This is a genomic window from Mycoplasmopsis agassizii (assembly GCF_002276225.1).
Classification (GTDB): domain Bacteria; phylum Bacillota_I; class Bacilli_A; order Mycoplasmatales; family Metamycoplasmataceae; genus Mycoplasmopsis_B; species Mycoplasmopsis_B agassizii_A.
Window position 1 is genome coordinate 1 of record NZ_NQNY01000009.1, and the last position, 52,148, is coordinate 52,148.

34 protein-coding genes and 1 tRNA gene are annotated in these 52,148 nt (G+C 30.0%); 3 read left to right on the forward strand and 32 right to left on the reverse strand.

Features of this window, described 5'->3' with window-relative positions; translation table 4 throughout:
• A partial coding sequence (locus CJJ23_RS02985; RefSeq protein WP_143823625.1) for a lipoprotein 17-related variable surface protein occupies nucleotides 1–609 on the reverse strand: 609 nt, incomplete at its 3' end.
• A gap of 130 nt (nucleotides 610–739) precedes the next feature.
• Here CJJ23_RS02985 and CJJ23_RS02990 point away from each other — a divergent pair.
• The 3 genes from CJJ23_RS02990 to CJJ23_RS03000 all read left to right on the forward strand — a co-directional run bounded on the left by CJJ23_RS02990 (nucleotide 740) and on the right by CJJ23_RS03000 (nucleotide 3,102).
• A complete protein-coding gene (locus CJJ23_RS02990) occupies nucleotides 740–1,417 on the forward strand; it encodes a hypothetical protein (RefSeq protein WP_095334884.1) in 678 nt (225 codons plus the stop codon).
• A 348-nt stretch (nucleotides 1,418–1,765) separates the two neighbouring features.
• Nucleotides 1,766–2,215, forward strand: coding sequence for a hypothetical protein (locus CJJ23_RS02995; RefSeq protein WP_180738016.1), 450 nt, complete (start codon nucleotides 1,766–1,768; stop codon nucleotides 2,213–2,215).
• A gap of 344 nt (nucleotides 2,216–2,559) precedes the next feature.
• Nucleotides 2,560–3,102, forward strand: a complete 543-nt coding sequence (locus CJJ23_RS03000) for a hypothetical protein (RefSeq protein WP_180738017.1) — start codon at nucleotides 2,560–2,562, stop codon at nucleotides 3,100–3,102.
• A gap of 77 nt (nucleotides 3,103–3,179) precedes the next feature.
• Here the strand turns inward: CJJ23_RS03000 and gli521 are convergent, their stop codons facing one another.
• From gli521 to CJJ23_RS03160, 31 genes are all read right to left on the reverse strand, one after another.
• Nucleotides 3,180–16,928, reverse strand: coding sequence for a gliding machinery surface structure protein Gli521 (gene gli521 / locus CJJ23_RS03005; protein WP_095334887.1), 13,749 nt, complete (start codon nucleotides 16,926–16,928; stop codon nucleotides 3,180–3,182).
• Between the two features lie 12 nt (nucleotides 16,929–16,940).
• Entirely contained in the window at nucleotides 16,941–26,867 is a 9,927-nt protein-coding gene (gene gli349, locus CJJ23_RS03010) for a gliding machinery surface structure protein Gli349 (protein ID WP_095334888.1), read from the reverse strand.
• Between the two features lie 630 nt (nucleotides 26,868–27,497).
• Entirely contained in the window at nucleotides 27,498–27,794 is a 297-nt protein-coding gene (locus CJJ23_RS03015; protein WP_095334889.1) for a hypothetical protein, read from the reverse strand.
• A 12-nt stretch (nucleotides 27,795–27,806) separates the two neighbouring features.
• Entirely contained in the window at nucleotides 27,807–28,898 is a 1,092-nt protein-coding gene (locus tag CJJ23_RS03020) for a DNA-methyltransferase (RefSeq protein ID WP_095334890.1), read from the reverse strand.
• Nucleotides 28,899–29,068: 170 nt separating this feature from the next.
• Nucleotides 29,069–29,320 carry a hypothetical protein gene (locus CJJ23_RS03025; RefSeq protein ID WP_143823626.1) on the reverse strand — a complete coding sequence of 84 codons (252 nt, stop codon included), beginning with the start codon at nucleotides 29,318–29,320 and terminating at the stop codon, nucleotides 29,069–29,071.
• Nucleotides 29,321–29,342: 22 nt separating this feature from the next.
• Nucleotides 29,343–29,738, reverse strand: coding sequence for a type II restriction endonuclease (locus CJJ23_RS03030; protein WP_095334892.1), 396 nt, complete (start codon nucleotides 29,736–29,738; stop codon nucleotides 29,343–29,345).
• 284 nt (nucleotides 29,739–30,022) lie between these two features.
• Nucleotides 30,023–30,733 carry a TrmH family RNA methyltransferase gene (locus CJJ23_RS03035; RefSeq protein ID WP_095334893.1) on the reverse strand — a complete coding sequence of 237 codons (711 nt, stop codon included), beginning with the start codon at nucleotides 30,731–30,733 and terminating at the stop codon, nucleotides 30,023–30,025.
• A 67-nt stretch (nucleotides 30,734–30,800) separates the two neighbouring features.
• Nucleotides 30,801–31,517 (reverse strand): glycerophosphodiester phosphodiesterase family protein, encoded by a 717-nt coding sequence (locus CJJ23_RS03040; protein ID WP_095334894.1) that lies wholly within the window; start codon nucleotides 31,515–31,517, stop codon nucleotides 30,801–30,803.
• Nucleotides 31,510–33,006, reverse strand: a complete 1,497-nt coding sequence (locus tag CJJ23_RS03045; protein WP_095334895.1) for an MFS transporter — start codon at nucleotides 33,004–33,006, stop codon at nucleotides 31,510–31,512. Before CJJ23_RS03045 ends, CJJ23_RS03040 begins: the two co-directional genes overlap by 8 nt.
• A gap of 256 nt (nucleotides 33,007–33,262) precedes the next feature.
• Complete coding sequence (rplL, locus tag CJJ23_RS03050) at nucleotides 33,263–33,631, reverse strand: 50S ribosomal protein L7/L12 (protein WP_084232756.1); 369 nt, start codon at nucleotides 33,629–33,631, stop codon at nucleotides 33,263–33,265.
• A gap of 42 nt (nucleotides 33,632–33,673) precedes the next feature.
• Entirely contained in the window at nucleotides 33,674–34,180 is a 507-nt protein-coding gene (rplJ, locus tag CJJ23_RS03055) for a 50S ribosomal protein L10 (RefSeq protein ID WP_095334896.1), read from the reverse strand.
• A gap of 175 nt (nucleotides 34,181–34,355) precedes the next feature.
• Nucleotides 34,356–34,994 carry an FMN-dependent NADH-azoreductase gene (locus CJJ23_RS03060; protein ID WP_095334897.1) on the reverse strand — a complete coding sequence of 213 codons (639 nt, stop codon included), beginning with the start codon at nucleotides 34,992–34,994 and terminating at the stop codon, nucleotides 34,356–34,358.
• Between the two features lie 137 nt (nucleotides 34,995–35,131).
• Nucleotides 35,132–35,620, reverse strand: coding sequence for a hypothetical protein (locus CJJ23_RS03065; RefSeq protein ID WP_143823627.1), 489 nt, complete (start codon nucleotides 35,618–35,620; stop codon nucleotides 35,132–35,134).
• A 162-nt stretch (nucleotides 35,621–35,782) separates the two neighbouring features.
• On the reverse strand, nucleotides 35,783–36,259 hold the full coding sequence (locus tag CJJ23_RS03070) for a hypothetical protein (RefSeq protein WP_143823628.1): 477 nt from the start codon (nucleotides 36,257–36,259) through the stop codon (nucleotides 35,783–35,785).
• 487 nt (nucleotides 36,260–36,746) lie between these two features.
• Nucleotides 36,747–37,502, reverse strand: coding sequence for a hypothetical protein (locus CJJ23_RS03075; RefSeq protein WP_143823629.1), 756 nt, complete (start codon nucleotides 37,500–37,502; stop codon nucleotides 36,747–36,749).
• 74 nt (nucleotides 37,503–37,576) lie between these two features.
• Nucleotides 37,577–38,416: a hypothetical protein gene (locus CJJ23_RS03080; RefSeq protein WP_095334901.1), complete on the reverse strand. Its 840-nt coding sequence runs from the start codon at nucleotides 38,414–38,416 to the stop codon at nucleotides 37,577–37,579.
• A gap of 226 nt (nucleotides 38,417–38,642) precedes the next feature.
• The gene (locus tag CJJ23_RS03085) at nucleotides 38,643–39,131 is read right to left on the reverse strand and encodes a hypothetical protein (protein WP_095334902.1); all 489 of its coding nucleotides are present in this window, start codon (nucleotides 39,129–39,131) and stop codon (nucleotides 38,643–38,645) included.
• A 1-nt stretch (nucleotide 39,132) separates the two neighbouring features.
• Nucleotides 39,133–40,524 (reverse strand): hypothetical protein, encoded by a 1,392-nt coding sequence (locus CJJ23_RS03090; protein ID WP_095334903.1) that lies wholly within the window; start codon nucleotides 40,522–40,524, stop codon nucleotides 39,133–39,135.
• Between the two features lie 321 nt (nucleotides 40,525–40,845).
• Nucleotides 40,846–40,919 (reverse strand) — tRNA-Gly (locus tag CJJ23_RS03095).
• Between the two features lie 161 nt (nucleotides 40,920–41,080).
• Nucleotides 41,081–41,881, reverse strand: coding sequence for an MIP/aquaporin family protein (locus CJJ23_RS03100; protein WP_095334904.1), 801 nt, complete (start codon nucleotides 41,879–41,881; stop codon nucleotides 41,081–41,083).
• Between the two features lie 2 nt (nucleotides 41,882–41,883).
• Nucleotides 41,884–43,419, reverse strand: a complete 1,536-nt coding sequence (gene glpK, locus CJJ23_RS03105; protein WP_095334905.1) for a glycerol kinase GlpK — start codon at nucleotides 43,417–43,419, stop codon at nucleotides 41,884–41,886.
• A 9-nt stretch (nucleotides 43,420–43,428) separates the two neighbouring features.
• A complete protein-coding gene (gene glpO / locus CJJ23_RS03110; RefSeq protein ID WP_234805552.1) occupies nucleotides 43,429–44,580 on the reverse strand; it encodes a type 2 glycerol-3-phosphate oxidase in 1,152 nt (383 codons plus the stop codon).
• A gap of 381 nt (nucleotides 44,581–44,961) precedes the next feature.
• Nucleotides 44,962–45,378 carry an ATP synthase F1 subunit epsilon gene (gene atpC / locus CJJ23_RS03120; RefSeq protein ID WP_095334908.1) on the reverse strand — a complete coding sequence of 139 codons (417 nt, stop codon included), beginning with the start codon at nucleotides 45,376–45,378 and terminating at the stop codon, nucleotides 44,962–44,964.
• Nucleotides 45,378–46,781 carry a F0F1 ATP synthase subunit beta gene (gene atpD / locus CJJ23_RS03125; protein ID WP_095334909.1) on the reverse strand — a complete coding sequence of 468 codons (1,404 nt, stop codon included), beginning with the start codon at nucleotides 46,779–46,781 and terminating at the stop codon, nucleotides 45,378–45,380. Before atpD ends, atpC begins: the two co-directional genes overlap by 1 nt.
• Nucleotides 46,782–46,797: 16 nt before the next feature.
• Complete coding sequence (atpG, locus tag CJJ23_RS03130; protein WP_095334910.1) at nucleotides 46,798–47,637, reverse strand: ATP synthase F1 subunit gamma; 840 nt, start codon at nucleotides 47,635–47,637, stop codon at nucleotides 46,798–46,800.
• 5 nt (nucleotides 47,638–47,642) lie between these two features.
• Nucleotides 47,643–49,229, reverse strand: coding sequence for a F0F1 ATP synthase subunit alpha (gene atpA / locus CJJ23_RS03135; RefSeq protein WP_095334911.1), 1,587 nt, complete (start codon nucleotides 49,227–49,229; stop codon nucleotides 47,643–47,645).
• Nucleotides 49,219–49,785, reverse strand: coding sequence for an ATP synthase F1 subunit delta (gene atpH, locus CJJ23_RS03140; protein ID WP_095334912.1), 567 nt, complete (start codon nucleotides 49,783–49,785; stop codon nucleotides 49,219–49,221). Before atpH ends, atpA begins: the two co-directional genes overlap by 11 nt.
• Nucleotides 49,786–50,349, reverse strand: a complete 564-nt coding sequence (gene atpF, locus CJJ23_RS03145) for a F0F1 ATP synthase subunit B (RefSeq protein ID WP_095334913.1) — start codon at nucleotides 50,347–50,349, stop codon at nucleotides 49,786–49,788.
• A gap of 42 nt (nucleotides 50,350–50,391) precedes the next feature.
• A complete protein-coding gene (gene atpE, locus CJJ23_RS03150) occupies nucleotides 50,392–50,616 on the reverse strand; it encodes an ATP synthase F0 subunit C (protein ID WP_180738018.1) in 225 nt (74 codons plus the stop codon).
• A gap of 126 nt (nucleotides 50,617–50,742) precedes the next feature.
• A complete protein-coding gene (locus CJJ23_RS03155; protein WP_095334914.1) occupies nucleotides 50,743–51,561 on the reverse strand; it encodes a F0F1 ATP synthase subunit A in 819 nt (272 codons plus the stop codon).
• Nucleotides 51,545–51,991, reverse strand: coding sequence for a hypothetical protein (locus tag CJJ23_RS03160; protein ID WP_143823630.1), 447 nt, complete (start codon nucleotides 51,989–51,991; stop codon nucleotides 51,545–51,547). Before CJJ23_RS03160 ends, CJJ23_RS03155 begins: the two co-directional genes overlap by 17 nt.
• Nucleotides 51,992–52,148 lie beyond the last annotated feature (157 nt).

Sequence of the window (52,148 nt, forward strand, 5' to 3'; positions counted from 1 at the left end):
AGTTAGTTCTTTATAGATTTTTAAAGCATAAGCATTTTCACTAGTAAAGCCTGTAACAGTTACTTCTTTACCTAGGGTAGAATCAGTAGTGATTTTACCATCTGCAGAGTTAAAGATTGTTTCTCCATTTTTTAATAAGGCTTTGAATTTTAAGGTTGTGGTTGCAACAGCATTATCTTGCCCTGCAACTTCTTCAACCGAAACAAAACTATAGCTAACAGTAAATCCTTCAGGACTAGTTGGTGCTGTGAATTTTGCTTTTGCTGTACTATCAGTCATTGCTGTAATTAGTGCTTGAATTTGTGTATCTGTTTTAAATTCACTCGCTAACTTCTTCGCACTTTCGCTGTCTGCTGCAAAAGTGCTAGGAAGCGCATCATACCATTCTTTAGCCTTTGCTTCTTGCTCTGCTGATGTATTTTTAAAGCCACTTAAAGTAACTTCTTTACCAGCTGATTCTTTAGAATCAACTAACTCACCTTCAGTTGTATAGTATTTATCAGCTTGTTTTAGATAGACTTTAACTTTAAGTGTGCCAGCAGAATCTGAAGCAGATGAAGTCACTAGTTCTAGTTCGACAGTAGAAGAAAAAAGCAGTAATTTTAACAACTTTGTTAGTTCATTTTGAGATGAAATAACAAATTAAATTAACCATTTTTCTAAAAAGATCCTTAATTCAGTTTATAATTTTAAGTATCTAAGTATAAGCATAAATAAGCAATTTTTGAAAGGTAAAACTATGGCTAAAGAAAAAAAGCAGAATATTGTAAAAGAACTTTGTGATGACATCAAGGAATTTGCTAAGAAAAACGATGGTTTACATACCCCAGTTAGAAACTTACAAGAGCAAGAAGATGAAAGTGGATATGATCTAAAGTTAAGAGGTAAACCAAAGCCAAAAATAAGTGATCTTGGTGGAGATGGTAAAGGTGGAAGTTCGGACAGCAAATATGCAACCACAGATTATGTTGATAAGGCGGTTTCAGGTTTAAAGGAAGAAGTTAAAGTAATCGTTAAAGATGAAATTGCTCAATCAGAAGCAAGAATGAGTCAGAAAATAGAAGATTCGGAAGTAAGAATGAGTCAGAAAATAGAAGATTCAGAAGCAAGAATGAGTCAGAAAATAGAAGATTCAGAAGCAAGAATGAGTCAGAAAATAGAAGATTCAGAAGCAAGAATGAGCAAAAAAATTGAAGAATCAAATGCGACAATGATGGAAAATATGTCAAAGTTCGCAACTAAAGAATATGTCGATAATGCTCTTTTAGAGTCTGAAGCAAGAAACAAGGTTTTTGTTAAAGAAACAATTGCCCCAATAATAGTTGAACTAGCTGAAACTAGAAAAGAAAATAAGGAAAATAAAAAAACCTTAGATAAAATTCTAGGTTTAATAGAAGAACTGAATAAGAAAAAGTAAGTTTTCTTTGTTTTTCAAACAAATAAACACACTATGAAATTAATTCATAGTGTTTTTTTGCAGAATTTTTTCATAAAAATTCAAAATGTAGTCAAGTTCTAGCAAAACTAAACTAACTTAGATATAATTAAAACTGGCAGATATAAATGCCAAAAAATATTTTTTAGTTGCTCGTTTCTAATATTAAAAAATAGAATAGCTTAGAATTAGCACACAATAAATTAATGCAACTAAAAACAATCTACACAAAATATATTATGAAAAAACTTTATTGAGGAGAATTCGTTATTGCCAAAAGATATCAATAGTTTAAATACTATCTGTAGCAATGTTAGAGAAATCAAGAAAATGGACAAAGTCCATTTCGTTGAAAACATATATAAAAAAGAAGGCTTGAAGAAAAAACTTTTACTTCATATAGAAGGTGAAGACATGGAAGAAATTATTATACCACCTGTTCCACCAGTACCTCCTGTGCCGCCAAGCCCAGGTGGTGGTTCTGATAATGAATATGCAACAGTTGGCTATGTCAAACAAGTTGTTTCAGATTTAAAAGAAGAAATGGTGATTTTGATCACTGATTCTGAAGAAAGAAATAAAGTATTTGTTAAACAAGAAATTGCTGATTCTGAAGAAAGAACTAAAATCTATGTCAAAGAAATTGTTGATAAAGCCGTTAAAGAAGCAACTGATCCAATTATTGCTGAGTTAGTTGAAACTAGAAAAGAAAATAAGGAAAATAAAAAAACCTTAGATAAAATTCTAGCTTTAATGGAAGAATCAAACAAGAAAAAATAGGTTGCTTTTTCAAACAAATAAACACACTATGAAATAATTCATAGTGTTTTTTTGCAGAAGTTTTTCATAAAAGAGCAAAATGTAGTCAAGTTCTAGCAAAACTAAACTAACTTAGATATAATTAAATATGGCAGATATAAATGCCAAAAAATATTTTTTAGTTGTCTTGTTTCTAATATTAAAAAATAGAATAGCTTAGAATTAGCACACAATAAATTAATGCAACTAAAAACAATCTACACAAAATATATTATGAAAAAAACTTTATTGAGGAGAATTCGTTATTGCCAAAAGATATCAATAGTTTAAATACTATCTGTAGCAATGTTAGAGAAATCAAGAAAATGGACAAAGTCCATTTCGTTGAAAACATATATAAAAAAGAAGGCTTGAAGAAAAAACTTTTACTTCATATAGAAGGTGAAGACATGGAAGAAATTATTATACCACCTGTTCCACCAGTACCTCCTGTGCCGCCAGGCCCAGGTGGTGGTTCTGATAATGAATACGCAACAATTGGCTATGTCAAACAAGCTATTTTAGATTCTGAAGAAAGAACGAAAGTTTTTGTTAAAGAAACTGTTAACGAAGCTATTGCTCAATCTGAAGAAAGAAATAAAGTATTTGTTAAACAAACTGTTAACGAAGCTATTGCTCAATCTGAAGAAAGAAATAAAGTATTTGTTAAACAAACTGTTAACGAAGCTATCGCTCAATCTGAAGAAAGAACTAAAATCTATGTCAAAGAAATTGTTGATAAAGCCGTTAAAGAAGCAACTGATCCAATTATTGCTGAGTTAGTTGAAACTAGAAAAGAAAATAAGGAAAATAAAAAAACCTTAGATAAAATTCTAGCTTTAATGGAAGAATCAAACAAGAAAAAATAACCTTCTAAATAACTATGTAAAAAGCATTTAAAAATACCGCCACACAGATGACGGTATTTTTTTATTGCTTTAAGTTTTTACTTTTTAAGTTTAAATCTTCTGATTAAAACATAAGCAATTGCTGCTGAAGCAACGGCGGCAGCGGCTACTCCGACACCAATTGCAATTGTTGTTGCTGAGTTTAAAATTTCGTTTGACTGTTTTAGTCCAACTACTATTTTAGTACTTGAAACAACACTTTTATCTAGAACTTTATTTTCTGTAATAGCTTTTGCAGAAGCGATTAATCTGATTTGAATTTGGTCGCCATTTTTTAAATTAGCATTAGTTAAGTCACTAATTTTTTCAAAATCGCCATTAGTTGTTCGTTTGACATAGAATTGAATATCTGTATCAGCTGGTAAAGTAACGTTATTTAGATCGTATTTTAATGATCCTTTAGTGTTATCTCCTTCATAAGAAACAACTATTTTATCTAGATCTCTTGAACTGAAGTTACCTATATCAATATTTGTTTTTAAGTTTTTAACTAAGTAACCATTAACTGTAACAGATTTATCTGCTACTGTCACTTGTGCTTCTTGAAGTACAAGTGCTTGGTTTCAAGGTACACTAGCGATTCTATTGGCATAGTTATCACCGATTTGACCTTCACTCCCAATGTAACGTAGTCTTCATTTAACTAGATCCCCATTTTTTAAGTTAGTTGGTGATTGCGTACTTCATGTTAGTTGACTATCGCTTGAGTTGTATTGACCATCTTTGATAACTGCATATTCATAAGTATAATCATTAGGTAAAACTTGCTCTGAAGTTTCAGGATTAGTTGTTAGGATTTCAAAAGTACCTGAACCTGAAGTAATCCCACTTGTTTGAATTCTGACAAATTGTAATAGTGATAAATCTACTTCGTTTTTTAAATCAGTAACTATTAAAGAAAATTCTCTTGAATTATAAGCAAAGCGCTCATCGCTTGAATCAATTTTGATAATTAACTGATCACCATTAGCTATTCTATTAGGAACTTGATTATCTAGATCGTTAAAGACAGTAACTTGATTATTTGAACGGCGTGTTCATTTTAGACTTAGTCTTAATTTAGGATCAATTGCTTTTAAAGCAGTGTTAATTGCTTTAAAGCCTTTGAGTGTTTCAACACCGTTAGTGCTATCTGTTGTTAGTGAAGAAGCAATCAAGGCTTCCATATCTTTAAGCTGAGCAAATCCTGAAGTACCTTCAGCGATTCCTGTGGTTCGATCTGATGCTCTTTCAAATCTACCTAGGAAACTAGTTAAAGTAACAGCATGATCTGAAGTGATTTGGTATTTCAACTTATCAATAGTGAATTCTTGTTTATGAGTAGTTAATCAAGAAGGATCTTCTAGTTGATAACCATCTTTTAGGGCATAAGTAAATTCAACTTTTTGATCTTGGAATAGAATTTGCGATGATTGATTATTTGCCTGAGCAAAGAATCCTAGACTTGAAGCCTGTGTTAATGACATGGTGACTGTGTCACCTTCTTCTGTAGAAACTACAGGTTTACCTGGAGTTTTGACTCCATCTGCATTAGTGTTGAACTTGTAGTAAACTGGTTGACCTTCTGCATTAGTTGCGGCAATTCCTGTATTTAACATGATAGGTTTAGTTGTATCTTCAACACCATCACGTTCTATTAAGGGTACACCATATTTATCGTATTGAATGTTACCATCTGTAGACTTAATGAATTTTAACTTAGTAGTTAGTTTGACACTAACTCCTAGATAGTTACCATCTATATCCTGACTAAGAGGTAATGAAGCAAAACGGCTTAATCCATCAAATGATGAAGAAGTCTCTGTGAAGTTACCTGCATAAACAATCTTAGCTGTATCAACTGATAATTTATCTTTATCAATGTATAGACCTGTTACTTTTAGAGCACTAGTTGAATAGTTATTAGTTGGATTAACTAGCACATCTTTTGTAGGGTCTTTAACATCGATTTTGACATAAACTAAATCTCCTACTTTTAAGTTTTCTGGTTTAGTTTGTGTTCATAAAGCAGTTTGTTCTGCTAAATTTTTCAGTTGTTGACTTTGGTATTCAACGTTTGTCACTAAGTATCAGTAGGTGAATAGATTCTCATCAAAAGTCTGACTATTGTTATTAACTGTAACGGTAGTTTTACCTTGGTAAGGTTTAGCGTTGCCATTTGTTGCTGCAATTGTAATCGTTGGAGCCACATTTTGAGTTAAGCTTCTTTCAACTAGAATGTTGATCTGTTCATCAGTGAACATATATTTATAATCGTCAACTTCTTTACCTTCAGTAGCCACTACATATTTTGAACTACCTTTAAACTGCAATCCAAATTTTTGTGCATCTGAAGAGATACTGAAACTTCTACTACTTAATAAGGTATTTAAACTGATTGTTTCTGTATAGTTTGCAATATCTGTAGCATTAAATAACTTAAATGATCCGTTGAATTGGTCATTATTATCAAAGTTAATAGTGATTGGGTTTAACTTATTGTAAGTTAATAAGAAGTTTCTAAAACTTTCAGTTGTGATTAATGTCGGGCTATTATTAGTTCCTGATAATTTTAAATCTTTTAGACCTAAACCATCTAGTACTTTAGTATCGACATAACCTTTAACTGATTCATTGATTCCACCATCTACTATTAATTGTTCAGTAAATGATGAGAACTGACTATCATTAATATTTTCTGCAGAAATATTAACTGCTCCAAAACTTAGAACAAACTTTTTGGCACTAGTTGAACTATAGTCATAACGTGCTTTAATTGATTCACGGGTAATTAATCCTACTTCATTAGCATAACCATTTAGGCTATTTAATAAAGTGATGAATTCATCTTTAGTAAATCAAGTTTGACCGTTAATTTCTTTACCATCGATAGAATAGCGAATCACTACTTCACCTTTATAAGCTGATTCTTGTTGTACTCCTTCAAGTGCTTTAGAATCATCAATTGTTAGGTTTTTCAAATTACCTGTCAAGGTAATTTGATTTAAAAGATTCTGCATTGCTACTGAATCTAAAACATTTGATGTATCTAGATCGAAAGTAGTTGTTGTATCTTCATAAACATAACCATCTTGAGCTGCTAATCTTGCTTTGTACATTTTGTTTGTACCTAAAGTAGCAGGTGGCGTTGTACTTCAAATTGTGCCATCATTACTGTATTGAATTACAAGTCCTTGAGGCAGGTCAATATCACTTTGTCCTGAAACACGTACATCGCTAGAAATATTTGATAGTTTTAATAAATTAGTTAGGTTTAGATCTGCTTTATGAACGTAAACTTTTAAGGTTTCGTTCACCCCAATACTTTTATCAACAATTACGTAAGGAGTTGTTGATACTTTATAAACATCACTATATTCAGCTGCTTTTTTAATAAAGTAACGTGCCTGAATTTGTTTATTGTAGATAGTATGAGGATAACTTAATAACTGAGCAGTAAAATCTGCTTGGTTATATCAAGTATTTGTACCATCTAGTTTTACTAGTTGTCGATTGGTTAAATCACCGATCGCAAATTGTACTTCGACAGCATTTCTTTCTGTTGAATCAGTAATGTTATTATTTAAGACACTTTGAACATTATTTATATTAATTTTTTTAGTGTCTCCACTAATTTGAATACCTGATAAAGTTGATGCACCAACAATAATTGCTTTTAGTGATTTAACAGACATCTTGATAGAAGCAGCGAATTTTGAATCTACAAATAGATTTGAAGTACTTGCTGCATTAAATCTAGCGTATAGATAATCACTAGCATTTGCACCTTGCATTACTGTGGTACGTGGTGCTGAAGGGTAATTTGATGCATTTGTAAAGTCACCTGCACCATTTAATTCAACATTAGTGAATTGTAACTGCAATCCTAGACCTACTAGTTGTTCAAAAATTGGGAAGTTTTCATCTGTAAAAGGTGGTGTTAAGGTTGAAATACTTGCATTTGAATCGTTTTCACCTGTAACTGCTTTCAAGGTTTTTAGTTCATCTACTAAATCATCAAGATGTAAATATGATTTTACATTATCTGAATTTAGTGATCCACCTAAATCCTGATTATTAGTTCCTTCTAGTTGAACATTAGCACCTGGTACAAAACGTGCTTTAAATAATTTTTGACTAGGTAAAATATTAATAGTTAATGAACTTAAATATGATTTTAAGTCACTAGCACTATAGTAATTTTGACCTAGATGGGTTGTTAAAGGTGTGACATTAGGAATTGTAATATTTTCTAAGTTATAAGCAACTGTGAAGTTGGCAGCAATAAATTGAGAATTTAATGCTGTTTTCATTTTTTCTTCATTAATTACTAAATCTTTAGTATTACCACTAAGTTCAATGTTTGTTAAAACATTAGTTGTATCTAGAGAAAAGACTCTTTCTGCATCAATTGATGTCATTTGTTCAACTTTTGATGCATCACTTAGAACTGTTTTAGCAGCATCACTAGTTTCAAATTTATATCAAAGTTGTGGTGCTTCAGTAGTAATAGTGATTGAACTAGGTAGACTTTCAAAAGTTTTATCGTATTGACCATCTTTAGTTAATGATCATTTAATGCTTACATGGTTATCTTCTAAAAGTTTCTTTTGTTCATCTGTTAAAGGATTAACTGCAGTACCTAGTGCTAAGTTAGTTGTAGCATTAGGATAAATTAGTGATCCGTTTTGCAAGCTCTTGAAGAATGATTCTAGAGTAAGATCTAAATAAAGAGCAACTGCATCACTAGTTAGTTCAACTGGTGTTGAATCAGATACTACATAAGTATCTGTATCAACTGTTGCACCTAATTGGTATCTTGCTCAGATTTTTAAATCTTCACGTTTAATGTTTTTACCATAAGTACTTAATGATGAAATAAAGGTATCTTTATTGAATCATACAGAAGCATCACCTGTAGCAACTGGTAATAAGTTTAAAACATCTTTACCAATAGCATATTGAACCATTACTTTGTCTGCATCAGCAGTAATTCCTTCTTTTGCCTTAGTTTCATCAACTGTAATAGTTTTAGTGTTTCCACCTAGAGTAATTCCCGACTTTAAAGCTTCCTTATTTGTCTTAATAACGCTAGGGATAACTAGATCATTACCTAATTTAGTTACAATTTCAGTGTTTTCAATATCAACTGTTGAATTTGAATCATTTGAAATTAAAGCAAATTGTAACTTAAGTTGTTTTTGATTTGAAGTAGTCATTAATGACTTACCTGCTGTTAAATCACTTTCTCAGTTGGTAGATGAATCAGGAGCATTATTACCAAAACCTAAGTTAAGGGTTACACCTTTTGTTTTTAAGTTAGCTATATTAGCAGGTGTAATTGGTAATTGAGAAAAATCAATAGCGATGATGTTTTCTGCTCTTTCTGATCCACCAAAACTAATTCTTTTACCTTTAACATTTTGTTTTAATAAAGCCACATAATTAGCAGTTCTAACAAATGATTTTAAGTTAGTTAACTTATCAGTTTGGAAGGTTCTAATGGTGTTTTCTTGAATTTTATAGAGATTATCTGCTGATTCATTGATTTCTCATTTAACTGCAATACGGAATTTTTGTGCTGTTGTATCATCATTAGAAGTAGCATTATTTCTATCAAGGAAGATGTCAAAATCTATATTTGTTAAGGCAGTAGTTAATTGACTAGCATTCATTCACTTACTTTGTCCTGCAATTGATTGTAAATCGTTATCAATTGAATTACTATCACTATTATTAGTTAATAATTGGATTCCAAACATAGGAGTTGCATTTGCAAATGCAAATGCATTCTTACCTTTAAGGTCATCTGTATTAATAGTAATATTTTTAGTATTACCTGATAGTTTAACTAGATCAACAATATCTTGAGTTGTAACTGTCAAAATGATTGATAAATTAGTTAGTTTTAACTTAATAGGTTCTGATTCAGTTGCTTTTGCTGGAGTAGATAGTTCAGTTTTTTTAGAAGTATCTTTAACTGTGAATTTCATTCATAGTTCAGGTGTAGTTCCACCTGTACCTAATTCTTTAGGTAAGGTGGTTGAATATGTTCCTCCTTTTGAAGTTGAATATTTAACTTCAACGTTAGCCTGAGCAAGTAGTTCAAGTGCATCAACCCCTGTTGCTGTTGAAATTCCTAAAGTAATCTTAGTTAAATTACTTGTAGAATCATCTGCACCAAAACTAGGAGCATTATCTGCTGCTTGTTTTGCAAAATCATCAATATTAACATATAGAGCAACTGCTGAATCTGAATTTTTATGTTCAACTGCATTAGTTGAAGAAACTGCAAATTTAGAGCTATCAACACCTGAAGCAATTTGATAGCGCACAAAGATTTTTTTGTTTGCTAAAGTAAATTGTTGGTTATAGGTTCTTAGGTTATTAATAAAGTTTTCACGAGTAAATCAAAACTGACTAGCACCTGTTAAGTCTGCTAGAGTTGTGCTTGAAGAACCAATAGCATATTGAATTGCTACCTTATCACTATTAGCACCTAGAGCTTTTAAAATTTCTTGCTCTTTAGCTTGATCAATAGTAATATCTTTAGTATTTCCTCCTAGAGTAATATTATCTAGTTTAGAAGTATCTACATCAATTTTTGTAGGTACTTGAACTGGTAATTCAAAGGTGAATGTCTTATTACTATCAATTGTAAATTTCTTATAAGTTTGGGTAACTGCTGCAGTATCGTTTTTAATAGTGAAGTTTTTATCTGCATTTGTTTCAAAAGAAACTTTAATTTTAATTTTTGACTGATTACCTAAAGATTTAACATCTTTATATTCTTTTCAAGCACTACTATCAGTGGTTCCAGGAGTTTGGAATTCAAATTTGATTCCCATTCTTGATTTCATCTCTTGAGCAAATAGTTCAAAAGTTTTATATCTAGTTAATAATTGTCCTGTTAAAGGGATATTTAAATATTCTAGGTTTTGAGTATCAGGCCCAGCTGTAATTTCATTTGCTAGAAAGGCTGCAAATAAGTTTGTAAAGTTAATATCCGATTTTACTTCACTAATATCAAGATCTGCATTAGCACGTTCTGTTTCACCTGTACTTAATTCAAATAAAGTTGAATCGACATTTGATTTTAATGAGTATTTAGTTACTAGTTTACTTAATTTAGCAACATCAGTTGTTAAATTAGCAACTGCAGGGCTTAAATTAGAAAAGGTTAAAGGTCCACTATTTGAACTTTGATATGCCTTAATTTGAGTTAGGAAATTCTCATAAGTATATCAAGTTGTACCATCATCAAATGAATATAAAATCTCTACTTGTGAACGTTGTTCACTAGTAATAGATTCAGGGAAAGCATTTTTTTCAAATTCTGTTTGTGTTTGACCTTCATTTAGTTTAGAAATATCACCTTTGAATTTCAAATGATTTTTTAAGTAATCATTACTTAATTTAATAATTTGTTTAATTCTAGTGTGATCAATTTGGTATCCATGATTATCTTGCACATCATTAGTTGCTGTTGAACTAGCAATTCCTAAACCAATATCTTTAGTTTCTGAACTAGATACTTCTGTTTTGGTAACTGCAACAAAACGAATTCCTAAACGGTGGAATTTGTTTGCATCATTAATACTTGTGATTTCTTTTGTAGTAGTTGAATTGGCTTCTGTAACTGTTCACTTACTATAATTACTTAATGGAGTTAAATCTAATGAAGTAGGAGGCGCATCACTTCAAGCATAAGTTGCTGTTGAATCTGTGCCGAAGGTTCAACTACCGTATTGTACTTTATAACCTAGAGTTGTACCTGTAGTTGTATCAAAAGCTGAATTTTCTACTGGTTTAATTTCTAGATGTTCAATATCACCTAGTAATGAGAAATTAGTCTTAATATAGTCTGAATTTACTCAGTCAGCAATCTTAATGAAATCTTTAACATTAGTTAAAGATGGTTTTACCCCTTTATTAAATTCTTCTACTTTTGAATTAGGAATAGCAAATTTTTCTCTACCCAAAATAGTTGTAATATAAGTTGCCTTAATATTATCTTTAGTTAGTTTATTTAATGTATCAGTTGGTAATCCTTGAATATATTTAATAAAATCTGTTTTATTACGATAAACTTCATCAGCATCGCTACCATCGATTTTATCGAATTTATAAGCAACTTCAATGTTACTTTTGAATGCACTTACACTGTTTAAACCATCAGTTGCTGAACTAAATAATCCATCATTTTCTTCAATAGTTAAATGGAATAGGTTACCACTGATTTTTAATTTAGTAGCATCACTTAAATTACTTAGTTGTACATCACCAATTGCTGTTAAAGTTCTTAAACCGATTTTCTTAATAGTATCAGCACCTGATTTAACTGCTCAACCTGGTTTTGCTTGAATTCTAGCATAAGCATCTTTTGATGATTTTAAGTTAATTGATGTTGATGAAATATTGTTTTCTAATTTTTTTCAAGTACTTTCTTCATAAGTATTAGTTGGTCCTACTTCTAAATTAAACTTAATTGCAAAGTTTGTGAAATCAAAAGCAGTTGCTCCTGAAACTACAAATAGATCTTCAGAAGTTGTTCCTGATAATCTAATACCTGTTGTATCTGCATTTAATAATGCTGCAAAAGCAGTTGATTCATTAGCAACGATTGAAAAATTACCTTCACTAGGTGTTGTAGTTTTTTTATCATTGTAACCACTATAAACTGTTTTAAGTTGATTAGAGACAATGTATTTATTATCATTACCTGTTCCTTGTTTCAAGCGAACACGAGCAATAATTTTATGCTGTGGTGTAAGTTTTGAAGCAAATGATTGTTCTTTAACTGCCTTGATTAAAGCATCTTTATCAAATCAAGAAATTGATGATAAGTTAGTAACAGCTTGGCTATCAACTGTTGCAACTGTATAAGTTTTAGTTGTCTCTGTACTAAAATTTGAAGGTACAAAAGCATAAACAATTTCTACAACTCCTGCTTCAACTTTAGTTTTTAAATCACCATCTAGATTTTCATTAAAAGTTAAACTATCAGTATTACCTGAAAATGATGATGTTTTTATATGGCTACTTTCTGAAGCACCAATATATTCAGGAATTCCAAATGACTGAATTTGTCTTGATTCTGAACGGTTTGAATTACTTCCTTTAACTGCAGTAACACTTGTGCCACTGAAAGTATAATCTTTAAACTTATACTTAGCATTGTTATCTGCTGTAGTTGTACCTGTTTTAACCTGGTTAGCATCTGCAATAAATAATGCTACATAAAGTGGACCTTGATTTCCTGCACCTACAGTACTTGGATCTTCTTTTCAATCAGTGTCAGTGCTAGAATCTGTTTTTGAATACTTAACAATAATTTTTTTCTCTTTAATAACTGTTAGATCTGCTAATGAACTAGGTAACTCTAATTTAAAGTTAGAGTTACTTAGTTCTTGCTTATCATCTTTTTTAGCAATTGTAAAAGCATTAGCATCAGGTGTTGATGATAATGTGTTTCAAAAGGCTGCATCAGCACCCCATTGGGTGTTATTACTTTGATTTGCTGATGTAGTTGTAGGGTTAATTAAAGAAACAATAATAACTGCATCTTTAAAGTTTTCATTTTTTAATTTATAAGGTGCTTGTAATTTCTCTGGGAAAATCTTATTAGTAGTTGTTGTTACGCCAACTGCTTTATTAAAACGCACCATTACTTTGTCAAAAGTAAAGTTGTTTTTTAATTCTGGGGTTAGAACATATGAACCTTCTGATAAAACTCCTGGTTTTAATAACTTTTTAAAGATTTCTTTAGCACTAGTTGTTGAATTAGATGTAACTCATACTTGTTGCTTAGATCCATTTACTCATCCTTCTAGAGAATACTCTAGTTGTGCATCTTTATAGAATTTCTTGTATGGATTTTGCTCATCTGTAGTACTTGCAGTAACTTCAGTTGCTGAAAAGCCTTCTAACCCTGATTTTCATACTTCTGATTCATCAATAGTTAAATTATCAGTTTCACCTGAGAATTTAATTTTAGCTAAGGCTGCTTGTTCTTTATCAGGAACCCTGATTAATTCTTTATCTAATTTAGCTAAACTAGATGCAGTTGCTTTAGTATTATCTGTATCATAAGTTGTCAGTGTTGTACTAAATCATGATGTTTGCTGAGCTGTTCAATTTGCTTTAGTTTGTTTATCTAGAAACTCTGCATATAAACTTTTACCTGTAGCAAATTGAATAAAGCCTGTTTTTAATAATGGGTTTAAAACAACTGTTTTAGCTAAATTACTATTAATAACTACGTTACCTAGTTTATCTAAACTAAGACTTGAAATTTCTTCAGGTTTATTATCTTTTGTACCATTAAATTCACCTAGATAGGTATAATTAATTACTTTAAATTGACTATCTAATCTGATTAAGGTTTTTTGTCCTGCAACATAAAAACCGCCATAACCATCACCTATAAAGTGAGTGATTTTAAAATCACTCTTAATGAAATGATTATATTGACTATCACCTAGGTTTAGTTTATGTTCTACCTTATCAACTGCTGTTTTATTTTGTGCTGAAAATTGGATTTTATCTTTAACACTATCATATTTAGGATTATTAGTTCCTGAAGCACCACCTGTGGCTTGTGCTCTGATTAATCCTTTGTCAATTACACGAGTATTATCTAATAAGGCTCTAGCAAAGGTAACTGAGCCAATAGACTTACCTGAAGCAAATGCCATTGCATTTGTTTCATTTTTTGATGTATAGGTTCCACCTGTAAAACTTGAATTATAAATAAGTGTTTTAAAACTATCTTTATTATAGTCTTTTAGTAATTGACCTGCAGTGAAGCTAGAATTACTACTTGTAACTGCATTATCAGAAATTGAATTAACTGTAACAGTTTGAGTAATAATGTCACCTAGTTCATTTAATCTACCAAAATGTTCTGACATTTTTAAAGTATTGCCTTTTGCTGCTTTATAAGCAGCAATATTGGTACTTGCTTTCGATTTTCACTGACTTACATCATCATTATCTGCATGTGAATAATTTACTGTACTATGATAATCAAATTTATCTAAATTAGCAACTGGACTTGAGAAGAAGTTAATAGTAGGATTAGTTGTAGTTGTTGCTGTTGCGTAAGCAAAAGTTAGATTCCCGTTAACAGGATCTAAGAACATATCTAGAAAATCACCTGACATTGAACCTAATTTAGTAATCTTGTTAGGTGTAACTAGAACAGAATGATTTGGATTATTTGTTGATTCATAAAAATCTGTTGCTATTAAACCAACTTCTACATCTTTCATTGTTGCATTTGAAGCACCTATTGCAACTGCTAAAAATAGTTTATTTTTTTCATTTGCTTGTGAAGTAGAAGTTAAAATGGTTGGTAAAGCAACCACCTTTTTAATTTCTTTATTTCCTGATAATAAACCTGATGATACATCTTGAACTGTAATATTGCTTTTTGCAACATGAAGCACTATTACTTTTTTCTTAGTATACATTAAGTATTTTTGATCAGTAATCGGCTCAATTGTTGCTTGAGCAATTTCTTCTTGAGTTAGATTTAATGAACTTAGTGAACCATTTGCACCACTATTAAATATTGATGAAACTGAAACAGTAGAACCATTCACAGGAATGGTTATACTTCCATCTTTAGTATTAGCAAATAAGGTTTTAACTGATGCTTTATAAGTAGTTTTTAAACCATCAAAATTAATTGTAGTAATAGTAGTTAGATCACTTTGATCTTTAGCTTTATTAGTTGATTTTCAAGCACCTTGATAACCTTGTTCATTTAAGAATCTAATAGATCCATCTAGATGTAATGATATATATCCTCCATCTGCTGTATTGATTAAATTAGTAATTGAAGTTAAATCACTTAATCTTAGTAACCCATCTTGAAAAGATGGAGCACCTCAATTAGTATTTTGTGATTTTAAATTACCTGACTTATCAATAAAAGTTAAAGCTGATGAAGAAGAAACTACAGGATTACCTCCAAAACTAGGGATAAACTGTTTAGCGTTAAAAGCGCTTAAAAATGGCTCTTGCACATATAAAAAGGCAGGTTTATCTTTAAAACTACCAGCACCAAAATAGTTACTAAAGATTCAACGAGTATACATGTTATCGTAGAATCATCTAACACCTAGCAATTTACCATTATTAAATAATGATGTTTCACCTGTAGTAGTTAAATAACTATTAGCTAGATCAGAAGGTCTTAGATCACCTTCACGAGATAATAAGGTAAAGTTACCATCACCTGATGGTAAGATTTTAGTAAAGAACTGCACATTATCTCGACCTGAAGAAGCAGATAGATATTGCTGTGCACTAATTGTTTTTGTAACACTTAAACTACTATTTAAGAATAAAACATTTTTATTACTAATTGCAATAAAGCCGTTATTACCATCTTCAACGATATCAATTAAAGCACCTGAAGATGTATAAGTTTTAGTTGTACTAGTTGCTTGACCAGTTGAAGAAATTTCTCTAATGTAACCTGTTTCATTTAGCCCACCAATTGCATAAATTTTTCCGTTTGACTTAATGAATTTATTAATTGATGAAGATCATAAATTAGCATAATCTTTTGTATATTTTTCATGTCAATTAGTTGAGTCATAAGTAGTTTGAGTAGGATTTTTGAATGATTGATCAAACTTCTCCTTAGTTTGGAATGTTCCATAACTTCTTGAAGTTATAGAACCTGATGAACTAACAACCGCTAAATATTCACCTGAACCACCGAATAAGTAGTTGCCATTATCTAGTTTAATAAAAGCATTTGTATTTCATTGATTATCTAAATAATTTTTGTAATTACTTGTTAATGAAGTTTTGATTGATGTATCAGTTCAACCATTATCACTTGTATTGATAGTATAGTTACCTGCTTTTAAGGCAGTTTCATTTTCATTACTTAGATCAGTTGAACTTATTTTGCTGGTTACTAATTGTGATCTGCTTGTATTATTATCAGTTTTATGTAAAAACATACTAATGGTATTTGATTTACCAACAGCTAGACTTACCCCTGAAGCAGTTGTTCCTAATCAGTCTAATTTGTTAACATTAGAACCTGGATTATCGAAAATTGCAGTTCCACCTGCATCACCATAAAGAATAATGTTATTGTTATCAACTACAACTTTTGAGAAAACATTTACAAAATAACGCTCTACTCTTGTTTGAGTAATTAAGTCTTTAGGTATACTAGTTTCTCATTTATTAGGTTGATTAACTACTGAATTAAGTAGTTCATAATCTTTTTCTAACTTTCAAAAACCATCATTATCTTCATAAGTAAAAACTCTTAGTTTTTGGTTTTTTAAAGGATTAGCATATGTATAAGTATCACTAGAGTTATTTTCATAAGGATCCTGAAACTTAGCCTGACTATATGCTTCAATACTTGAACCACTACCTTGAGCAAAAGCTGATAAAACTGCAAATTTAGTTTTACCTGATTGTTCAAAAGCATAAATATCGATTAGAGTTTCACGAAACTCTAAGGTTGCTTGAATGACTTGGTTTAATTTAGCATATGAACCATTTTGGCGAAATGAGGCAACATCTACAAGGTTAGCATCTTTTGCTAAAAGAGAAGGATCAGCACTGACTTTAGCTAAGGTTACATTGTTTGATGAACTACTATAACTTGAACTTTGTAAAGCATTATTAGTACTAATAGCATTAATACTATTATTGCTATTAGTTTTATTTAAGGTCGCTCCTACAATTACAGCACTAGCCACAATTGTGGCTGCTGTAATTCCTAAGCCAATTAGAACGCTTTTTTTATTTGTTTTTTTATTATTCATAAGATACCTCGATTATTTCTTCTCTTCATTGAATGTTTGGTTTCAAGTATAGTTATTAAAGCCTGTATGCTCTCAACTTTGTGATGATTTAGGTGGTTTAGTTAATTCAGGTTTCAATAAGTTTTCTTGAGTAGATTTTGCAGTTGTAGCAGCATCACCTGATGTAGATGCTGTTGCTTCTGTAGCAGGATTAGTTAATCCAATTCATTTCATTCCTAAAGCACGTAATACTTTTCAACGCTCATCGCGGGTTAGATTTGCTGCTTGGAAGTTTAGAATTTGATAAATATTTCCTTGTAATGAATCAGCAGTTGCACCGATAATTCCTAATAAACTCTTAGTAATACCAATTTTGGTTGATACTAGACTATAACGAGCATATTTATTATCTTCATATTTCATTTTTACATAAAAGACTAATTGCAATGCCTGTGTACCAGGAGCATATAGTTCCATGATTACATCTTGACCAATATATAATTCAGAATTCATTTGGTTATTATTAAGTCTGATAGTTTCACTAGTATTAGAACTATTACTAATATTTACATCTGAGTTATAGTCCAGATTACGATTAGTTGAACCGGAAGAACCTTGTGCCGCAAAGTAACCAAATAAAATTTCATTATTTCTTAAAGCTTGTGGACCAAATTGGGTCCCTGTTCCACTAGTTTGTTCAACTGAACCAGCAACTGAATACGCTAGCCCCCCTGAGTTATAACGTGGATAGAAATAAGTTCCTCCACCACTAAATAAGGCTTGTAAATTAGCAATTTGAGTACTTGAATTAATTTTAAAAGCAATAAAAGTTGATGAACCATTAACCATATCACCTACACCACTATTTGACATAGATGTATTTTTACTTGATTTACCATTTGTAATAGTAGGTGTATCTACTGTATCACCAAAAGCTAATCATGAGCGATAGGCTTTATGAGCATCACTATTATCTGTTTCATGCTTATAAGTAGGTTTGAAAGCATCAACTGTTTGCACATATTGACTGCTTCCTTTTGATGAGTCAAAACTTGAAACTAGATCTTTATCATTAACTGTTACTTGATCTAAGTTAGCAGCATCGAAATCATGAGTAACTTTTTTCATGATTTCTTTTGTATCATCATTAAAGTAAAGGTCATTTTTAAAGCCTGTTACTTTTAAAGTAATTGATTTACTATTTGAATCTGTAGCAGCAGCATCTTTTGAAGTTGCAATTAAGATTTTGTATTTTAAGGTTAGACCACCAAAATAGTCACTAGTTAAACTAATTGGATTTGTATCTAAAACAAAGTGAATATCATCTTTTGAAGCTAAATCGGCAGAATTTTCAAAACCAATATCTTCTTTTTTTACTTCTGATGCTTTAACATCAGATTTATTTTTATTATTAATCTTAACAGCGACAACTTCTGCTTTTTTATATTTTCAATCATGAATTTGTTTTATCACAGTTGAATTAGCTGCAGCAAAAACATTTTCTTTGATGCTAGTAATTGCTGTCTCTTCAATTTTAGTTAATTGAGTTAAAACTGAAGCAGCAAAAGCACTTTCACCTATAGAAGCGATTGAACTAGGTAAAGTTAAAGTAGTTAGTTTTGCTTTTTCAAAGGCTTTAGCATTAATTGTAGTTGTTCCTGAATTAAGTGTTAATTCAGTTAAACTTGTATTATTTTTAAAGTCATCATTAATAGTTGTCACACTACCTGCTACTTCTAATTTAGTAACTGCTTCTTTATTAGTAATATCACTTAAAGATGCTACATAGTAATTATCGCTAGCATCTTGATAGCGATAAGAATGACCTTGTCAAACATTTTTCTTAAAGCCGCTAAGTTGTTCATTATAAGTACCTTGAACAGTAATTACAGATGAGTTATTATTAAACTTAGTTTTAAGTTGTACAGTTACTCCATAAGTAAAGTCAATTTTTGAATTATCTAGATTGTTTAAAACTGTATTATTTAATGACAGTTTTAAACCTTTTTCTAGAACTTTATTTTGTTCAGTTGAATAAATATTATTAGTTGTATCGTTTGAACCATTATTATTAGGTTTTTCAATAACTTTAGCAACTGTTGTTCATTTAGCATCTTTATCTAAAGTTGTTGTAGGTTTAACACGATCTGTTTTTTTAATATATTCATCAATTAGATCTTTGAAGGTTTTAAACTTACCAGATACTTCACCGATTAACATATTAAATTCTAAAGTTGCACTTGAAGTTGATTTTAATTCAATAGTTACAGTTGCCTGACCATTTACTAGATTATCACGTGTAGTAGGCTGCACTGATTTAACAGTTGCAGTTACTTTTTCAGTTGGTGCAGATTCAGCAGAACTAGTTTTAACAGCATCTAGTTTGCTTTTTAGTGTATCACTAAGCTGGAAATCATCAGTTGTAAAGAAAGTTTCTGTATAGTCAGTATTTGTTGTATGATTAACAATTTTATCTTTCTTATCAGCTTTTACAACGATATAATGTTTTGTAGCATCAGTATCTTTATTAGCAGCTAAAATAGTGTCACGAGCGATTACCAATGCATTTTGTGCTTCTGAAGTAAATCCATCATATTTAATTGTATTAACTTCAGAGATTTGATCATCACCTTCAGCACCTGAAAAGGTTGTATAAGTAATAGTTACAGTACGCTCTGCTGAATCAAATTCAACCTTAGTTACTGTTCTATTTAGACCAGTTACATTAGGATCTAAATTGGTAAAGTAAGTTTTTAAAGTATCAGGACTTGTTAATGCTGCATTAATCTTATTAGCAACTCCTGAAGCAGTATCTGTTTTACCTGCTCCACCCTGTACTTCTTGCGATAATCCTACTTGTCAATTTGAAGATGCTTTAAAAGCATTAATTTTAGTTAGGTTTTCATATTTAGTTTTATTTAAGAAACCACTAATAGTTTGGTTATATTCTCTTTTTACTCCAGGGTCTTCTGGTGTAGTAATTGAGATAGTTAATTTAACGGATGAACCGTCTCCTTGGCTTTCAACTTTAGTTACTGAATAAACTAAAGTTGAATCATTAACGTTATTATCTTTAGCAGTTTTTTGTGCTCCTCTAATTTCATAGAAACCATTGTTAGTTGCACTCGCTGTATATGATTTTAATAGTTCTTCACTAATAGAAAAATCATAAGCAACAGCGTTTGCTATTTTACGCCGTGAAGCAGTTTGAAAACCTGTAATAGTTGCATTATAAGTAGCAATAAAATCTCCAATTTTATCACCATCTTTATAATGAACGCTAACTGTAACAGTTAAAGAACCATTACTATTATCAGCATTAAGTTGTGAAAAGGTTGCTTCATATTTAGTTCTATCAAAAACAGCAGCAGTTGTTTGTAAAGGATTAGCCTGAGCAATTGATAAATGATCTAGAGTAATTTCTGAAGGGATTCTAGTTTTGTATTCTTCAGCTTTTAATAAAGTACTGTCTGTTTTGCTAGTAGTAGAACTATAAACTCCAGGTCAAATTAAAGCAGTAGCAAAATCAGTTGCTTGTTTTCTTGCATAAGAAGTAAAGCCACTTATAGTTGAATAATAGAATCTTGAAAGGTTAGTATTTTCTGTATCAGCCACTTTTATTTTTACAAATAAAACAGTTGAATTAATATCATCAACATTAACATTTGCTTCATTTAAAACAATTGAATCAATTGAAACAGTTAATCCTAAAGACGATGGTGCTGAAGCAACTGTTAGCTGATCAGTTGTAACACTACGAGGTGGTGTTAATAATGTTTGTTGATCTTTTAAAGTTACATTAGCACGGCTAGCACTATTAATGTAAGAAAGAATTTTAGCAATTGCTTGTCCAGTAGCACGGTCAGCAAAACCAGAGATTTCAAATTCTTTAGTTTCTGAATAGAAGTTTACACCTGTACCAGTTGAAACATTGACACTAACAACAGCAACTTTTTGATCTTCTCCAGATTGAGATGAACCTTTATCAGCATTTTTCTCTTTAATATCGGCAATTGAGAAAGTTAAATCAGGGTGTGTTTTCTGAATTTCTGTGAAAGAAAAATCTAATGATGTCAAGTTACTTACAGATAAACTTGCTTTATCACCTAATACTGTAGGCGCTGTTGCACTTCCTGAACTAGGACTTGTATATGCTTTAACTTTAGTAATATTTTCTTTTTTAATTGCTGAAGCAAAACCAGAAATAGATTGAGTATAAGTTTGACTTATGTTTGTATCTTCAGTTGAAGAAACTTTAATAGTTATAATCACAACTGTATCATCATTAGGTGATTGAGTAACTTCACTAATTTCTACTTTAAGTTTTGAATTTGTATCAGGTGATGAAGGATTTAATTTAAAGTCACTTGTTTTAACTTCTTTTGCAGTTTTATCTTCAGTAACACTGTCACCTTTTTGTGCAACTGCACGACTTGAACTACCAATATATTCAGTAACTGCTTTTTGAGCATTTGCTTTTTCTTTTGAAGCAAAACCAGTTTCTTCATGTGTATAAGTAGTAGTTGCTTGATCAGAACCTGCACCTGCAGTAACTGTAACTGTTACAGTTACTTTATTGCTGGTTGTATCTTTAGCAACATTAGTGATTGCTAAAGTAATTGGAGTTTGATTTGCTCCCACAATTGGTTGGGCAATTGAGAAGTTACTTGTTGTTATCGTGTCAACTGAAGTCACTTCTTTATTAATATTACGGTTTAATAAAGGATTATTTTTAGTGCTTGATTCTGCATAAGCCTTAACAAGTTTTTCATTTAATGCTTTACCAGGTTTTAAGAAGCCATCTATTTTTGTATCATAAGTTACATGGCTTACTTGAGCAAGTCCTTGACCTACTGTTACAGCAACAGTTACAACTGCAATTGTATCATTAGCAGGATCAGGTTTAATTTCAGTAATTCTTAAACTGATGTCTGTATCAGTGGGTTGAGTTAATGTAAAACTTGCAGTAGTTAATTCAACTACAGCATTTGAACTTTTAGAAACAGTAGATAAAAGTGTAGGTACACTTTTATTAGTGCTATCTGCATATTGTTTTGCTTTTTGATAGTTACGGTATTGTGAATCACTTAATAAATTACTATAGCGAATGATATATGTATCACTAGCAGAACCATCAGATCCACCTTGATCACTAGTTACAGTCACTGTTACATCAACTGCGTTTAATTCATCACGAGCTGCTTCTACTTTAGTTACTGCAAATTTTAAAGTTGAAAAATCTGCTTTAGAACCATCTGCAAATGTATGTGAGCCTGCAATTGAACTATTGATAGTTCAATGATCACTAATAGGACTTGCTAGAGCAAGTGATTGTGAAATCTCATTTGATTTAACTACTTTTTTATCTTGACCTAAGACTTGTGGTTGTAAGTATTTAGTTAAATCATTATTATTTTCTGCAAAGTATCCTTCAATAACTTTAAACGCTTGACCTTTAGCAGTTGTAATAAAGCCTGTAAATTCTTTTGTATAGGTTTTAGTAGCTTGACGCTCACCACTACCTAAAGATAAAGTAACTGTGACAATTGCAGTTGTTTGGTTAGTAGATGAAACTGCTACATTAGTTACTCTTTGAGTAATATTTTGGTTGACACTTGAAACAAGTGGCAATGTAAAATCTTCATTAACCAAGCGGTTAACTGAAACTTTATTTTTATCAACATCTTCATTTAAAGTAACTTCATCACGATTAGAGTTAGCAATGTAGCGCTCTAATGTAATTTCATTTGCAGCTTTTGAAGGTGCTGCAAAGCCACTTAAAATAGTGTCATAAGTTGCTGAATAAGCAGCATCACCGCTTCCTGCACTTACTTTTAAAACAATATTAGCACTATCATCAGCAGTAGGCACTACATCAATACGATCTACTGTCACTGTTAAATTAGAAGGGTGAGCTCCAATAGTTACATCGCTAGATAAAAGTTGTGAAGGAGATTTAGCAACTTTAATTCCTGCAGCAACATCAGGAGTTACTTTTGAACTTGAAGCAATATAATCAAGCACAATCTTAGCATTTGCTGCTTTAATAGTAGGAATAAAGTTACTATATCTAGTTGTATAGTTATATGAAACAGTAGGTTTTGATTTTAATGCTACTTTAATAGTAAATAAACCAATAGAACCTTCAGTAGCTGTTACTCCAGTTCCTACTTGAGTAACAGCAGTAATTGTATAAGTAAATTTAGCATTATCTTCAGTTGAAATTGCTACTAGTTCAAACATATCAATAGTTGCTTCATTTGCAGAAATGTTTTTATTAACATTTTGCTTAAAGTCAACACCATATTTAGTTGCATTTCTAACTTGAGCATCTTCACTACTTGCAAATAAACTTACTTTTAATGGTTTAGTACTTGCTAGTGATTCTCCTTGTGATTCACCAACTAAACGAATAGTTACTTCACCTGTTTCTGCATTACGTTCATCAATAATAACTGTAAAGGTAACACCGTTTTCGCTAGCAATTACAATATCATTAGCAACAACATTATCAGCTGTTTTATTTTGACTACCAGCACGAGCATGAATTAAATTAGCAATTGCATTTAAACGATTAGCTCTTGCAGCTTGTTCGATTTGACTTTCTAAAGAACTAGATGCTTCATAGATTTTAAATTGGTTTTCACTTAAAAAGCCTGTATCAGTATAAGTGTAAGTATTAAAGGCTTCACTAGCACCTGAACCTGCAGTTACTTTAACAGTAATAACAGCACGGCGACCATCACCATCTTTTTCTTTAGTAACATTATCAATTGAACCTAATAAGGTTGCACTACGTAGATTAACACTGTAATCTGAGTTAGTTAATTTAGAAGCAGTAGTAGTTGATTTCAAAGATCCATTTACTAATAAAGGCACGGCTCTAGTTGCTGAAGAAACATATTGATCAACTAGTTGTTGATTTCTAATTTTATCATTTGTAGGGAAACCACCAATAGTGAATTTGTAAGTAGCACTTGCTGCATTATTTCCACTACCAATAGTTGCTAAAACAGTTGCTTCACCTTTAGTAGAAACTGTTTCGCCATTTACTACTTCCTCAATCGGACTTCATCCTGTTACTTCTAAATTAACTTCATGTTCTGTAGCATTTGTTTCAATTGTTTTATATTTAGTTTTAACTTTCTGTCAATTCTCTTTAATTACAGCACTTGACAGAGTTAAGGTTTTATTAAAATCACTAGCAAAAGGAATAGAAGCCACACCATTAAATTGTGGTGGATTAGCTGTATTAACTACAGAAGAACCATCTTCTGATTTAACTGCAGCAAAAGTAGTTTGATTACCTACAAATTGCTGAACTAGTTGTAAATTAGTACTACGAGCACTTGTATTAAAGCCACTTAAACTTAATTCTGCAGTGGTTGAATAAAGTGGTTGTTGAGTAGTTGAATCAGTTGCAATTGAACGTAATTTAAGAGTTACTTTTAAAGTTCCATTTGCTTCATCAACTTTTCAATCTATATCACTTCTATCAATCATAACTGCTGCTGAATCGCGGTTAACAACTGTATATAGTGAAATATTAGATGCTGCACTAGGAGTTGTATCCACTTTTTGATCTGCATTTTCAAAAAAGAAAGTAGTTGCAGTATTAGTTTCTAAATCACGTTTGATTGCTTCAACTGCATCTTTAGCAGTTTGGCGTGGAGTAGTATTAAAACCATCGATTATGTAAGTGAAAACTTCACTTGCATAATCATCTTGTCCTTGTGTTCCTGCAGTTGATAAAACTGTAACTGTTAAGTTACCGTTATTATCATTTTGGTTACCAATTGATTGAATCTTATTAGTTACAGTAATAGGTGCAGTTTGGTTTTCTACAGTTGCTTGATAAGTTGTTAAATTACCTAGTTCTAAATCATCAACTGTTACAGTTGTAGGGAAAGTATCAATTTTAGCAGTTGCTGAAGTTGATTTATACTTAACTGCATTAGGATTTGAACTATTAAAGATTTCTAAAGCACGTTCATTATTACGTTTATCTGAAGCAAAATCTGAAACAGTTACTTCATAAGTTTTACTTACAGAATTATCACTATTAGCAATAGTTACAACAGCAACAACAGTTCCTGCCTTATCGTTTGAATCTTTAACCTGTGTAACTTTTCCAGTAATAGGACTGACTGAGTTACGTGGGTTTTCATTTGTATCAGTTGTATTAATTGGGTTAAAATCAGTCGCTACTACAGTTGAAGGTTTTTTATTTTTTACAGCTTCGCTAGTTACACTAGGAACTGTTTTTTTACTTATAAAGTAGTCAATAACTTGAGTGTCCAGTTCTTTTTTAGTATATCCAGTTAGATCTGATTTTTTAGTGTAAGTGTCAAGCACTCCACCATTTTCATTACGTAATTGAATGGTTAAAGTTGCACTGATTTTACCAGTTGCATTATCTTGGTTATTATCAATTAAATAAGCAACTCTGATTAATTCACTATCGCTTCCAGCGTTTGCTTGTCCTAGTTTTGCACTTAATTCGGCAGAAATAGCAGGTTCTAGGTCACCATTATTGATTGCACTTGCAAATTTAAATGGCTTTGTATTGTTTTTAAATCTTACTTCAGGTTTTTCGTTTTTAATTTCATCAAAAACGTTTTTAGCAAAAGCAGCACTAGTTAAAAAACCATGTAATTGGGTGCTAGTTGCTAAAACAGCACTTCCACGAGTTGCTGATAAAGTTACTTGAGCAATCCCTTGACGTGTATCTGAAGCATCAAAATTAACACCTGTTAAAGCATAAATAGTGCCATTTGCATCGCTTGGTTGACTTAATGTTGCATTTTCTAAGAAGTTATCGTTAGTTAGCTGAGCAACTGCCATTTTTTTCAAGGTCTCATTAATATTAATTAATGGAGCAAGATTGGTATTTAAAGTAGTAATTAATTCATATTCATTTTGTGAATAGAAAGTATCAACTTCTAAATCATAAGAAGCTGAAGAAGTTCCATAACTCTTAGTTACTGTTAAGCTAACACTATGGCTATCTTTATCAGTCGGTACAACTACTTTAGTTATTTCATAAGCAACACCTAAATTATTAACAAAGGTATCACCTTTTTTAGTTAAGTCCTTAAAAGTAAATGATGAACTTTTAACATCTTGAATTTTTAAACTAGTTGCTACATTAGAAGCAGAGCGACTAGTAAAACGTGAATCCATGGCTTGTAAGCGTGCTGCAGTTGCTAATTCAGGAACTAAATCTGCTGAAGCGTTTAAAACTCCTTGATCAACAGTAACAACGTTTGCAATTGTGTAAGTTAAACTTCTAGTAACACTTGTATTACCAATATTACGTTTAATTGTATAAGTTACTAAAACACTAGTATCAGTTGGAGCACTGACACTATCAATTGTAATTTCAATATCTTTTCAAGTTTTAGTTGTATTAGCAATTACATCATCAGTTGTAATTTGATTAGCAGTTTTATTATTAGCACTTGCTTTTATGCTAAATGTAGCATAAAAGTCTGATTGGTTAATGTTACTTTTTTCAATTGCATCAAACAACTTAGTTGTTCCAACTTCTCGAGATAAAAAGCCTGCTATTTCCTTTGTATAAGTAACTTTTGTATTACTTGATAACTCTCTTGTTTTAGCAATGGTAACAACTAAAACTTTACCATCACTATTTTCTTTTTCAGCAACTTCCGTGATTGTGTAAAAAACACCACCAAAAAGGTTATTACTATTAGTGTCTTGCACTGATAATAACTGTTTGTTTGTTGCTCAAAAAGTTGCCATATCCATGGCTGTATATTGAGCCTTTAAATTGTCTTCATTTTGTAAAGAAATTTCAAGGTTTTTAGCATTATTAAGAATGTCAATAGTATTGCTGTTTATACTTTTAAGTCCTAATCCAACACCTCCACCAACTGCTGCTCCAACAGCAACAGTTGCTCCTACGACTCCGATAATGATTTTTGCTTTTTTCTGCATAACTAGTTAATAGTCCTTTCAAAGCGCTTATTTATTTGTAAATTTGAATATTAAAAAATCTAACAATAAAATTGTTAAACACAAATATATAAACTATTCTAATTCTTTTTAATTCTGATTATTTCTGCCGATAATCCTAGAGATTATAAACTAATGCTCCCTATATCAAAAAAATAAAAAAATTGTTGTATTTTTTTAAAAAATATTTCTTGATAGTAGTTGCTAGTTAAAGAATAGCTTAAATAGTTGATGAAAAAGGCTTGCAAATCCCCTTATATTAACAATTGAATTGTTAATTAAATTATAAATTATTATCCAAACTATATGTTAAAAATCTGCTGCTTTTCACATACAAAATTTGCGTTAAAAAATAGTAAAAAGTAATAAAAATTAAACATTTTTTTAATCATTTTTTATTTTACTGACTAGTTATTGCTAGTGTTTCAGATAAGGATTACACTAAAAACGGCATAAGAAAATAAGATCTATAAAATCTTATTCTTCTGAAATTATTAAGTTTACTACTCCAAATTGTTTTTGTTAATAATGTCTTTAAATTTATCAGTGCGAATAATAAGATCTGCTACGGTTGCTGTTAAATTTTCAGTTTCAGTTTTTAATGTTGGAGAATTAGTTTCATTTATTTCTTAGCATTCATTTAAGACTTGAGCATCGGCAATAACTATAAAACTTAAACAAAATTTGCTCTAAAACAGTATTTGCATTATTTATTGCCTCTACCAAATTTTTTGTAGCAATTTGTAATTTGTTCACTGCTTGAACAAGACTACCAAATGATTGTGATAACCTGTCAACTGCAGGCGAAAAATCACTTAACCAAATGTCTATTTGCTTCACTCTTTTTTCTAATTTATTTAATCTAGTTTTGAAGTTTTTCTTAGTGGGTTTTATATATGTAATAACCATAACGCTCCTAATTTAAAAAAGAGTACTAGTTTTGAGATATTGTCTGTAGTTTTCTCTTACTTCTGAAATTGATACTAATTTACCATTTCTTTTTACTAAAAGGAAATCAAAAGCATTTACTCTTCGTTTATTATTTCCCATTTTAGCAGCAACTTCGTGCATTGATTCAACAGTATCTTTATATTTCAAATATCCCTTATTTTCTGAAAGAATTGCTTTTTCACCGTTTTTATGATAGAACTCTTCGCCTATTGTAAAAAATCCTTTTTCAACCATTTCAGGCATTGAAACCTTTAAGGGTTTATTATCAAAAACAGCGTTTTCAATATCTCCTATTTCTTGTACTACATTATCTAGTCTCTTTTGACCATATTTAATGTATTTTGCATCTTGTTCGATCATTGTATAAGATCTTCCAGTTTTTTTAGCTACGGCTGCAGTAGTCATTGTCCCACCAAAAGGGTCTAGAATTAAATCGCCTTTTTTAGTGAACAAAGTAATTATTCTATGCAATAAAGCTTCTGGTTTTTGAGTATTATGAAGTTTTTGGTTTTCATCGTCTTTCAATCTTTCAGAACCTGAGCAAACTGGAAATTCTCAAATTGAACCCATTTGTTTACCTTTATTTAATGCTTTACCTGTTTTGTAGTTGAATGTAAATTTAGATTTTTTGCTCTTGCTAGCTCAGATCATTGTTTCGTGACTATTGTTTAAGCGTGAACCCGAAAAATTTGGCGTTGGATTTGATTTTTTTCAGATAATGTCATTTATCACTCAAAATCCTAAATCTCTTAGAATTGAACCAATTTCAAAAATAGATTGCATACCTGAGATCACGCATATAGTCCCATCATTTTTTAATAGTCGGTGAACTTCTGTTAGTCAACTTATAGTAAATTCTTTATATTTTGACATTGATTCAAATTTATCTCAATCATCATCAACACCATTAAACTCGCTACCTTCAACTCTATAAAGTTTCTTTCCTTCAGCAATTTGCATAAAATATGGTGGGTCTGCAAAACAAAAATCGAATGATTTTTCTGGCATTTTTTTCATCATTTCAATTGTTTCACTCTGTAATATTTTATTTTTAAAATTCATTCCTATTTCCCCTATTACAATAAAAGTTTATTTATTTTTCTGGCTTTTTTTGCTTTTTCTAGATTATCTCCTTTTGAAAATAATTCTAATCTAAGTTGTTGATATTTATCATCATCAGAATTTAATTTCCTTCAATAGTTATCAGGTAATTTACATAATGCTTCTAATATTTATGGGTTATTAGATAAGTCATTGTTTTCTAAGGTTCTATCAACACTTTCTTTTCGATATCTTTTCAAATGTGAAATAATTTCGTTTCAAGCATCGATTCCACCATTTAATTTGTGGAATTGCTCTGCTCCATAATATAAATTAACATTGTAATTATCAATTTCAATTTTTTTAATTTTACTTGAATAAAAGTTTTTATTTTTTCTAAATGAATCATCCACAAATCACATACTTGCTTCAATTTTAGTCATAGGATTTTCTGAACGGACTGCATTAACTTTTGAAATAAAATTTAGTAACTGACCTTTTTTTAGTGCTATCGTGATCATCCCTTATTTTCATTTCTATTACAAATAAAGTGTCATTACTTTTAAAAAACTGATCAATTAATAATTTATCTTTATTATCTTTAATCATTAATTTATTATTTAAATTCTCATAACCCATTCTTGAAAAATATTCTCTTACAATATCTTCAAGAAAATCACCAAACTTAATTTCTATGCTCTGAGTAATGTTTTGCATCATTTTAGTTACTGAATTAGAATATCAAAAAAGACCACTATATCTATAAGGGTTATCAATTATATTTTTGAGTAAACTTAAATAAAAATCGCTTCCAGTTTTTAGTCTTTCGGAAAGTATTTTTAGATACTCATCGTACTTCATTTATTCCATAAAAATCTCTTTTTTAAATTATACAACATAAATTATATGTAGTAAAAATGATCACTAAATATATTTATTTTAAGGTTTAAAAAACTAAAAAATATTTTATAAATAAATTCGACTTATTTATTTTAATTGTTGTATCAAAAAGCACCAAATATATTAATTAATTGTTGACTTCCATCTAAGAAATTATTAAAATAATTAAATTATATTCAATTTATACATAAGCATTCTAAAACCAAAAAGTTTTACATTTGTCTATTAATTTTTAAATATAAAAATTAACTATTTATTTTATTCATAATAATTGCTCCTGCAATAGCAACATTTAATGATTCAAGTTTTTTATTTATTTTTATATAAATTTTTTCATCTAAGATTTTCAAAATAGGGTCACTTATTCCGTGTCCTTCATTTCCTAAAACAACAACTAATTTTTCATCAAAATTTAATTCATTGATTTCCTTTGCATCTTCACTTAATAATGCACCATAAATTTTGAAGCCATATTTTTTAAAAATTAAAAATATATTTTTGTAATCCTTTTCATCGATTAAATTGACCGAAAACGTCGCATTTCTCGATGATCTAGTAATTTTTTGATTATAAATATCTAAATTTGAAAAAACAACTGTATCAAAATTAAATGCTAATGCACTCCGAATTAAAGTACCAACATTTCCAGGATCATTAACGTTATCTAAATATAAAATACGCTTACTATTTTTAAAATCTAAATTAACTTTTTTAATTTCAACTTTAGCAATCATGTCTGGTTTTGATTCTAAATCTGAAATTGAATTAATTAAAAAATTAGCTAAATCTACATCGCATCCTTTTGGGCAATATGTAATTAATTTGACATTTAATTTTTTTGCTTCTTCAATTATTTTTGAACCTTCAATTAAAAATGCATTATGCATTAAACGACCTTTTTTAGTTGTTAAAGATTTTAAAATTTTATACTGTTCATTACTCTTACTTGAAATCATATTTAAATTATATTGTTTAATTTCAATTTAGATCAAATATATAAAAAAGATGCCATTTGGCATCTTCTTAAAATAAGTAATTTGAGATTAAAGCAAACGTCTTTTTATTAGCTTTAAAATCATCATGATTTTTTTCACTTTTAATTGTTCAGAATAAATATTTCTTTTTAAAACTATCATAATATGTTTGATGTTTTTCATAAATATCAATTCATGGGTTAAAATATTTTATGATTGAAAATTGACTTGGATTAATGTCTTTAAATTGCTTTGCTTTTCATCATAAAAATGCTAGTGTTAACTTGTCATTAAAACTGTAAATTAATTCTAATGATTTAAAATTAAATGAACTAAAAATTAATTTATCAATCTGTTCTTGCGAATATTTTTTTAATAAATATGCCATCCTTAATTCAATTCCTGGATAATGATATTCATCAGTTTTAATTTCAATATTGATAACTTTAAATTTATCGATGTATAAATCTAAAAATTCTTCAAGGGTTAAAATAGTTTGTTTTGGCAAATCATATTTTCAAAATTTTCCAAAATCAAGTTCTCTTAATTCTTTTAAAGTTGCATCTTTAATCGTAAATTCTTTTAAAGATGTTCTTGTAGTTGTTTCATCATGAATAATTACTAATTGTTGATCTTTAGTTAAGTGAACATCAAGTTCAACTCCATCGAAACCAAATTGATAAGCTAAATCAAAAGCTAGTTTTGTATTTTCAGGAGCAACTGCTGAGTAGCCTCTATGGGCTAATAATAATTTCTCTCTAGACATTTTCTAATGTTCTTCAACGGTAAGAATCTTTTTTCAGTTTCTTAATTTCATAACGATTTCAGAAGAATAAAACAACTCCACAAATTCAACCAAAAATAGCCACACCTAAAGCAAATAAGATGATAATGCTATACCCTTGTTGAGATGTATTTGATGAACCTGCAATTGTATAGTTTTTACCTATTGCTGCTGAAGCAGTATAGAATCATGCATCTGGTGAAAATGCCACAAATGAAATTAAAGCATTAGTTGAAGCATATGATTTTTTAGGTACTGGTAATTCTCCGATAGTTGCATATCTAAGTGTTACCATGATTCACGAGATTCCTCCAACTATCAAGTAGAGAATTATAAAGATCGGTATCAGAGCAATTTGGTAATCTCTAGGTAGATCTTTAAAATCACCTGTACCAGGAAGTGCTAGGAAAATAGCTGCAACAATGAAACCTACTCCAAGCACTATAATTAAAGTATGAATGTAACTTTTAGCCTTATCAGCTAATCTTCCAGTCGGCGTTGAAATCACAAACCTTAAAACATAAGTCCTAATTCCCCCGATTACTACCAAGACAATTGCAGGTGTACCGACAGCTGCAATTCCGACATTTTTCATGTATTGTAGTAAATAGTAAGCAAAGACTGATTGGAACATGTACATTCCCATAACAAAGAAAGCATCTAGTCAAATACGAGCACTTTTTAAAACAAGTCACATATTTTTAAAACTTAGTGCAAATTTTTCTTTAGTTGTATATTCAGGCACTCATTTTAAGATTGCAAACGAAGTTAGCAATAAAAAGGCTGCAACTCAATATGCATATAGAGCATAACCTGGATTTCATTCTGGTCTAACACCTGTTTCAGGATCGACTGCTAAAACATTTTGTGCAATCACTTGGAAAATAATTCCTGCAATAAAAATGATCGCAATTCCAATTAAACCATTTCAGGTTCCTTGAACCCCATAAGAAAGACCTTGATCTTCTTTTTTAGCTTGTTGAGAAACTAATTTTCATAAAGGTGTTCAGAAAATCATTGTTGAACTCACCCCTCAACCTATGTAAATCAAGTAGTATTGAGTTAAGGTTGCTGTTGATGATTTTAATTGACCACCTGCCACTTCTGCAGTTGGGTTTGGTGATGTTAAAATCAAAGTTGCCCATCATAAAGTTAAAAGTCCTGTTGTAAATGAAGCAAGAGCAGTTAACTTTTTCGAACTAACTTTATCAGTCAGTCAACCTCCTGGTAGTTGCGTGATTAACGTAACTCATCCTACTGCAGCTATAAATGAATCAAATTCGCTTTCAGTAACATGTAAAATGGTATGCACGTTAGGGAAAATTAAGCGAATATAATATGGCGCAGCAATAACAAAAACATCGACAGCAGCTAGAATGAATAAAGCAATCATGGCTTTTTTACCCAGCCTTTGGTATGTAGATTTAAACTTATTAATACCTAAAGCGAAGAAGTTTTTTAGACTATTCATAATTTCATATTTCCTTTCCAAATAAAATATTTTAATTTATGAGGAGATTTGTCTCCTTGTTATATTATCTCCACAAAAACAACTTATTTAACGAATGTTTTTCCAGAAACATTAATTTTGCATATTTTTTTCCACATTTTGGCTTTTTTTATGAAAAATGAAACTATTTTGGACAAATTTTTTTAAAAATAGGCAAAGAAAACCTCTTGAACAATTTCAAGAGGTTAAATTACTTAGATGTTTAAAAAGTTAAAAATTACTCAACTTTAACTTCAGCACCAGCTTCAACTAAAGTCTTTTTAATTTCTTCAGCTTCTTCAGGTTTGATGTTTTCTTTTACTTTTGCAGGTAGGTTTTCAACTAATGTTTTTGCATCCATTAGACCAATTCCTAGTAATTCTTTAACTGCTTTAATAACAGCAACTTTTTTACCACCATCAGATGTAATTGAAACTGTCACTTCTGATTTAACTGCAGCTGCAGTTTCAGCAGGAGCAGCTGCTACAGCAACAGCAGAAGGGTCGATTCCAAACTCTTCTTTCATTGCTTCAACTAGTTCCATTACTTCTTTAATATTCATTTCTTTTAATGAAGAAATAAATGATTCTTTTGTTAATTTTGCCATTTTTAATCCTTTCAAAAATGATTTGTTTAGTTTTATATTTGATTATTCAGCAGGAAGTTTATTCTCATCTGCTAATAATTTAAATGATAATGCCACTTGTTTTAGAGGGCTTAATAATGAATTTGCCAAGATTGTCAAGGCTTCTTCATAAGTTGGTAGACCAGCAACATCTAGTACACCTTGAGCATCAATTACTTTATTTTCGTAAATTCCTGCTTTGATGACTAAATCAGGGTTATCTTTAGCAAATGACTTTAATAGTTTTGCACCAGCAATTGCGTTTTCTTGAGCAAAGACAAAGATATTAGGTCCAACTAGGTATTGATCTAAATCAGCGTATGATTTAGATGTTACATGTTTAACCAAACGGTTTTTATAAACCTTGATATCAACACCTAAGTCTTGTGCTTTAAAACGTAAATCAGTCATTTGTGCTACTGATAAACCACGGTATTCAGCGATATAGAAACCTTCAATAGTATTAAACTTATTTTTGATTTCATTAATAATTGCTTTTTTCTCTAAACGATTTTTTGATTCAGCGTGCATTTTCACCTCCTCAATTAGATAGATATTTGCAAGACATACACTCGGAAACAAATTAAGCTAAAAGCAGTTTCGGTCTTGATGTATTGCCTTTTCATAATACCACAATTTTTAAATTTTATTAATTTAAAAATAAGAGCTTTTTAGGGCTCTTATTTAGCATTTTAATCTTTAGTTTTTATTCAGCAAACTTAGATCTACGTACTGGAATTTTTGCAAATACTTTTGCAGCTTTTGCAATTTTACTATGATATTCATTAACCATTTCACGTGGAGTTTTACTTGCATTTTCTGCTAATTTAGTTCCTGCTACTAAAATACCTTCAGGAGTATTTGCTCCAAAAAAGCCAAATTGACCTCTTAAATATTCAGTATGATTACCTCAAGGGTATCAGCCAAATGGTGCTCCCTGAGTTGTTAAAATCTGCACATCAAGATGATCTAATAAACCAACTGCATCATCTTTTTTAGCATATTTATATGAAAAGGTTTTGTTTGCAACATTAATATGATCAAGATAATTTTTAGTTACAGCATTAACATTAAAGTTAGTCATCGGTACACTCATAATTACCTTATTAACTGATTTTAATTGGTCAATGTACTTATCTGAATCTTCAGGATTAAAAAATCCGTTAAATAGATTATCTCTTGTTAAACTTTTAGTTGCAATCCCAATTGTGTTTAAATCCATGTAGATGAATTCATCATCTGGTGCATGTTTTTTATATTCTTCAACAAAAACATCATTTAAAGTGCTACTTACTGATTTAGGCTCTTCAATCATTGATGTTTTGATTACTAATACTTTAGCCATAATTTCCCTTCGACTTTTAAAAAAGTCTTTTAATTTAAATTTATATAATTTAATTTTAAACTTTTAAAACTGAATAATTTGAAAAAAGTTGAAAAACTACTTTCAAATTAAGAGAAAGTAGTTTTTTGTAAATTTGCTTATAAGTAGTGCATTTGCTGAGCTAGTGTTCTAAATTCTTGAAGCACTACATAAACTTTGTCAAAATATGTTCTTGCTTCATCATATGAATTAGATAAAGGGATCTCATTGATCATTTTTGTTAATTCAGAAATCTTGTTTTCAAGACCGTTAGGTATATTAATTTTGCCTTGATATTTCTTTAACAATTCATTGACCTTTTTAAGAGTTAGATTATAAACAGTTTGAATTTGGCTCCTTAATGAATCATCAACACCTTTTTTTGTTTCGCCTGAATTCAATTCAGCAATAGAAATGTTGTAATTTTCAGAAATAGAACCAACATAACCACTCATTGTTGTAGTTCACTCATTTTGATATGCAAGTTCTTCAGACCATTTATCAATTTGTCTATCAACTGATGGGTTACTACATGCAACTGCAATTGATGCCACTGAAAAAGGAAATGAAACTAAAATAATTTTTTTAATTACTTTTGTCTTTCTCATTAAATCCATTTTCCTTATCTATCTAATTAATTATAAAAATTATATTCTTTTAGATTCTAAAAATTAAGGAAAAAAATATTTTTTCAATAACCCTAACCTTCTTTAATTTATGGCTGTTCTAAAATTGAATCAACTTTTATAATGTAGAGATAAATGAAATTTTTAAGAAACATTTTGTTTGTAATGAACTGCAGTAAAAATATATTTATATAATCCATGATAATAAATTTTTGATTTTCATTTTAAAAAATATAATATTGGAGAAAATGGCAAAAACAAGATATTTGCAATCTTGAATTGTTCTTCAATATCATTTGAAAAATTATTTTTCAAGTAATCATTATATTTTTTTAAATATCTTCTATTCAATGGATAACTAATAGCTGAATCATTAAAATAATCACTTATATTTGTGGAAATAAAATCTTGTTGATTTTTAAATAAGTAAGTTTCTATTTTAACTTTATTTTCTAAATCATTTTTAACTACTAAATTGGTCTTCAAATATTTTCTGTTTATAATTCACATCATTAATATAAAAATTAGTGAAAGCAAAATAATTATACTAGAAAAAGAAACAGTTGAAATCGTTTCTTCTTTATCTTCTATTCAATCATTTAACATAAGTATTGCTATCATATAAAAATATTATAATCAAAATAATATTTAGAATTAGCAAACATAAGATTAATAAATTTAAAAATAAACGTGTCTTCCTTGTTAAAGAATGAAAACCGAAAAGTCGAAATTACTTTTGAATAATCCTTTTATTTTTAGAATGTAAATAGATTTGTTTAATAAAATTTTTTTTGTAAAAGAAACAATAAAAACTATCACTATATAAGCAATAATAGGGATCATTAATATTGACACAGGATTACGATCATCTGCAAAAAAACGATAGTTTCAAACCATAAATATAAATGACAATTATTAAAATATAAAACAAAAAATTACTATAGTTATATCTAATGATTTATTCAAAAAACATTGTAACATCATTTTATTATCGAGATTTTAAAATTTTAATTCAAAAGAAAAAATAAAATGAAGTAATTTTTTTGATCAAAATTTAAGGACTTAAAAAATGGTTCAGTAATTTCCTAAAGTTCATAAAATTATTTTTTTATATTACTCTAGAAATAAAAATTCTTCGGTAATGGACTATTGTGAACACAAGTCTATACAATCCATCATAATCTAAATTAGGTGAACTTTTAATATTACTAATATTAAACATAATTGCTAAAAATAAAGTGTTAGCAATTTTAATTTGTTTTGTTTGATCTTCTGATCAATTCATTTGTAAATAGTCATTATATGATTCTATATGGAATCCTAAATTTGTTCAATAATCATATCTTCAAACATTGAAAAATTGTGCCATATTATCTTCATCATATTCATGTTTATTATCTGACAAATAATAACTTAATTTAGGTTCAAGATGTTTTGTATTAGTGTCTAAAAAGCCTTTTTTTACGGTACTTTTGATTAATATTGTCATCACTATTAAAAAAATGAAAACGCTTAATTGAATAGCAATTAACACTGCTAAAATTCCTATAAAAACTACATCATCATTTGTTAAAACATATTCAGGATTTACTTTAGTAACAACAATTGAAATTGCTGCAATCCCAATTATAAATATTAGAAAAGAAAAATAAAATACAGTTGAAAATATGTGTCCTCTTTTAGTTATTTTTTTAAATTCTTTAATACTAAAATTGCTAGTTAATAAATTATTTTTATTTAAAAATACTAATGCTTTTTTAATTCATCTTCATCTTCTAATAATAACTCAAATTACAACAACTGAAAATAATGAAATAATTAATGCTGCAATCATTATCATGCCGTTTGGACTGTTAGAGAACATAATATAAAACTCCTAGTAGCTAATATATAAATTATAGTTTTTATTTAATTAATTACTTAATTAAATAAAATAAATTAAAGAAAAAAATCTGCTGCAGATGACAATAAATCTAGACCACTAACTGCCGAAGGCGAAAGACCACTACTTCCTGATGAAGATGGTTTAGCTGAATCCAATCTAATTTTGAAATAAACTAGCATAAAAACGTATTCATGAAATTCATCATAATACATGCTTGTTGGACTGTTATAACTATTATTATTCATAATAATTGCAAGGAATAAAAAGTTGACGAGTTCTAATCTTTTCGCTTCATCATTAGATCAATTTTTATTTATATAATTGTGATAGTTTTTTATATGTATTCCAAAATTAAGTCAATATCCTCTACTATAAACTTGAAAAAAACTAGCTATGTTTTTTCTTAAAAATTCTTCCTTATTTATATCTTCTAATTTTTTAATAATAGGATAAATAATCTTACTATTTTTAGAAACAAGATTTGTTCTTAAATACTTATTAATTTTTCTATTAGTATTTGAAATACTAATAGAAGTTGAAAAAATTAAGATTAAAGAAATGCCTGTTATAAACATTACTGCTATTTCATTACTATCTAAGTAGTGTCTATCAGTAGGTATTGATACAGCAATTGAAACAACATCTAAAATAGAACAAATAGATGCATAAATAATAAAAAATGATGATGCTAATAATTTGCTTTTTTTAGTTATCTTAGCAAAATCTTGAAAATTAAAATTTCTAGTAATTAAGTTATTACTTTTCAAAAAATAAGTTGCCCTTTTAGCAAATTTTCGTTTCTTAGAAAATAAATATAGAACTAGTACAACCACTAGAATTAAAATAACTGATGTCAATAATAGTAAAATATAAATTATAGGAAAATTTTTCATAAATTACTCCTTCTTATATTTATGAATATCTAATTAATAATATCTTATTAAATGATGTTTTGAATAATTAGGTATTATTTTTGAATAAGATTTCATAAACTATGATCTTCATTTAAAAAAGGTTAGTAAATCTTTTGGTTTAAAGTAGTAAAAATTAAAAATATCAACAGCAACATTTCTGTCGCAGTTGATATTGTGATTCAATAAAAATATTTTTTTATAAAAACTATCGCTTGTACCTTATTTGTTCAGTCATTTCAGAAAATTCTGAATCAATTACTTGATATTTTCCATAGTTAGCGTTAGCTTCTTCATTAGTTAAGGAGTAGTTTAAATTTTTCATAAAAATAGTAAATTCATCAAATTTTTCCATAAATTTAGATGGAATTAAAATTTTGTCTTCATATTTTTTTAAAAACAAATTTAACTTATTTTTTGCAAAATTATATTTTTCCTTAATTTTTGCTATAGCATCAATAGTAATTCCCTTAACATTTTCACCTGTGTTTGCTGAATTAATTTCAGTAGTATATGGTCCTCAAATGGTAAAACTAAATGCACCTACCTGATCTGAATAATCAGTCTTAAACTGCTCTTCCATTGACCACTGATTTATCAATTCATCACCTGTTTTACTACTACATGATACTGCAATCGCTATTAAAGATACAGATGAAATAACAGATAAACTAACTTTCAAGAACTTTTTTCTCATATTAGTATTTTTTTCTAAAAGCTACTCTGTGTTCTCAATTAAAATTAAAAAGTTCAACTTGTTTGTCTCATTCTTTTTGAGTTCTAATGAATAATCTTGGAGTTGAAAATCAACCATCAACAACTTTTCATTCCATTCCATGGTAATAATAATCACTTCATTCTACTTGTAATTTGATCATATTATCTAAATTAGTGCTCATTTGATGTTTGAAGTCATTTAGTCCATGGTCATGCATATTTTCTAAAACCGTGTAGCCATTACCTGTTCGTGTGTTAAAAATTTTTCTAACTATATTGAATACCTGCCCAATTATAGTTGTAGTTACGGAAATAAGTCTACCAACACCCGTTGAATTAAATAATGATGAAACATTATTAACAAAACTATTAACATTTGAAACCACATTTAATGCTTTTCTTGTTCTATCTGCAACTTTTTGATTTTCTGCATTAAACATATCAATAATGCTTTGAATCGGTCCTGTGGATACACCTATTTTTTGTAAATAATTTTTCAAAGCATATGATTCATTTGATACCTTTTGAGTGTCATCACTAAATTCTTTAACAATATTTACAACTGACTGTATTGCACCATTAACATTATTTGCAACCCCATATAATGGAATAGCTTTACCTAAAGCAGCATTTTGAACTGCTAGAATTGTTTTGGAAGTACTTAAAATTTTTGCTTTATGATTTAATTTCTCAACATGATCTTTATAACTATTAAAATGTTGAATGATATCATTTCTGTTGATATTATAATTTTCTCGATAAACTGTTTCATTATTTTTTAGGAATCATGATTCATCATCCGCAATTGCATAATCATGAATATCTCATTTTGAATAGTTTTTTCCATCAATAGGTCTTGTCAATCCACTAAGATAAACAATTTCTCCAAATGAATCGCTAATTGGACGTCTAGAAAAATACTCATTATAGTCAATAGACTTGTTACTTTCTAGCCCTAAATTTTTCTGAGTTAAAATTACATTGTTTTTTCCATCATCTTTTTGTAGACTACCAAGACGATTTTTTTCAAGTGTTGTTAAAAGTTTAATGTTTATTTTTTCCATCAAATTAATGTACATAAATTTTTTCAAACTCATATCTACATTTAAATTGTAAAGTCCTTCTTTCATTACTTTAATAGATTGTTTTGAAAAATCAATGCTTTTAACTCATTCTTGTATTTCTTTTGAGTTTTTTGCATTCTCAGATATTGTTTTATATTCAGTTGGATTTAATTTGTTAGACGAAGATAATAAATTATCAATCATCTTTTCATCCAAACTGTTAGACTTCATTGATAAGCCTATTGCTAATGCAGTTGTAACTGCAACTGCTGAACCTGTAGCTATAAATAATTTTTTTCTAAATTTCATTATACTTGGTTCTCCTTTTCCATAGACACCTATAATTTTAGTTTATTTGAAAAGTATCTATGTGTGAATCATAAACTTTATAAAACTTAATTGTAGATAATAATTAAATATTCTTTAAAAAGAACAATTTTGACATCTTTTTTTCAGTTTTAAAAATTTATTAAAATTTAATACAGTTTTATTTTTTTAAGGAGTATAAGGGGCAAAAATATAATTTTTCTAACTTAAAATTGAAAAAGCAATTATTTCTAAAATTTAATATTAATTTCAAAAAAATAAAAAAAGTAGCAAATTGCTACTTTTACGGTCAATAACATGATATGGAGCGAGTGAAGGGAATCGAACCCTCACAATCAGCTTGGAAGGCTGAAGTTCTGCCATTAAACTACACTCGCATTTTTACTTGCTTTTTAATTATACATAAAAATTTTGAATTGACAAAATTTTTTTATAGCATTTTTAAGGAGCAAAAACTGCAGTTTTAGACACTAAAAAATCAGTAGTTTTTCTTACAAACTACTGATTTGAATTTTGCTTATTTTATTAATTTTTTTAATTAATAAAATAGCCCTGGTGTAACTAATACTCCGATTATTCCACCTGTAATAGGTCCTAGTGATCCTACTCATGCATATGATCAATCAACTTTACCTTTGTTTGGAACTTTGACAAGTTGTAAAATAACTCTAGGCATAAAATCACGTGCTGGGTTTAGTGAATATGCTGTAGTTGTTCCTAATGATAGAGCAATTGCTAGAATAATTCATCCAACAACCATGGTTGAGCCTGTTGCTGTTTGAATTTGTGCATTACCTGCAACAAAAGCAATTAATAAGACTAACATGAAAGTTGCTACAACCTCTGTTAAGAAGTTAAATTTGTAGTTTCTTACAGAAGGCCCTGTATGGAAGGTTGCTGCAATTGAACCTTGATCATCTGTCAATTTGTATTGAGGTCAAAATAGCATTACAACAAATAATTGTCCTACTGCTGCTCCTAATAATTGAGCAATTAAACCTACAAAGAAGAAGGCTACAGGTAGACCTGAACTACCTGTATGTAAATTAACAATAAAGTTGTTAATTGTAAAGACAGGGTTTAATAAACCTGAAGGTAAGGCTCAACGCCCTAATGTGGAAGGTATATAGTTTGCAATAATTGTCCCTGAAGCAGCCGCTCCTGTAAATACAGCTAACATTCAAGCGAAACTAAATAGTAATCACTTGGCATTAGGGTTTTTAGTTCCTTTTAAAACCCCACCTGCAACAACAGCATTACCTAGTAAAAGCAGAATGAATGTACCCAGAAATTCTGCACCAAAAAAGACTCCTAAATCTTGTCCTGTAAACGGTCCCATAATTATTTTTTTGCCTTTCTAATAATATCATTTGATCAGTTTAAAGTTCTTTTAACTGCTTCGTTTCACTCATAAATTAAGTCATCTTTTTCATCTTCAGAAATTTTTGATTCTAATTCAACGTCAATTTTTGTGATTGCTTTGATTTCCTCTAAAGAACTTCAGTATTTAACGTGTAAACCAGCTAAATAAGCTGCACCCATCGCTGTAGTTTCAATGTTTTTTGGTTTTGAAATTTTTAAGCGAGAAATGTCTGCTTGAAATTGCAATAGGTATTTACTATTTGAAACACCACCATCGACTTTCATGATCTTAATTTTTTCTTTTAGGTCACTTTCCATTGCTTTTAATAAGTCATTTGATTGAAAAGCAATTGCTTCTAAAGTTGCTTTAACTAAGTGCTCACGATTAGTTTGTCTTTCAAGCCCAAAGATCGCTCCTTTAGCAGAAGAATCTCAATAAGGTGCTCCTAATCCTGTAAAAGCAGGTACAAAATAAATTTTTTGTCCATCATCTTTTACCTTCTTAGCATAGTAGTCACTTTCATCTGAATCATAGATTAGTTTTAGACTATCACGTAGTCATTTTAAAGCAGCTCCTGCAATAAAGACAGACCCTTCAAGAGCATAATAAGGTTTTTCATTACCTACTTGTCAAGCCACTGTTGTTAATAAACGATTTTTAGATCTAACAAGTTCTTGACCTGTATTTACTAACATAAAAGCACCTGTTCCATAGGTGTTTTTTACCATTCCTTTTTCTCAAGATAACTGACCAAAAAGTGCTGATTGTTGATCTCCAATGGCTGAAGTAATTGGTACAATCCCTTTAGCATTATTTGATCAAAATTCTTTTTTGATATCCCCAAAATGTGAACTTGAAGCTTGCACTTTAGGTAGAATTTCACGTGGAATTTCTAGTAATTTTAGAATTTCATCATCTCAATCTAAAGTGTTGATGTTGAATAATAAGGTTCGTGAAGCATTTGAAACATCAGTTGCATGCACTTTACCATCTGTTAATTTTCAGATTAATCAAGTGTCAATTGTTCCTGCAAGTAACTTACCTTTAGCAAGTTTTTCTTGAGCACGCTCAACATTTTTTAAGATTCATCTTAGTTTAGTTCCACTAAAATAAGGGTTGATAATTAGACCAGTTTTTTCAATAAACATCTGCTGATGCCCTTGTGAAATTAGTTCTTCACAATATTCACTAGTTCTTGTATCTTGCCAAACAATTGCGTTATAAACAGGTAGTCCTGTTTCACTATCTCAGAGCACAATTGTTTCACGCTGATTAGTAATTCCTGCCGCTGCAATTTGATGAGATTTAATTCCTACATCATTTTTAACAGCTTGCATAGTTGATAATTGAGTTGACCAAATTTCTAGTGGATCATGTTCTACTCAACCACTTCTTGGGTAAATTTGTGAAAATTCTTTCTGACTTACACCAATTACAGTCCCTTTTTTATCAACTATTAAACTTCTTACACTAGTAGTTCCTGAATCTAGTGCAATAATATATTTGTTATCCATTTGTTTCCTTTAAAAAAATATTTCATAATCCGGTTTAAATCCAGACTTTTGTTTTAGTTCTAGACCTGCATTTTTAACTAGTTTTTCAATTTCTAGAGCAATTGCAGGTGCAGAAGCTATGGCAGGAGATTGCATTCCTGCAGCATTGATAAAGCGTTTATTGGCTTTGGCATGATTAATTACAAAATCGTTAGTTGCAATATCAATTGGGCGTGAACCTGATAAGGAAATTGATGTTTTATCAAGTCTTAAACTAGGAATAATTTTGTTTCCAATTGCTCCAATATAGTCATATTTTTCTCTTGTAATCAACCTTGTATCTTCTTTAGCAACACCTTCTTCAGCAGTAGGTCCGACCAATACATGACCATCTAAAGTAGGCGCTACTAAAACACCTTTACCATGAATTGTTGGTACCATAAATAAGATGTTTCTTACCACTCCTGCTTCAGAGCGAGCTAAAATACGATACTCACCACGGCGAGTTGTTTGCTTAAAGTCAGGATAGCCTGCCTTTTCAGCAATAACATCTGCATAGTGTCCTGCAGCATTGATAATAGTTTTTGCATAATATTTTTCACCACCATTAACAGTGATTTCAAAATAATCACCATGGTCTTTAATACCAGTGACTAGACTATTTTTCTTAATAGTTAAACCATTATTTGTAGCTGCTGCAAAAAAAGCATGAGTTGCTTGCACAGGATCAATTGCGTAAGAATCTCAATAAACTAATGCCTTGACAACGTCTTTATTAACGTTTGGTTCAAGTTTAATAATTTCGTCTTTATCAATGATTGAAAGAAATTCTTTAGGTACTTTATTAGTTATACCTCTTTCGTATAACATGTGTAAATGCTTTGCTTCTTCATCATTAAAAGCTAAAACTATTGTCGGAATTTTTGCCCTGTTAAACTTTAAGTGCTTAAAAATTTGTTCTTTTCAAATCTTGACACCTAGAACATTTAACTTTGCCTCAATTTTATGAGGCTCAGGATCAAATCCTCCGTGTAATGCCCCTGAATTACCAGTGGATGTTTCACCAGCTAAAACAGGGTTTTTTTCGAATGTAATAATTTTTACATCATATCGGCTTAGTTGATAGGCGATTGCTCCACCTATAATTCCACCACCGATAATCGCAATGTCTTGAATATCCATTGTTTCCTTTCGCTTAAAATAGCACATTAATTATGCTACGGAACTGATTAGTCTGCAAAAATATTTAATTTTTTATGAAAATTTTCACATTTGGAACTTTAAATTTTAAATTAATACTTTTTTAATTAGAAAATAAGTTTGGCTCTTTGTGATTAAATCCAGAAATTTTAACAACATATTTTAAAATTTCTTTTAGTATTTGGGCAAGATTTAGCAAATTTTGTAAAATTATTTTTAACTTCTTAGTATCACCAGTTATAAAGTAAGTTATTTTAGAACATAAAACTTTTTCTCTTAAGTCTTTTTCAGTCATAGAAACATATAGAAAAATACAATAAAAAAATGGACTTTTAAGTCCACTAAATTAATTTATGTAAGTGATTAATGCTTGTTTGAAGCAATTTTCAAACGGTTAATTGAGCGCTTTAATCTAGCTTCTTGCTCACTATCAATTGTACCTTGGCGGCGTAAATCATTCAATGCTTTTTGAGCCTGATCTTGTGCTAATCTAGCTCTTTCAATATTGATATTTTCAGAAAATTCAGCAGCAGAAGTAACAATTGTAATTTGATCTTTTTTGACATAAACAATCCCTGAATCAATCGCTACTGAGCGATGTTTAGGCGTGTTTATGTGATTAATATGTAACTCACTAATTACTAAATCAGCAATTGTTTCTTCCATATTTGCAAGCAGACCCAAATCACCTAGAGAAGTTCTGATTGTAACAATATCAACTTGATCATCGAAGAAAACACCTTCAGGAGTTGTAATAGTTAGCCTTGTAGTTCTAGCCATTAATTACCTTCGTTTGCCTTAGCAACTGCTTCTTCAATGGTTCCTACGTATAGGAAAGCATCTTCAGGTAGGTCATCATGCTTACCACTAAGAATTTCTGAAAATGAGCGAATTGTGTCACTTAACTTAACAAGTACACCTTTTTTACCTGAGAACTTTTCAGCCACAAAAAACGGCTGTGATAAGAAGTTTCTGATTTTACGAGCACGTTGCACGATCTTTTTATCTTCATCAGAAAGTTCTCCAATTCCTAGAATTGCAATAATATCTTGCAATTCTTTGAATCTTTGCAGAATTTTTTGCACATTTAAGGCTGTTTCATAGTGTTCTAGTCCAACAACTTTAGGATCAAGTAGTCTTGATGATGAAGCAAGTGGATCAACTGCAGGGTAAATTCCTAGAGCAGCAATATTACGATCAAGCACAATTTTTGCATCTAAATGGTTAAAAGTAGTTGCAGGAGCAGGGTCAGTTAAATCATCGGCAGGCACATAAATTGCTTGCACTGAAGTAATTGAACCACTTTTTGTTGAAGTAATACGCTCTTGTAACTGTCCCATTTCGGTTGCTAAAGTAGGTTGATATCCTACGGCTGAAGGGATTCTTCCTAATGTCGCAGATACTTCTGAACCTGCTTGAGTGAAACGGAAAATGTTATCGATAAATAGTAAAACATCTTGATTATTAACATCACGAAAATGTTCAGCCATAGTTAAACCTGTTAAACCGACACGCATTCTAGCTCCAGGTGATTCATTCATCTGCCCAAAAACTAAAACGGTTTTATCTAAAACACCTGCATCGATCATTTCATGATACAAGTCATTCCCTTCACGAGTTCTTTCACCAACACCAGCAAAAACTGATAAACCACTATAAGCAACAGCAATATTGTTGATTAATTCTTGAACTAAAACGGTTTTACCAACACCTGCACCACCAAAAAGACCGATTTTTCCACCTTTTAAAAATGGTGCTAATAAGTCAACAACTTTGATTCCTGTAACAAGAATTTCTGATGTAGTTTTTTGATCTTCATAACTAGGTGCTAGTTGGTGAATTTCACGAAATGTTTTAGCGTTTATAGGTCCTTTTTCATCAATAGGATCACCTAAAACATTAAACATTCTGCCTTTAATTTCTTCACCGACAGGTACAGTAATTCCTTTACCTGTATCAAGCACTCTTAGACCTCTTTTTAGCCCAGGAGTATTACCATCACCAATGATAATTGTTCTTACCATGTCATCACCAACATGCAGAGCAACTTCTAAAGCCAATTCGGTTGTCTCGTTAATTTCAACAATTAATTTATTGTTTAAAGCAGGCATTCTATCAGGGCTAAAACGCACATCAACAACACCACCAAAGGTTCTAGCTAGAGTTCCATAATTTTTTTCCATAATTCTTCCTTTTTAACTAAGTTAAATTACCTGCAACAATTTCAGCAATTTCTTGAGTAATTTTACTTTGTCTAGTTTTGTTGTAATCCATTTTTAAGTTAGTGATTAACTCTTGTGCATTATTTGTAGAATTTTCCATCGCAATTCTGCGTGTTGCCATTTCTGCAACTTTTGATTCAGCAATTTTTTCAAAAACAATTGAACCTAAATAAATAGGTAGAGCAATTTTAAAAACACTTAAAGGACTTGGTTCAAAAGCAAGTTCTGTTTTTTTAGATTCACCTAGATTTGCAAAATCAATTGGAAAAAGTGTTTTTAAAGTCACTTCATTAGTAACAGCGTTGATAAATTTAGTGTAAACCAAATTTATTTGCTTAATTTCACCTTTTAAAAATAAAGCAATTGCTTTTGAAATCGCATCTTGAATTGGTTCATAATTGATTAAATCATTGACTGAATGATACTCTTTGACCACTTCATATTTTTTACCTGAAAAGTAATTAATACCTTTATTACCAAAAATAATTAGCTTATCAAATTCACTAATTTGTGAATTTAATTTTTTGAAAACATCAGCATTATATGAACCTGCAAGCCCTAAATTTGAAGTAATCACTATAAAAAGTGTTGAATTTTTAGGATTTACAGGGTAAAAATCTTTTGCTAATGTATCTTTTAAACGAATTTGCACTTCGTTGAACATTTCTTCAACAGAATCTGCATAAGTTTTAATTTTTAAATGGTGTTTTTGTGTTTTCCGAAGTTTTGCTGCAGAAATTAATTCCATCGCATTAGTAATTTTTTTAATGTTACCTACTAAGTGAATACGCTGAGAAATTTTTTGTAAATTTGCCATTTTAATTAAGCACTTTTAGTTGCTTCAGCCTTTTTATTTAAATAAGGAATAGTTCGGTAATCTTTAGAATTATAACCCGGAATTGTTTTAGTTTGATCTTGAGCAATTTTGATTAAGGCTTCAAGAATTTTGACTCTTAATTCATCACTTAAGGCTTTTGATTTTTCAAGTTCACTTCTTAAATTGAAACCTTCTTTAGCAAAATATTTTAAAATATTTGCTTTGTAAGTTGTGATTTCACTGACTGGTAAAATGTTGGTAACTTTTTCTTTTAATGCTAGGAAAATAATTACTTGTTCAGTCTGTTCAATTGGATTATATTGCTCTTGTTTTAGAATCTCATAAACTTTTGAACCATGGTCTAAAATTGATTTAGTTGATTCATCTAAATCTGACCCAAATTGAGCAAAAGTTTGCATTTCGTTATATTGAGCTAGATCTAACTTTAAAGTTCCTGCAACTTGCTTCATCATTTTATATTGTGCAGCACTACCAACCCTTGACACTGAATAACCAACATCAACAGCAGGTCTTTGACCTGCGTTGAATAAGGCTTCACGAGTAAAAATCTGACCATCGGTAATCGAAATTACGTTAGTTGGAATATAGGCTGAAATGTCACCTTGCTGAGTTTCAATAATTGGTAAAGCAGTAATTGAACCACCACCATATTTAGAATTTAAGCGAGCTGATCTTTCTAATAATGAAGAGTGAGTATAGAAAATATCTCCAGGATAAGCTTCGCGGCCAGGAGGATTTCTTAATAATAAAGAGTTAGTTCTATAAGCAACAGCATGTTTAGTTAAGTCATCATAAACGATGATTACATCTTGACCTTGAGACATAAATTCTTCAGCAACAGAAGTTGCAGCATTAACTGCAATATGAAGCATGATTGGTAATTCACTAGCACCTGCAACAACTACTGTTGTATATTCCATGGCGTTATTATCTTCTAACTTTTTAACAATTTGGGCTACTGATGAGTTTTTTTGTCCAACAGCAACATAAATACATTTAACGTTTTTACCTTTTTGGTTTAAGATGGTGTCAATTGCAATTGCTGTTTTTCCAGTTTGTCTATCTCCAATGATTAATTCACGTTGACCTTTTCCAATTGGAATCATTGAATCGATTGATAAAATTCCTGTTTCCACAGGCTGATCAACTGCTTGTCTAGTCATAACTCCAGGGGCTGTAACAAAAACCTGGCGCATTTTTTTACTATTAATTGGACCTTTTCCATCGATTGGGCGAATTAAAGCATCGACAACACGACCAGTAACTGCTTCACCTACAGGCACTGAAACAACATCACCTGTACGTTTAACTTCCATACCTTCTTTAATAAGGTCACTTTCACCTAATAAGGCAACCCCAATATAGTCTTCTTCAAGGTTAAAAGCTAGGCCATAAACATCATTAGGAAACTTTAATAATTCAAAAAGTTGGGCATCATCTAAGCCTGCAACGATAGCGATTCCATCCCCTGTAGAAAGTACTTTTCCAACTTCAGCAAAATCTCTTTTTTGTGAATAAGTTTTAATTCTTTCCTTTAATAAGGCTGTTAGTTGTTCAACTTTATTTGACATTATTTTGCTCCTTTAAAATGCTTTGTGCGAATTGATCTAATGAACTATTTAAGTTATTAGCAATTTTTTTACCTCTAATAATTAGTTCATAACCTGCAATTAATTCCTTTTTAACTTTGTTAGTTAAAATGATTTTGCTGTTTAATGAAGTAGAGATTTGCTTTTCTAGTTTTAATAAAGTTGCTTCGTTTAAAGCATTTGCTGTGTAGATTTGCACTTCTTCATAATTGCTTTTTTCGTAAAAAACTGATAATGCAAGTTTTAAGAAAAAACTCAAGCGTTTGCTTTGACCTTTATCAATAATGATGAATAATCAGTTTGTAAAATAAGAACTGAATGCTTTAAATTTAGCAATTTCTTCAAAAATTGCTTTTTTATTCTCAAGTGAATTATCGTTATTAAAAAGAAAATCACGAATTTCTGTATTTGTTTTTAAATATTTCTTTAAAAAAACTAACTCTTGTAAGTTTTTTTCTTCTTCATTAAATTCTTTTGCTAATTCATATAAAGCATATGCTAATGCTTTGGCATATTCATTAATATCTTGAGCTAGCATTTAATTATTTTCCTTTAATTCAGCTAGTGATTTATCAATTTCATTAATTAGTTGGGCTTCAACATCTTTAGAAATTTCTTTGGCAATAACTTTTTTTGATAGTGCTAGTGAAATATCAAGAATTTGCTTTTGAGCATTTTCTTCAAATTTTTCTTTTTGTCTTTTTTCATCAAGATGAGCATCTTCAATAATTTGTTTTGCTTCTTGCTTAGCACGATCAATTTCGACATAGGAAATTTTTTCAGCTTCGATTTTTGCTTTTGAAATAATATTTTGAGCTTGCACTCTTGCTTCAGATAAACTATCATGAGCACTTGTTAATAAGTGTTCACTTTCTCTTTTATTAACTTCTACAGAGTCAATGTTTTCCTGAATATATTTTTGTCTTTCAGCAACAAACTTTTTAACTGGTTTATAGATTAAATAAGTAATTAAAAGAAACGAAAGTATAAAAGCAATAAGTGTTGCAATTAATAGTGGTACTGATGGAAAAAGGCGCTCAAAAGTAGCCCTAATTTCTTGACCAGTATCACTTCTTGTCGATATGGTTTGTAATAAATCCATAATTGACTCCTTATTTTATATTGTTTGTTTGCGATTTCAAAATTAGTAAACAAACACTAATAGAATAGAGATGATAAACGCATATAAAGCAGATGATTCAGCAATCGCCATCCCAATAATTAACATTGATCTAATTTGTGAAGCAGCTTCAGGGTTACGACCAACTGCTTGTGAAGCATATCCAGCTGAAACCCCTTGCCCAACTCCAGTACCAAGAACACCTATCATGGCAAGTCCTGCACCAACAGCAACTAACCCTGCTGCGATTCCTGCACCTTGTGAATTAGCTGTTGCAGATGTAGCTAAAATTTTATCAACAACTCTGCTCATTGGTTCTAAGTTTGATATTACGTCCATAAAATACTCCTTTAGTAAATTTTATAAATTTAGTGACTAATGTGCAAGATGAAGTACTTGCTGACTTTTGTGTTTTTTCTTCTTTGCATCTCTTGCAAGTTTATGTTTATAAGATTCATCACTGGCTTCGTTGACTCAATAAATCATTGATAATAACATAAACACATAACTTTGGATTAAGGCACTAAAAGCATCTAAGTAAAGATGGAATAGTGGTGTAAATAAAGGTCCTAAAACATAGTTAGGAACACTACTTTGTCCGTTTGTATTTAAGAATCAAGCACTCAGTGAATATAGTAAGAAAGTAACAACTGATCCAGTTGTGATATTTCCAAACATTCTGACTGAAAGAGAAATCAAAGGAATAAATTGACCGACTATTTCGATTGGATTCAAATATCTTTTTAGCATTTTTCAGCGCTCAAACATAATCGCTATAACATAAATCATTGATCAAGTTATGAAAGCAAAAAGTAAGGGAATTGAATAACTGGTTGCAAGTGCTGGAAACCCAACAAGCGGTAATAAATTACCTATTAACAAGAATGTAAATAATGTAAATAAGTAAGGTGCAGTAAAATTAATTTTTCCGTCAGTTGCTGATTTAAAAGTAGTTTCAAAAAAACCAACATATTGCTCAGCTGCAAAGATTACTCCTTTTGGAGCCTTTTTAAGATTTGCTTTTTTAAGTCTGATAAAGATTCATAAAGCAAGCACTAATATAATTATTAAGGTAAGAACTAGGGAAACTATTTGTGGTTGCACCACTCAAATCTGACTAGTTACTAAACTGCCTTCGGCTTCTGGAGTTGCTTCAGCATTAGATTGCAAAGCAACGTTATTTAGCAAATTCATCCTGTTTTCACTTTCCTTTAATTTTATCAAAGTAATGTTTTACAAAAATTGCTAGTGGTAATGTCGAGATTGCTACGATAAAAGCAAATAAGTTAATTGGTTGTGAAATTGTAACTAAAGGACTTTCAATATAAACATGAAAGTAAACATCTATTAAAATTATCACTACCAATAAAATACCAATAACTATTGTTTTAAACAAATATATAACGATTCAAAGATATCGTTTTATTTTGAACTTTAATAATTTAAATAATTCAATATTTATTTTATAGATTAATCAAATCGTGATCATGCCGATGATTCAACCTAAAAACGCATAGTATTTTATTGAGCTATTAGCCATTAAACTTAAGGTTACAATTGCCCCTAAAAAGAAACAAACTAGTAGAATAAAATCTATCGAGAGCGTTTCTAATCGTTTTACCATGCTTTTTTATTTTAGTACTATTTTTAAAAATATAAGATTAAATTTAAAAAAAATCTAACAGCCAAAAACTGCTAGATTTTCCCGCATCGGCCTAATAACTGCAACAGAAAGGTTGTAGTTATTTTTTATAATATAAGTAATATGAAATACAAACAAG